Annotated in this window: 40 protein-coding genes (2 of these 40 cut by a window edge); 21 read left to right on the forward strand and 19 right to left on the reverse strand. The window is 60.4% G+C overall.

Features of this window, described 5'->3' with window-relative positions; translation table 11 throughout:
- From ACP7AJ_RS19580 to ACP7AJ_RS19605, 6 genes are all read left to right on the forward strand, one after another.
- Positions 1-1,607 carry the 3' portion of a DUF885 domain-containing protein gene (locus ACP7AJ_RS19580; protein ID WP_426061892.1) on the forward strand. Its footprint begins 70 nt before the window's first position, so 1,607 of the gene's 1,677 nt are visible here — the last part of the coding sequence; its start codon lies off the left edge, out of view; the stop codon is at positions 1,605-1,607.
- A gap of 383 nt (positions 1,608-1,990) precedes the next feature.
- On the forward strand, positions 1,991-3,826 hold the full coding sequence (locus ACP7AJ_RS19585; protein WP_426061893.1) for a DUF885 domain-containing protein: 1,836 nt from the start codon (positions 1,991-1,993) through the stop codon (positions 3,824-3,826).
- A gap of 92 nt (positions 3,827-3,918) precedes the next feature.
- Positions 3,919-5,511 (forward strand): serine hydrolase, encoded by a 1,593-nt coding sequence (locus tag ACP7AJ_RS19590; RefSeq protein WP_426061894.1) that lies wholly within the window; start codon positions 3,919-3,921, stop codon positions 5,509-5,511.
- 91 nt (positions 5,512-5,602) lie between these two features.
- Entirely contained in the window at positions 5,603-7,651 is a 2,049-nt protein-coding gene (locus tag ACP7AJ_RS19595; protein ID WP_426061895.1) for a prolyl oligopeptidase family serine peptidase, read from the forward strand.
- A 51-nt stretch (positions 7,652-7,702) separates the two neighbouring features.
- Positions 7,703-9,211: a M28 family peptidase gene (locus ACP7AJ_RS19600; protein WP_426061896.1), complete on the forward strand. Its 1,509-nt coding sequence runs from the start codon at positions 7,703-7,705 to the stop codon at positions 9,209-9,211.
- Between the two features lie 277 nt (positions 9,212-9,488).
- A complete protein-coding gene (locus ACP7AJ_RS19605) occupies positions 9,489-10,118 on the forward strand; it encodes a flavin reductase family protein (RefSeq protein ID WP_426061897.1) in 630 nt (209 codons plus the stop codon).
- Between the two features lie 78 nt (positions 10,119-10,196).
- On the opposite strand, the gene ACP7AJ_RS19610 is transcribed toward ACP7AJ_RS19605, so the two are convergent.
- Together ACP7AJ_RS19610 and ACP7AJ_RS19615 are read right to left on the reverse strand one after the other, a co-directional pair.
- Positions 10,197-11,411 (reverse strand): MBL fold metallo-hydrolase, encoded by a 1,215-nt coding sequence (locus ACP7AJ_RS19610; RefSeq protein ID WP_426061898.1) that lies wholly within the window; start codon positions 11,409-11,411, stop codon positions 10,197-10,199.
- Positions 11,412-11,607: 196 nt separating this feature from the next.
- Complete coding sequence (locus ACP7AJ_RS19615; RefSeq protein WP_426061899.1) at positions 11,608-11,988, reverse strand: hypothetical protein; 381 nt, start codon at positions 11,986-11,988, stop codon at positions 11,608-11,610.
- Between the two features lie 135 nt (positions 11,989-12,123).
- Here ACP7AJ_RS19615 and ACP7AJ_RS19620 point away from each other — a divergent pair, with 135 nt between their 5' ends.
- Positions 12,124-13,338 carry an esterase/lipase family protein gene (locus tag ACP7AJ_RS19620; protein ID WP_426061900.1) on the forward strand — a complete coding sequence of 405 codons (1,215 nt, stop codon included), beginning with the start codon at positions 12,124-12,126 and terminating at the stop codon, positions 13,336-13,338.
- An 82-nt stretch (positions 13,339-13,420) separates the two neighbouring features.
- On the opposite strand, the gene ACP7AJ_RS19625 is transcribed toward ACP7AJ_RS19620, so the two are convergent.
- The 3 genes from ACP7AJ_RS19625 to ACP7AJ_RS19635 form a co-directional block, all read right to left on the reverse strand.
- Positions 13,421-13,828: a hypothetical protein gene (locus tag ACP7AJ_RS19625; protein ID WP_426061901.1), complete on the reverse strand. Its 408-nt coding sequence runs from the start codon at positions 13,826-13,828 to the stop codon at positions 13,421-13,423.
- Between the two features lie 118 nt (positions 13,829-13,946).
- Positions 13,947-15,476, reverse strand: coding sequence for a hypothetical protein (locus tag ACP7AJ_RS19630; RefSeq protein ID WP_426061902.1), 1,530 nt, complete (start codon positions 15,474-15,476; stop codon positions 13,947-13,949).
- A 110-nt stretch (positions 15,477-15,586) separates the two neighbouring features.
- Positions 15,587-16,174, reverse strand: coding sequence for a hypothetical protein (locus ACP7AJ_RS19635; RefSeq protein WP_426061903.1), 588 nt, complete (start codon positions 16,172-16,174; stop codon positions 15,587-15,589).
- Between the two features lie 228 nt (positions 16,175-16,402).
- Here ACP7AJ_RS19635 and ACP7AJ_RS19640 point away from each other — a divergent pair, with 228 nt between their 5' ends.
- Positions 16,403-16,819, forward strand: coding sequence for a thiol-disulfide oxidoreductase DCC family protein (locus ACP7AJ_RS19640; protein WP_426061904.1), 417 nt, complete (start codon positions 16,403-16,405; stop codon positions 16,817-16,819).
- A gap of 127 nt (positions 16,820-16,946) precedes the next feature.
- On the opposite strand, the gene ACP7AJ_RS19645 is transcribed toward ACP7AJ_RS19640, so the two are convergent.
- The gene (locus ACP7AJ_RS19645) at positions 16,947-18,185 is read right to left on the reverse strand and encodes a serine hydrolase (RefSeq protein WP_426061905.1); all 1,239 of its coding nucleotides are present in this window, start codon (positions 18,183-18,185) and stop codon (positions 16,947-16,949) included.
- Between the two features lie 105 nt (positions 18,186-18,290).
- On the opposite strand from ACP7AJ_RS19645, the gene ACP7AJ_RS19650 reads away from it, so the two are divergent.
- Positions 18,291-19,232, forward strand: a complete 942-nt coding sequence (locus ACP7AJ_RS19650; protein WP_426061906.1) for a T9SS type A sorting domain-containing protein — start codon at positions 18,291-18,293, stop codon at positions 19,230-19,232.
- Positions 19,233-19,271: 39 nt separating this feature from the next.
- Here the strand turns inward: ACP7AJ_RS19650 and ACP7AJ_RS19655 are convergent, their stop codons facing one another.
- The 4 genes from ACP7AJ_RS19655 to ACP7AJ_RS19670 form a co-directional block, all read right to left on the reverse strand.
- A complete protein-coding gene (locus tag ACP7AJ_RS19655; RefSeq protein WP_426061907.1) occupies positions 19,272-19,739 on the reverse strand; it encodes a DinB family protein in 468 nt (155 codons plus the stop codon).
- 156 nt (positions 19,740-19,895) lie between these two features.
- The gene (locus ACP7AJ_RS19660) at positions 19,896-20,798 is read right to left on the reverse strand and encodes a hypothetical protein (RefSeq protein WP_426061908.1); all 903 of its coding nucleotides are present in this window, start codon (positions 20,796-20,798) and stop codon (positions 19,896-19,898) included.
- 345 nt (positions 20,799-21,143) lie between these two features.
- Entirely contained in the window at positions 21,144-23,630 is a 2,487-nt protein-coding gene (locus ACP7AJ_RS19665) for a T9SS type A sorting domain-containing protein (RefSeq protein ID WP_426061909.1), read from the reverse strand.
- 298 nt (positions 23,631-23,928) lie between these two features.
- The gene (locus ACP7AJ_RS19670) at positions 23,929-26,412 is read right to left on the reverse strand and encodes a glycoside hydrolase family 31 protein (RefSeq protein ID WP_426061910.1); all 2,484 of its coding nucleotides are present in this window, start codon (positions 26,410-26,412) and stop codon (positions 23,929-23,931) included.
- A gap of 226 nt (positions 26,413-26,638) precedes the next feature.
- Between ACP7AJ_RS19670 and ACP7AJ_RS19675 the strand changes: the two genes are divergently transcribed.
- From ACP7AJ_RS19675 to ACP7AJ_RS19685, 3 genes are all read left to right on the forward strand, one after another.
- On the forward strand, positions 26,639-27,991 hold the full coding sequence (locus ACP7AJ_RS19675; RefSeq protein WP_426061911.1) for a glycosyltransferase family 4 protein: 1,353 nt from the start codon (positions 26,639-26,641) through the stop codon (positions 27,989-27,991).
- Positions 27,992-28,038: 47 nt separating this feature from the next.
- Positions 28,039-28,545, forward strand: a complete 507-nt coding sequence (locus ACP7AJ_RS19680; RefSeq protein WP_426061912.1) for a YdeI/OmpD-associated family protein — start codon at positions 28,039-28,041, stop codon at positions 28,543-28,545.
- 80 nt (positions 28,546-28,625) lie between these two features.
- On the forward strand, positions 28,626-30,491 hold the full coding sequence (locus ACP7AJ_RS19685; RefSeq protein WP_426061913.1) for a glycoside hydrolase family 13 protein: 1,866 nt from the start codon (positions 28,626-28,628) through the stop codon (positions 30,489-30,491).
- Between the two features lie 194 nt (positions 30,492-30,685).
- On the opposite strand, the gene ACP7AJ_RS19690 is transcribed toward ACP7AJ_RS19685, so the two are convergent.
- Positions 30,686-31,378, reverse strand: a complete 693-nt coding sequence (locus tag ACP7AJ_RS19690; RefSeq protein ID WP_426061914.1) for a hypothetical protein — start codon at positions 31,376-31,378, stop codon at positions 30,686-30,688.
- A 105-nt stretch (positions 31,379-31,483) separates the two neighbouring features.
- Here ACP7AJ_RS19690 and ACP7AJ_RS19695 point away from each other — a divergent pair, with 105 nt between their 5' ends.
- The gene (locus ACP7AJ_RS19695; RefSeq protein WP_426061915.1) at positions 31,484-33,556 is read left to right on the forward strand and encodes a HelD family protein; all 2,073 of its coding nucleotides are present in this window, start codon (positions 31,484-31,486) and stop codon (positions 33,554-33,556) included.
- 365 nt (positions 33,557-33,921) lie between these two features.
- On the opposite strand, the gene ACP7AJ_RS19700 is transcribed toward ACP7AJ_RS19695, so the two are convergent.
- Positions 33,922-36,045 carry a PAS domain-containing protein gene (locus ACP7AJ_RS19700; RefSeq protein WP_426061916.1) on the reverse strand — a complete coding sequence of 708 codons (2,124 nt, stop codon included), beginning with the start codon at positions 36,043-36,045 and terminating at the stop codon, positions 33,922-33,924.
- Positions 36,046-36,815: 770 nt separating this feature from the next.
- Complete coding sequence (locus ACP7AJ_RS19705; protein ID WP_426061917.1) at positions 36,816-38,864, reverse strand: alpha amylase C-terminal domain-containing protein; 2,049 nt, start codon at positions 38,862-38,864, stop codon at positions 36,816-36,818.
- A 143-nt stretch (positions 38,865-39,007) separates the two neighbouring features.
- Between ACP7AJ_RS19705 and ggt the strand changes: the two genes are divergently transcribed.
- A complete protein-coding gene (gene ggt / locus ACP7AJ_RS19710; RefSeq protein ID WP_426061918.1) occupies positions 39,008-40,762 on the forward strand; it encodes a gamma-glutamyltransferase in 1,755 nt (584 codons plus the stop codon).
- 412 nt (positions 40,763-41,174) lie between these two features.
- On the opposite strand, the gene ACP7AJ_RS19715 is transcribed toward ggt, so the two are convergent.
- The 5 genes from ACP7AJ_RS19715 to ACP7AJ_RS19735 form a co-directional block, all read right to left on the reverse strand.
- Positions 41,175-41,567, reverse strand: coding sequence for a hypothetical protein (locus ACP7AJ_RS19715; protein WP_426061919.1), 393 nt, complete (start codon positions 41,565-41,567; stop codon positions 41,175-41,177).
- A gap of 251 nt (positions 41,568-41,818) precedes the next feature.
- Positions 41,819-42,163, reverse strand: a complete 345-nt coding sequence (locus ACP7AJ_RS19720; protein ID WP_426061920.1) for a hypothetical protein — start codon at positions 42,161-42,163, stop codon at positions 41,819-41,821.
- 227 nt (positions 42,164-42,390) lie between these two features.
- Positions 42,391-42,741 carry a hypothetical protein gene (locus ACP7AJ_RS19725; RefSeq protein ID WP_426061921.1) on the reverse strand — a complete coding sequence of 117 codons (351 nt, stop codon included), beginning with the start codon at positions 42,739-42,741 and terminating at the stop codon, positions 42,391-42,393.
- A 373-nt stretch (positions 42,742-43,114) separates the two neighbouring features.
- Entirely contained in the window at positions 43,115-45,289 is a 2,175-nt protein-coding gene (locus ACP7AJ_RS19730; protein WP_426061922.1) for a M3 family metallopeptidase, read from the reverse strand.
- 297 nt (positions 45,290-45,586) lie between these two features.
- Positions 45,587-46,627 carry an NYN domain-containing protein gene (locus tag ACP7AJ_RS19735; protein WP_426061923.1) on the reverse strand — a complete coding sequence of 347 codons (1,041 nt, stop codon included), beginning with the start codon at positions 46,625-46,627 and terminating at the stop codon, positions 45,587-45,589.
- A gap of 134 nt (positions 46,628-46,761) precedes the next feature.
- On the opposite strand from ACP7AJ_RS19735, the gene ACP7AJ_RS19740 reads away from it, so the two are divergent.
- A complete protein-coding gene (locus ACP7AJ_RS19740) occupies positions 46,762-49,815 on the forward strand; it encodes a TIM-barrel domain-containing protein (protein WP_426061924.1) in 3,054 nt (1,017 codons plus the stop codon).
- A gap of 10 nt (positions 49,816-49,825) precedes the next feature.
- Positions 49,826-50,398 (forward strand): GNAT family N-acetyltransferase, encoded by a 573-nt coding sequence (locus ACP7AJ_RS19745; protein WP_426061925.1) that lies wholly within the window; start codon positions 49,826-49,828, stop codon positions 50,396-50,398.
- Here the strand turns inward: ACP7AJ_RS19745 and ACP7AJ_RS19750 are convergent.
- Positions 50,386-51,129: a phosphatase PAP2 family protein gene (locus ACP7AJ_RS19750; protein ID WP_426061926.1), complete on the reverse strand. Its 744-nt coding sequence runs from the start codon at positions 51,127-51,129 to the stop codon at positions 50,386-50,388. The two genes, ACP7AJ_RS19745 and ACP7AJ_RS19750, sit on opposite strands and share 13 nt — an antisense overlap.
- A 645-nt stretch (positions 51,130-51,774) precedes the next feature.
- On the opposite strand from ACP7AJ_RS19750, the gene ACP7AJ_RS19755 reads away from it, so the two are divergent.
- The 5 genes in view from ACP7AJ_RS19755 to ACP7AJ_RS19775 are tightly spaced (at most 38 nt apart) and all read left to right on the forward strand, a layout consistent with a single transcriptional unit that may run on beyond the window.
- Positions 51,775-52,602, forward strand: a complete 828-nt coding sequence (locus ACP7AJ_RS19755; protein ID WP_426061927.1) for a polysaccharide biosynthesis/export family protein — start codon at positions 51,775-51,777, stop codon at positions 52,600-52,602.
- Positions 52,603-52,615: 13 nt separating this feature from the next.
- Positions 52,616-54,892, forward strand: a complete 2,277-nt coding sequence (locus ACP7AJ_RS19760; RefSeq protein WP_426061928.1) for a GumC family protein — start codon at positions 52,616-52,618, stop codon at positions 54,890-54,892.
- Between the two features lie 38 nt (positions 54,893-54,930).
- Positions 54,931-56,409 (forward strand): lipopolysaccharide biosynthesis protein, encoded by a 1,479-nt coding sequence (locus ACP7AJ_RS19765; RefSeq protein WP_426061929.1) that lies wholly within the window; start codon positions 54,931-54,933, stop codon positions 56,407-56,409.
- Between the two features lie 37 nt (positions 56,410-56,446).
- The gene (locus ACP7AJ_RS19770) at positions 56,447-56,986 is read left to right on the forward strand and encodes a serine acetyltransferase (RefSeq protein WP_426061930.1); all 540 of its coding nucleotides are present in this window, start codon (positions 56,447-56,449) and stop codon (positions 56,984-56,986) included.
- A 9-nt stretch (positions 56,987-56,995) separates the two neighbouring features.
- Positions 56,996-57,671, forward strand: partial view of an EpsG family protein gene (locus ACP7AJ_RS19775; protein WP_426061931.1) — the 5' portion only. Its footprint extends 509 nt past the window's final position; 676 of the gene's 1,185 nt are visible here — the first part of the coding sequence; the start codon lies at positions 56,996-56,998; its stop codon lies off the right edge, out of view.

A 57,671-nucleotide genomic window follows, 5' to 3' on the forward strand; every position in this document is an offset into this window, starting at 1 on the left:
GCTACAATGACCAACTGCCCAACGACCAGACCCGTGCTTTCAGGGAGCAGCAGCAACGCTTTTACCAGCAGCACCTGGCCGCGTTGCAGAAGTTTGACCGGGCCCGGCTTTCGGCCGAAGACCAAGTCAGCTACGACATCTTCCAATACGAGATGCAAAACCGGCTGGAAGGGCTGAAGCAAAACAGCTGGATGATGCCCTTCGCCCAGTTTTACAGCCTGCCCAACTCCCTGGGGCAGCTTGGGGCGGGCACCGGCGCGCAGCCCTTCAAAACGGTGAAGGACTACGACGACTGGCTGGCGCGCATAGGTCAGTTTCCGGTGTGGGCCGATTCGGCCATTGCCAACTTTCGGCAGGGCATGCAGACCGGTGTGGTGCTGCCCCGCGTGCTAGTGCTGAAAATGGTGCCGCAGTTGCAGGCCCAAGTCGCTACCGATGCCACCAAGAGCCTTTTTTACGGGCCTATCACCCGCATGCTAGCCAGCTTTTCGGAGGCCGACAAAACCCGGCTTACCAAGGCTTACCAGCAGGCCATCCTCACCCAGCTGGTACCTACCTACCGCAAGCTGGCCGACTTTATGCAAACCGAATACTTGCCCAAGGCCCGGACTAGCACCGGCCTGGCTGCTCTCCCCGGCGGCGCCGACATGTACCGCTACAACGTGCGGACGATGACTACCACCACCCGCGAGCCCGATGCCATTTACGAAACTGGCTTGAACGAGGTGAAGCGCATCCGCGCTGAGATGGAAGCCGTGAAAAAACAAGTGGGTTTCCAAGGCGAGTTGCCAGCCTTCTTTACGCACCTGAATTCGGAGCCCAAATTCACGCCATACAAAACCCCGGAGGATGTATTGAATGCCTTCCGGGCCATTCAGGCCAAGATTACGCCCAACTTGCCCAAGCTATTCGGGCGCACCCCGAAGTCGCAGTTTGAGATTCGCCAGACCGAAGCCTTCCGCGCCGCTACGGCCTCGGCTGAGTACAACCGGGGCACACCCGATGGCTCGCGGCCGGGCATTTTCTACGTACCTATTCTGGACGCGACTAAGTTTAACACGACCTCGGGCATGGAGTCGCTGTTTGCGCACGAGGCCATTCCCGGGCACCACTACCAGCTTTCGCTGCAGCAGGAAAACACCAGCCTGCCCAAGTTTCGGCGCTTTGCCTCTTACCCCGCCTTCAGCGAGGGTTGGGCGCTGTATTGCGAAAGCTTAGGTAAAGAACTGGGCCTCTATACCGACCCTTACCAAAAAATTGGAGCCCTGGGCGATGAAATTCATCGCGCCATTCGCCTGGTGGTGGACGTGGGCATGCACGCCAAGGGCATGACCCGCGAAGAAGCTATCAAGTACATGATGGACAATGAGCCTATCAGCGAGCAGGGGGCCACGGCCGAAATCGAGCGCTACATGGCTATTCCCGGACAGGCGCTGGCTTATAAAACCGGCCAGCTTAAGCTGCGCGAGCTGCGGACCCGTTACGAAAAGCAGTTGGGTTCGAAGTTCAACCTACGGGCTTTCCACGATGAAGTACTGGCCGGGGGCTCTATGCCGCTGGCAGTGCTCGAACGCAAGATGGACGCCTGGGCTGCGCGGCAGAAATAGCACCATAGCATTTAGCACCAACAAAAGGACGGTAGTGCTGAGTAAGCATCACCGTCCTTTTTCATTTTTATCGAGCTCTTATTTTTATCTAGCATACTATTATTGGTATTATTTAGAAGGTCGCCCGCCGGTCATGCTGAGCTCGTCGAAGCATCTCTACCGCAGTAGTAAACCAATCGATAGGATTACTACTGCGGTAGAGATGCTTTGGCTGCGCTCAACATGACCGTTCAGACATTTGCCAACTTTCCAAACAGCTTCATTATTAGGCTAATTTTACTTGCCTTATTACATTGTTAATTTCCTTGGTGCAGCTGCCGCACTTGTCTTGCAAGCTGCGAAGCGTAGTCTTGCCAATTTCTCAAGCCTCGCGGCACTCTTTGATGATAAAAAACCTACTTCATCTACTAGCAGCCAGTGCACTACTGGTTGTTTCCAGTCCCGAGTCCGCACAGGCTCAAAAAGCAAAACCGGCCGCGACGCTCGTCGCAATTTCCAGCACAGCAGCTGCCTCAGCACCACTGGCGGCACTGTTTGAGAAGTACTGGGACGAGCAGGCCCGGCTGTTCCCATTTGCGGCCACGGCCCAGGGCGACAACCGCTACAACGACCAACTGCCCAACGACCAGACCCGCGCCTTCCGGCAACAGCAGCAACGCTTTTACCAGCAGTACCTGACGTTGCTGCAGAAATTCAACCGCGGCAAGCTCTCTTCCGAAGACCAGGTGAGTTACGACGTGTTTCGCTACCAGCTGGAAACTGCCGTGGAGGGCCAGCAGCTGAAGCTAAACCGCTGGCTGATGCCTTTTGGGCAGACGGGCGGATTGCCGCAGGGCATGGCCCAATTCGGCTCGGGCATGGGCGCGCAGCCGTTCAAGACCGCCAAAGACTACGACAACTGGCTGAGCCGGGTGCACAGCTTCACGGCCTGGACCGACTCGGCCATTGCCAACTTCCGGCAGGGCATGGCACGCGGCGTGGTGCTGCCCAAAGTGCTGGTGGTGAAAATGATTCCGCAGTTGGAAGCCATGGTTGTCAGCGACCCTACCAAAAGCCTGTTTTACGGCCCCATTACCAAACTACCCGACACCCTCCCCGCAGCCGACAAAGCCCGGCTGACGAGTGCCTACCAGCAGGCCATCCTCACCGAGCTGGTACCGGCCTACCAAAAGCTGGGTGCTTTCCTTAAGAATGAGTACCTGCCTAAGGCCCGCACCACCTCCGGCTTTGGCGACCTGCCAAACGGCCCGGATGCTTATCGCTACGCCGTGAAGTATGCGACCACGACCAGTAAAACGCCCGAAGAAATATACCAGACCGGTCTTAGCGAGGTAAAACGCCTGCGCACAGAGTTGGAAGCCGTGAAAACCCAGGTCGGCTTCCAGGGCGACCTGCCGGCTTTCTTCGCCTACATGAAGAACGAGCCCAAGTTTCGGCCCTACAAAACGCCGCAGGAAGTGCTCGACGGCTTCGAGGCCATACACCAGCGCATGATGCCCAACCTCAAAAAGATGTTCGGCCGGGTGCCTAAAACCCCATTCGAAGTGCGCCAGACGGAGGCGTACCGCGCGGCTTCGGCCAGCGCCCAGTACGTGGCCGGCTCGCCGGATGGCAGCCGGGCAGGCGTTTTCTACGTGCCCATCCTCGACGCTACTCAATACAACGTCACCTCCCTGCCGCCGATGGAAGACGTGTTTTTGCACGAGGCCATTCCGGGGCACCACTATCAGATTTCGCTGCAAAATGAAAATACCGCCCTGCCTAAGTTTCGGCGTTTCGGCGGCTACAGCGCTTTCAGCGAAGGCTGGGCGCTGTACTGCGAATCGTTGGGCAAAGAGCTGGGGCTGTACACCGACCCGTACCAGTACGCCGGCTCTTTGGGCGGCGAAATCCACCGCGCCATCCGGCTGGTGGTCGACGTGGGTTTGCACGCCAAGGGCATGACCCGCGAAGAAGCTATCAAGTACATGATGGACAATGAGGTCATCAGCGAACAGCTGGCTACGGCTGAGATTGAACGCTACATGAGCAACCCCGGCCAGGCCCTGAGCTACAAAATTGGGCAACTCAAAATTCTGGAGATGCGCGCTCGCTACGAAAAGCAGCTGGGGAAGAAGTTCGACCTGCGCGCTTTTCACGACGAGCTGCTGGCCGGCGGCGGCATGCCCCTGGCCGTAGCCGAGCGCCGCATGGATGACTGGGCCGCCCGCCAACGGTAAGCACCCGCGTCGGCGCTTTATTTAGGCTAATCAATTGACGGTTTGACCAATATTTGATAATTTGTCAAGCTCCTCTTTTCCTGTTTTCCAACATGTTTCGAACATCTGTTCTAAGCTGCATTCTAGCCATCACATTTTGGGGAGAAGTAAAGGCGCAGATGGCCGCGACTACCGCCATTCCGCCACTCGACGTGGCCGCGGTTGATGCCGTAGTAGGCCGCACCCTTAAGGCCTTCAATGTGCCGGGCATGGCCGTAGCCGTGGTGAAGGATGGAAAAGTGGTGATGTCCAAGGGCTACGGCGTGAGCTCGCTGGCCACCAAGGCACCTGTGAATGAAAACACCCTTTTCGGTATTGCTTCTAATACGAAAGCCTTCACTGCCGCGGCGCTGGGGCTGCTGGTGGAAGACGGCAAGCTGCATTGGAACGACAAGGTGACGGACCACATCCCCGAGTTTAAGATGTACGACCCCTACGTGACGGCCGAGTTCACGGTGCGCGACCTGCTCACCCACCGCAGCGGCCTGGGCCTGGGCGCCGGCGACCTGATGTTCTTCCCGGATTCGACTGACTACACTGTCAAAGACGTCATTCACAACCTGCGCTACTTCAAGCCGGTGTCGTCGTTCCGGAGCAAATTTGATTACGACAACCTGCTCTACATCGTAGCTGGTGAGGTGGTGGCACGGGCAGCAGGCAAGCCCTGGGCCGAATTTGTGGAAAGCCGCCTGCTCAAACCCCTGGGCATGAGCCGCACCGCCACCCTCTACTCTCGCCTCACCGATCCCATCAATGTAATTGATGGCCATGGGCCAGTGGACGGTAAGGTGCAGGTTATCCGGCGCGATTTAGGGACCATAGGTGGCCCGGCTGGCGGCATGTACAGCAGCGTGGCCGACCTGAGCAAATGGGCCATGATGCTGGTGGGCGGGCCTGGTGCCCCGGCGTCCCTGTTTAAGCCCCAGACTCAGCAGGAAATGTGGTCACCCCAAACCATTCTGCCGGTGGGCCCGGTGCCGGAAGCATACTTGCCCTTCAGCTACAACACCCACTTTTCGGCCTATGGCCTGGGCTGGTTCCTGCGCGATGTGCGGGGCTATAAGGAGGTATCGCACACCGGTGGCGAAGTCGGCATGGTCACGAAGGTGACGCTGCTGCCGGAGCTGCACCTGGGCATTATCGTGCTCACTAACCAGGAAAGTGGCGCGGCCTTTACGGCGGTTTCCAACGCCATTGAGGACCACTACCTGGGCATGACCGGGCTCGACCGGGTAAAGCTCATGGCCGACCTCACCGCGGCCAGCCAGTCAGATGACAGCAAAACCACCGAGGCAGTGTGGAAGCAGGTGGCCGCAGCCACCAAAAAAGCGCAGAAACGGCCGAACTATAAGCCCTACGTAGGCCGCTACCACGACAATTGGCTCGGCGATGTGGACCTCTACATGCAGGGCAACCAGTTGTGGATGAAAGCAGTGCGGGCCCCACGCTTGGTGGGCCAGGTGTTGCCTTACCGTGGCAGCACCTTCGTGGTGCGGTGGAAGGCCCGCAGCCTCAACGCCGATGCTTTCGCCGCTTTCGCCCTCGACGAGATGGGTGAGGCCACCAGCATAAAGATGAAGCCCATTTCGTCGCTCGCCGACTTTAGCTACGACTTTCAGGACCTGGACTTGCAGCGGGTGAAGTAGTCGGTGCATGCGGAAACTCCAGCGTATTTTCGCCAACTTGGCCTCACAAATGGGGCCGGTGCATGGCCCGGCTAAATTTCCGGTATCCTGCATGATGAAATCGTTTTTTTTGCAGGCGCGGTTTGCAGTAGTTGCGGCGTTGCTGCTTCTGGGCACGCGCCCGACGGTGGCCCAAAGGCGCTTCGAGCTGGCCGATATCGCCAAAGCCGTGGGCGTGAGCGACCCGCAGCTTTCGCCCGATGGCAAAAGCATCCTAATAGCGGTATCGCGGGCCAATTTGGCCACTAATCGCAACGAGACCGAAATAGTGCTGGTGGACGTGGCCAGCGGCCGGCAGCGCGTGTTCGTAACCGGAAGGCCCACCGTGAAGCAGGCTCGCTGGTCGCCCACCGGCGAACAGGTTTCTTTTCTGGCCCGCACCGGCACGGGCAAGGAAGCCCACGTTCAGCTGTTTGTGCAGCCGTTGACGGCTGGCGAGCCCCGCCAACTCACTACGTCGGCCGAAAACGTGCAGCTCTACAGCTGGAAGCCCGACGGCACGACCCTGGCCTACTCGGCTGCCGACCCGCCCGCCAACGCAACTGAGCTGGCCCGCGGCAACGACAGCTTTGAGGTAGGCAACGGCAGCATGACTCTGACGGCGCCGCCCGCTCCCGACCACCTCTGGTTGGTGAATGCCGCGGGCGACCAGCCGGCCCGGCGCCTCACCAGCGGCCCGGGCAGCCTACCCGACGATTCTTCGGCCCCCTTTGCCTGGGCGCCTGATGGCCAGCGACTGGTATGCGTGCTGCGCCCCAGTGCCCAAACCGGCGACCAGGAAACCAGCGTTTACACTCTGGATGTGGCTACGGGCGCGCGCCAGCAAGTAGCCGGCCCCGCCCAACGCCTCGACCTGCCGGCCTTTTCGCCCGATGGCCGCTGGATTAGCTACCAAACGCCGCGCGAGTCGCCTTTTTTTGAGTCGCTGGGGTTTGACGTGATACCGACAGCCGGCGGCGGGGCCCCGCGGCACATTACCCAAGTTCTCGACCGCAACATTCAGCGGGCCCTTTGGAGCCTTGACAGCAAAAGCCTCTTTGTGGGCGGCAACGACGGAGCCAGCGTCTCGATTTGGCAGCTGGGGCTGAACGGCAGCCGCCGAAAGCTGAAACTAGGCTCCGTGTCGCCCAATGGCAGCTATTGGGTCGAGATGGCCGTGGGCCGTCGCAATGCCCTGGCCTTTACTGCTAACGAGCCCGGCCGACCCGCCGAACTGTACTACTTGTCCTCCCCCACCACCACCCCGCGCCGCCTTACCGACTTTAACCGCGAAACCGCTGCCCTGGCCCTGGGCCGCATGGAAGCCGTGGAGTGGACCAGCGACAACCTGCGCCCCAACGGCATTCTGACTTACCCGCCCGATTTTGACCCAGCCAGGAAATACCCGCTGGTGCTCATGATGCACGGTGGGCCGTCCAATTCTTCGCGGCTGGCGTTTTACGGGCTGGGCCAGGCCGTGGCAAGCCGGGGCTACGTGGTGTTTCAGCCCAACTACCGGGGCAGCGACAACCTGGGCTGTGCCTTCCAGCGGGCCATTCGGGAAGATGCTGGCGCCGGGCCGGGGCGCGACGTGCTGGCCGGCATTGCTATGCTGGAAAAGCGCGGTTGGGTTGATACCAGTCGCATTGCCATTTCGGGCGTGTCGTACGGAGGGTTTATGACGGCCTGGCTCATGGGCGAGCCGGGGCGACGGTGGCGGTGCGCAGTGGCGGCCGCCCCGGTCACCGACTTGCTGGACAGCTACAACCTCGGCGACAACAACGTGTCCAACGCGGGCCACTACGGCCCCTCGCCTTGGATGAGTGCCGAGAACCTGGAGCGCTACCGGGTGCAGTCGCCCTTGTCACGGGTCGACCGCTGGCGCACCCCTACTTTGATTCTGCACAACACTGGCGACTTTCGCGTGACCATATCCAACTCCTACAAAATGTATCACGCGCTCAAGGACCGGGGCGTGCCGGTGAGGTTCGTGGCATTTCCTATTTCCGCCCACACCCCCACCGACCCCGTTCGCCTGCAGGAATGGAATCGGTTGTGGGTGGGCTGGTTTGACCAATATTTGCAGCCCGAGGACGCAGCCACTGTCCCCGTGGGCAAATAAATCCAGGGCCCCGGCCCGCAAACTCACTTCCGTAAAACCATTTCAATTTCTATGAACTCATTTATTAAAACCACCGGCTTGCTGCTGGCGGGCCTGAGCTTAGCCGCTCCGCTGGCCGCTACGGCTCAAAAGAAGCCGGCCCCAGCCGCTCGAACCACCACAGCCGCCAATGCCCAGTCGGCCATTCGCGAAAGCGACATCAAGCGGGACTTGTATGCGCTGGGTGGCGACCACTATCGGGGCCGCGAGGGCGGCACCCTCGATGAGCTGAAAGCGTCCGTGTGGCTCGCCGACCAGATTCGTGCCATTGGCATGCAACCGGCCGGCGACGACGGCACCTACTTCCAGTGGTTTCATTTGCAGCGCACCCGCCTTACCAAAGCTAGCCGGCTCAGCATCGGCACGCGCCAGCTGAAGCCCAACCACGATGCCATGATTACGGCACCAGCCAATGCCAGCGTCTCGGCCCCGCTGGTGTATGTGGGTACCGGCACGCCGGCGGAAGTCGGGAAAGTGGACATCAAAGGCAAAGCGGTGGCCGTTCAGATTTCGGGCGCTCCTACGGACGGCATTAGCTATCGGCGCTACCTGTTTGGCAAGTTTAGCAGCCAGTCGGCCGAGCTGTTCAAGGCCGGCGCCGTGGCGGTGGTGTTTATTTCTGATGCGTCGGCCCAGGCCATCTACGACCACTGGAGCCACATTTACGAGCGGGGCCGCTACGGCCTGCCCGGCGATGCCAATACCAAAGTGGTGGACCAACCGCCCGTGGTGTGGCTGCCCAGCAGCGCCCTAAGCTGGGCGCAGCAGGCCGGCCAGCAGTTCACCGCCGACCTGAAAGTGGAAACCTTCCTTTACCCTTCGGTAAACATTGTGGCCAAAATGCCTGGCACCGATGCGCAATTGAAGAACGAGCACGTGCTGTTCAGCACGCACCAGGACCACGATGGCGTGCGGGCGCCCGTGGCCGGCGACTCTATCTACAACGGCGCCGACGACAACGCTACCGGCTGCGCGGCCCTGCTGGCCATCATGCGCGCTTTTAAGCAGCAGCCGGCCCGACGCTCTGCTTTGTTTGTGTACCACGGCGCCGAAGAGCGCGGCCTGTTGGGCTCCCGCTACTACTCGGCCAACCCTACGGTGCCGAAAGAATCCATTGTGGCCGTGCTGAACGCGGAAATGATGGGCCGCAACGCCCCCGACAGCGCCGCTTTGCTCGGGTCCATCCCGCCGCACCGCAACTCCTCCGACTTGGTGAATATGGCCCTGGCCGCCAACCAGGCCGGCCCCAAGTTTAAGCTGGACACCGAATGGGACAAAGCCACCCATCCCGAGGGCTGGTACTTCCGCTCCGACCACCTACCCTACGCCCGCCTGGGCATCCCAGCCGTGATGTATACCTCCCTGTTGCACGTGGACTACCACACGCCCCGCGACGAGCCCCGCACCATCGACTACCCCAAGCTGACGCGTATGACCAACTGGATGTACCTCACCGGCTGGGCTGTGGCCAACCGCACAGCGCCTCCCGCCCGTGAGCCCGGATTTAAGCTGGAGCGGTGAGTTGTAGTACTGAGCAAAAAGCACTTCCTGCAGCATACAGCAAAGCATCTGGCCCACTTTCTTGTTACACGTCTGTCATGCTGAGCTTGCGAAGCATCTTATAACGCTTGTACGAATCGTTGAGGCTTGATAAGATGCTTCGCAAGCTCAGCATGACAGACGATTGAGTTTAATACTGCAGTAAAGATGCTTCGCTACGTGCTGCATGACGGTTTGGGGTTAACAGTACCTGCTCACCACTGTTAACTACAGCTACTTACCCTACCCCTTCCTCTTCATGCGTCACATCACCGCTGCCGACATCAAAAACTTCGAGCGCATCTACCGCCTCAACCTCGTCAATGGTTTGCCGGGCTTTAAGCCCGCTAACCTCATCGGCACGGCTGCGCCGGATGGCGGCACCAACTTAGCAGTGTTTAGCTCAGCTTTGCACCTGGGCTCCGACCCGCCCCTGCTCGGCATTGTGACCCGGCCCACCACCGTGCCCCGCCACACCTACCACAACCTCAAAAGCAGCGGCTGCTACACCCTGAACCACGTGCCAATGGCCTTGGCGGCTCAGGCGCATTATACTTCCGCCGATTTTGCCCCGGAGCTTTCCGAGTTTGATGAATGTGGCTTCACTGCCGCCTATCGCGACGATTTTCCCGCGCCCTACGTGGCCGAAAGTCCCCTGAGCATTGGCCTGCGGCTGCTAGAAGAGCTGCCCATTTCCAACGGCACGGTGCTGTTGGTGGGCACCGTGGAGCATGTCTACCTCCGCGAAGATGGCCTCCGCGAAGACGGTACCCTGGATCTGGCCGTTCTGGGCAACGCCTGCATCTCGGGCCTCGACGGTTACCACGAAGTACAGTCGCCGGTGCGGTTTGGGTATGCCCGGCCGGGCAATTTCCCGGTGGCGCAGTAGTCCCGCTTCGCGCTTGATACAATAAAAAGCCCGCTCCCATACCAGGAGCGGGCTTTTTGCCATTAAAATCAGCGTCTATTACGGATACTGGGTTTCTATTTTCCGGCTCCGTTGGTCGGAATACCGCTGGTCAGCATGCGATGAATCCGGCGATTGCTGGTGAGTGGCATTGTCCTGGCCGTGTGGCGACTGGTCGGCGAAGGCGCTGGGGCGGCGGGATTGCCAGTCAGGACCTGAGGGCCCTTGTGAGGCCGGATTATCTCGGTACCAGGCCCGGTAAGTGCTGTCGCTCTTGCCTTTGCTATTGCTGCGGGCTTTCTTGTTTTTGCGCTTGCCCTTCTTGTCATTGCCGGCCATGGCGAGCGCCACGGCGGTAAGGGCAAGTCCGGCCACGGCCAAGCCCTTCACCCAGGGCTTCACCACGGGTGGGGGCACCGAACGTACACCGTCGGCATCGGCGATGGCAGGATGGTGGGCGTAGCGGCCCACTTTGGGGCGCGCCAGCTCATCGAAGCGGGGAATGAAGGCGGCCAGCTGGCGGCGCAGCTCTTCGCCGTGCATGGGAATGCCGTGGCCGGTGGCGGCCACCTCGGGCTCGAGCCGGGCCAGCAGTTCCATGGAGGTGCGAGCAGCGTCCCAGTCGGGCGTGAAGTAGGCGGGCGGCCCATGCACTTCCTGCTTTTGCGTGTAGGTGGCCGTGCCCGACTCGGCAAACACGGTGGTGAACGCATCGCCGGCCACCAGCACTTTGTCGTGCTCGCGGAAGAACGACACGTGCCCGAACGTGTGGCCGGGCGTGTGTACCCAGCGCCAGCCGGGCAGGCCGGGCACGCTGCCATCGGCTGGCAAGGCCTGCACACGCGTGCCGAAATCATAGGGGTGCTTGGGGTAGGCAAACGAGAGGTAGGCCATCATGCCGCCGCCCACGGTGGGGTCGGGTGGCGGGAAGCTCGACCGGCCGGTGAGGTAGGGCAGCTCCAGGGTGTGGGCATACACGGACACGTCGGGCCAAGCCGTGAGCAGGCCATCTAGGGCTCCTACGTGGTCGAAGTGTCCGTGGGTGAGCACTATGGCCGCGGGCGGGGTATTGGCCCCAAACAGCTCTTCGGCATGCTTCCTGATTTTGTCGGCCGAGCCAGGTAAGCCCGCGTCGATGAGTACCCAGGGGCCTTGCGGCTGGTCTTGCGAAAAGGCGTAGTACAGATTCGCAAACACATCGCGCAGCACACTCAGGCCCGGCACGACGGCATCAAATGCGGGCGTGGTGGCCCGGCTAGCTTCGTTAGAAAGCATAAGCGAAATTGGTTTTAAGTGAGTTGGTGTGGAAACGGATATGGCAGAAGATGGAGGTACTACGGTGGGAAGCGGGCGGGAGGTTGACCTTTTTTTTCGCACTGCTCAGGTTGCGCCTTGCCTACCGTTGGGCTTGCACCATACACAAAAAGCCCGCTACCGGGTAGGTAGCGGGCTTTTGTATGATTTCAAAAATTTAGCGTGGCTGCGATTTCGGCTGCTGCTTGTCGTTGTTGTTGCCAGTGCCATTTCTGTTATCGCCGATAGGAGCCAATTGGCCACTGGCCGACTGAGCAGAAGAGCTACTCCCACCGCCTGGGGCAGAATTTATCTGTTCGCGCACGGTGCCCTGCTCGATAGCAGCCGCCGAGCCAATGCCGCCTGGAGGAGGCGTCACCTGCTTATTATTGATGCTGTCGCGGTCCACATCAACCCGGCGCCAGCCGGGGGGGTTGTTGAAAGTGTAGGTCGATTGCGGGTCTTTGCCGGGGCTCCAGCTGTAATCGCAGGATGAAAGGGAGCCAGCTAGGGCCGTGCCCAGCAGCAAGGCCAGAGCAGAACGAGATGAGAGAGTCATGAAATAGTGCTTGGGATTAGGTTTTCAATGTACGGAAATCACGTACAGAAAGGTGCATTACCAGTGAGCTGGCTGCCGGTGCAATGGTCGTGGCAGCGCTACTTTAGTACCTCACTACCACCGCTGCCCCTGCTTATGTCCGAATCTGAACCCAACCAGCCTTCCGGCTTACGGCGCGTTTTGGGGGCCGTGGGCCGCGCAGCTCTGCTGCCCGTGCGCGGCGCAGGGTACCTTGTGCGGTCAGGCAAGGCACATCAGCACTTCTTTTTGCCGGTGCTAAACGGCGCGCTGGGCGACCAGCTGGCCGCTCGCTACGACCGCCGCGCCATCCGGATGAGCTTCCGCCGGGGCGGGCAGGACGTGGCCGTGGCCGACCTTCGCCTGAGCGAGCCCCAGCAAAAAACGGTGGTGTTTGTGCACGGCCTCATGGGCGATGAGCTCATCTGGCAAACCGGTTTTCAGGATGTACCCGGCTCCCGGCGCTACGGCCCGCGGCTGGCCGAGGAAGCCGGGCTGCGCGCCCTCTACATTCGCTTCAACTCGGGCCTGCACCTGTCAGAAAATGGCCGCGAGCTCAGCCGCCTCCTCTCCGAGCTGGTCGAAACCTACCCGCACGCCATTGGCGAGCTGGTGCTCGTGGGCCACAGCATGGGCGGGCTCATCATTCGTTCGGCTGGCTACTACGGGGCCCTCAGCCCCGGGGCCGACAACCAGCCGGCCGGTTCCGAAGACGCTCTTAACGACGAACTGCGGAAGAAAAACGAAGCCCTGCAAGTGGCGCAGGAAAACGAGGATACCATCGATAACGCCTCGGTTCTCCGCTCCCAATCGTCGGCCGATGCGGAGCCTGCGCCCTGGCTGGCGCACCTGCGTTCGGTTTTCTTGCTTGGCACCCCCAACGACGGCTCGTGGCTGGAGCAGAACTCGCACCTCACGGCTCGCCTTCTGAACCGCATCAACCTCTTTCCAACCCGGTTTCTGAGCAAGGCCCTCAACAAGCGCAGCAACGGCATCAAAGACCTACGCTACTCCATTCTGGTGGACGAGGACTGGCAGGATGCCCACGCCGACGACCTGACGCCGCCGCGCACGCCTGTGCCGCCGCTGCCCGGGGTACAATACCACATTTTGATGGGGGCCTGGCTGCGGGCCACGCGGCCATCGGCCTTCCGCGAGTACTTCGGCGATGGGCTGGTGGGCCAGGGCAGCGCCCGGGGCCACGCCACCTTCGGCGATGAAGCCGCCTTGCCCGCGGGCGTGAAGGTGCGCACGGCGGTGTTTAGCCAGCAGCACCACGGCGGGCTGCTCACGCACCCGGAGGTGTTTCAGTACCTAAAGCTCTGGATTTGAAGAATGCCGGCCTCGACTTTAAAAAAACAAGAAGGCCACAAACCGTAAGGAATGTGGCCTTCTTAATGCATTGAAACCTGGATTAGGTGGTGGTACCGGTCGTAGTACCCGAAGTGGTACCGGACGTAGTACCAGTCGTCGAGCCACTGGTCGTACCTGAAGTGGTGCCTGAGGTCGTACCCGAAGTGGTGCCCGAAGTCGTGCCCGAAGTCGTAGTACCCGAAGTCGTAGTACCCGAAGTCGTAGTACCCGAAGTGGTGCCCATGGTAGTGCTACCACTAGTGGTGCCCGAGGTAGAGCCCGAAGTGCTACCGTAGGTTGTCGACCCGGAAGTGGTGCCGCTGGTGGTGCCGCTGGTGGTGCCGCTGGTGCTACCCGAGGTAGTGCCGCTGGTGGTACCGGCATTTTCGGAAGCAGTGCAGGCGCTGAAGAGGGTGAGCGCCGAGCACATGATGGCACCGGTCAGCCCAAAAAGCCATTTGCGTTTCATAAAGAATGGAAAAAGTGAAAAAGAAGTATTTCTAGCCGTTAGCTCATAGGCTATACGAGCGTAGTCAGCGCGATTTACCCGCATTTTTATAGGGGTAAATACTTATTTATTATTAATCTTACTTGCTGGCGGGGGGTAACTCGCATTCGCACAGCACCTGGCGGACCGGAGTGGCCAGCTTGTAGTCTGGCAGCGACACTTCTTTCATATACACGACTGATAAGTGGCGGAGCGGGGGGTGCCCCGGCGTTTCGTGCCAGATGCGCAGTAGGTAATTGCAGTAGAAGGGCCGCATCCAGGAGTTACTGACAAACAGGTAGTTTTCGGAATACTTCCGCCACCGGTCGTTTTTGAACAAGGCCACCACCGAGGGTGGCTTGGCGTAGCTAAGGGGGGCACCCCGGCGATTTAGGTCGAGTTGGCGGCCGTCGGCGGCGGTGCCTTCCAGAATGTACCAGCCATCGTCCTTGAACACCGTTGGGGCAAACATGCCCCAGTGCTGGTCTACGCGCAGCAGGAAACCGAACCAGCGCACTGGCTGGGGCATAATGCCTCCGGCTGGGCGCAGCACCGCCACATCGTCGAGGTTCCACCAGCACACATAGGCCAGCACCACTGCCACAAACGCCTCCCGAACAGTCCGCACCCGCTGTCGGCCAGCGGCCGACAGCGGGTGCGTGCGTTCCAGGCGTAAGCGCCACGGCAGCGACCAGGAGGACTGCCGAAACCGCCACCTGCCAATCCGCGCAGCCAAGGGACCCAAGCGGTGGGCAAGCCAGTCGACTACCCCCGCTGGCAGCAGCCCCAGGATGGAAGCTAGGTTCACCAGGAAGAAAATCCCGACGAAGAGAGTAACGCTGATGGTGAGGTGAAACCCCACCAGCACGCCTACCACCAGCATGCGCCACCAAGGCACACCCACGGGAATGAAGAGCGCAAATGGCAGCAGCAGCTCAGTATAGTAAGCCCCGAAGGTAAGAAAGCGCAGCAGCTCCGGGTAAGGATAGAGCCACCGCCCAACGGGCAGCAGCACCTGGTCGAGGCTGAAAGCATAGTAAAGCGCCGTACCGGTTTGGGTCCACTCGGCGCCGCTTTTGAGCAGGGCCGTGCACCAGTACAGCAGGGCCAGCTGCACGATGTAGGCCACAGTGGCCGCACTAAAATAGTCGTAGCGGGAGGGGGCCGGCTGGGTCCGCCCATCCAACGACCACACCCGACCCCAGGGCAGAAAAATTCCCCAGAACAACAGCATCCGCAGCAAGTCGTCGCCGCCCTGCCCAATGAAGGGGTTACGGTTTTGCAATGACACCAGCAGCAGCCACGTCCCCACCGTGGCCACCCGGGTGTGGTAGCCCAGGAGTAGGGCCCCGCCCAATGCAGCTGCTACTATAAACAACAGGGCCTGCACCTGCCACAGGCCGCTGGCTGCATGCAACGAAAACTGATAAGCCGTCCAACCATAGCTGTGGAGCGCGCTTAAGGGCAGCACCCCCATGTTGGAATAATGGGCCTCGAGGTCGGTGCTGCGAATCGTCAAATCGGTGAGCAGCACGGCGGCCGTGGCCATTCGCAACAGCGCCAGCGCACGTAAATCGAGCACGAAGGGGCGGCGCAACACTCCCCAAAAGCCAGTACTATTGTTGGGCATAAAAAGTATTACGTGCAGAGCCGGAAACGGCCCAAATTCAACAAGGCGAAAAGGGGGCCAAATGAATGACCCACTTTTCGCCTTGCGAAAGTAGAGAACCGGAAGAGTGACTAGCGGGTAGTTGAGCCACCGCCAGTGCTGCCGCTGGTACTCATGCCGCCGGTGCTGCCGCTAGTGCTGCCGCTAGTGCTGCCGCTAGTGCTGCCGCTAGTGCTGCCGCTAGTGCTGCCGCTAGTGCTCATACCACCGGTGCTGCCCGAGCCAGAAGTGCTCATGCCACCGGTGCTGCCGCTGGTTGAGCCACCGCCCATCGAGCCGCTGGTAGAGCCAGTACCACTGGTGGAGCCACTGGTAGAAGTGCCATAGCCACTGGTAGAACCGCCGCCACTGGTAGAGGCTCCGCTGGTAGAGCCGCTCATGGAGCCCGCCCCGCTGGTAGAGCCGCTGCCACCGGCCGTGCCGCTACCCGTCATGCCGCCCCCTCCTGCAGTACCGGTGCCGCTGCTAGAGCCGCCCATGTTGCCGGAAGCATCCATACCAGAGCCGGTGCCCATGCTGTCGGAGCTCATGGTCGACCCAGTGCCCGAAGTACCGGATTCGCCTACGGTGTTATCGGTCTTGCTTTGGCAAGAACCCAGCAGCCCGGTGCCCAGCACAACTGCTGCTAAGAATACGGAAGGTTTTTTAGTGAACATCATCGTGGAAAGGTTAGTTGGTTTGCTAAGCTATACGTCCATTCATAAATGGGTAACGACCGGAAAACCCGTATTTTTTTCGGATAACTACGTAGAAAGCAAGCCCTCATGGCCAACTGAGTTTTCGCACTTTGCACCAAATTCAATTAGCCGTACGTAACCATGGGCACAATGGCCCAACCCAGCACTTCGCGTTAAGGGCTGCATTGACGCCTATTATTCTTCTTTCCCATGCCCCAACCTGGCCCCGACACCATCCTCTTCGACGGGGTGTGCAACCTCTGCAACGGATTTGTGCAATTTGTCATTCGCCACGACCCTCAGGGGCACTTCCGCTTTGCGGCCCTCCAAAGCCCGGCCGCACAAGAGCTCCTGACGCGCCACGGCCTGGTTTCCACCAACCTGCCCAGCGAGCCCGAATCGGTGATGCTGCTGAGTGGGGGCCAGCTCTACTCCCACTCCACGGCGGTGCTGCGCATTGCCCACGCCATGGGCGGCGCCTGGCGGGTAGCCGGTCTGGGCTGGGTATTGCCCCGTTCCTGGCGCGACGCCCTTTACCGCTACGTGGCCCGAAACCGCTACCGATGGTTTGGGCGCGAAGAGAGCTGCATGCTGCCAACGCCGGCCCTCAAGGCACGCTTTCTGTAAGACTTTTTCTTCTGAGGCAGGCCACTATTCCCATGAACGGAGAATGGGACAGGAGAAATAAGCCTGCGCCCGTCCCGTACTCTTACCGTGTGGCCTCGCTAGGCCCTCGCGGCACGAACCCAGCTGTTTATTTCCTTTTCAGCGCCGCTTCATAAACCCGCAGTCCTAGGTCGCGCATAAAGGGAAAGCCGATGAGGTCGTACTCATACTTATCGTCGTTCAGCACGCCATCGGCATTGACGTAAAGCACGACGCTGAGCAAAAACTCTACGCCTTTGTCGGCGTCGACAATGCAAGCGTTATCGATGAGGAATCCATATGCCTGCCCCAACTTATTGAAGACGCGTACTCCCGGCGGCAAAGGCGAAAGCCCACCCCCACCCAGTAGAAATTTAGCATATGTATCGGGGTAGCTAGCGGGGTCATAACGCGGCTGCTGGCTTTCGCGGGGTAGCTGCGACAGTGCTTCCCGCAGCAGGGCGTAGTCGGAGGGGGCCAGGCACAGCCGCTGGGCCGGGGGCAGGGTTTCCGGAAACAGCACCGCCCGCAGCAGCCGCTGCAGGTCGGGCAAGGAGAAAGCATTTTTTTGGCTGAAATCCAACGGCTCCTCTACCCGCAGCGCTCCCTGCAGGTAAGCCCGGCCAATTTTTTGGGTTCGGAGCTTCGGCCGGGGCCAGGGGCCGGCGTAGTAAGCCGCGGGCTGCTGGTAGAGCAGCTGAGTAGCCGCCGTATCGGCATAGAAAGCCACGGGATTGGTGTGGCGGCTGCCCGGCTCCTGGTCGCCCACCGAGAGGCGGTGCAGTAGCCTACTGTGGCGCAAGCCCAATCGGGCAAGGCCCGCGTTCAGCTCTGCGGGCCCCACAAACTCATAGAGGCGATTAAAGGCATCGTTGTCGCTTACCAACAATGCCTTGCACACGTAGTGCGCCACGCTGGGCCGCCCATTGCCCGCCGAAGTGTCGCGCCGCACACGCGTTTGGCCGGCAAAGGCCGAGTCCGTCAGCATCACCGACTCGGGAGTCAGGCCGGAAATGGTTGCACTGAGGACCCGCAGCTTTTCCAGCGCTAGCGCGGCAGCGGCCAGTTTCACGGTGCTGGCGGGATAAAAATAAGTGCGCGGACGGAGGCGGTAGTAGTAGCTCCGGAAGTGCGGCTGGCCTGCCTTGTCGCGCCGAATGCGGGTGTACAGAATCTGTAAGCGGTAAATGTCGGGCCGGGCCAGCACGCGGCTCAGGCCCGTAGTATCCCGGCGCAACAGTTCGCTAAGCGGATTGCTGACCAGTTGGGCACGAGCAATTCCGGCGCTCACCAGTACTTGCCCCGCTGCCATGAGCAGGATGCCTGCTAGTCGCTGAAAAAGAAACATTCGGCAAAATAAAGAATCAATTAATACCTATTTTAGTACTATTTACCAACTTTATTTAGTCTACTTGCTTATAATACTCGGCATTACCTTCTTACCCTTTGACTAATGAAAACAATTTTCCACTCTTTGGTGGCCACCGTAGCGGCCTGCTGGCTAGCTGCTGCCCCAGCCCAGGGCCAGACCTTTTCCAACAGCAACCTCGACACCTGGGCCACGCGCACTACCTCCGTGATTCCGGGGGTGGATGCTCCCACCAACTGGCAGACCACCGACGACCTGGTCAGTGTTATCGTTGAGCAGCGGCTGCCCTCTAGTACTGGCACCGTCACCAAAGCCAGCACCCCTCGGAGCGGCCCCTTTGCGGCCCAGCTGCAAACAAGAAATGTTGGCACCGGCCGTGTCCCCGGCTTCCTTATTTTAGGAACAAATCTGAACGGGGGCAACGACTTGCCGGGCGGCATGCCCTTTACGGCCCGCCCCACCAGCCTGCAGTTCTACTACCAGCTCAGTGGGCCGCAAGCCCTTGCCGACTCGGCGGGCGTGCTGGTGCAGCTCACACGCACCGTCAACGGCAGCTCCGTAGTGGTAGCGCAGGCGGCATATTTGATTCCTGCACTGGCTACTACCTATACCTTGGCCACGGTTCCTCTCACTTACCGTTCGGCCCTGGCGCCCGACTCCGTGAGCATGGTGTTGAGCTCGGGCTTCGCCGATAACATCACGAACGGCACCACTCTGCTTGTCGACGACATTGCCTTCGTTGGCGGCACGGTCACGGCCACGCGCGACGCCGCACTCGCTGCCACCATTAGCGTATTTCCCAACCCCAGCCCCAACGGCCGTTACGTGCTCAACGCCAGCGAGCCGGCCCTGCTGGCCGCTCCCCTCACCGTACTCGACGCCACGGGCCGCGTGGTGCGACGCGAGCCCTCGCCGGGTGCTGGCACCACGCGCACCCTCGATTTAAGCGAGTTGGCAAAAGGGGTATACACCGTTCAGCTGGCCACTGCCAAAGGCCTGATTGCAAAAAGAATAGTGGTGCAATAGCGCATCTTATTTCTTCGGGAGCTAGCAAGAAGCCTCGGGTTATTCTGCCGTCAGTAGCTTTTTGAGCAAGGCAATCTGCCCCAGGTGGTAGTGCGTATGCTCCACAATCCCGTGCAGGTTGCGGTAGAAGTTCCCGTATTTCTCGTCCGCCATGGTTTCCCACAGTCGGTGTTCGGGCAGCTGCTCAATCAGGTAGGCAAAGGCCCGGGCATCGGCCCAGATTTTCTCCAGCAGCTGCTCCCAGTCGGCTTGCGAATTGATGGGCGGATGAGCAAAGCTGTACTTATCGTGAGCCGTGAGCGGTTCGCCCCGCAGCACGCCCAAGCAAGCGCTGATGTAGTAATTGATGTGGTATACCAAGGCCGCAATGCTGTTGCAGGAAGCCACCCGGGCAGTTGCCTGCTGCCACGTAAGGCCCGCCAGCTGCTCCTGCAGGTTCGACACGGTCCAGTTGCCGCCAAAGTGAACTTCTCGCACTTGCTGAGCAATTTGAGCGGGCAAATTCATGGGGCAGGCCTTCAATGTGTGCGATGGGAGAGGACGCAATGTATTGAACTGCTGGCGAATGTGCTGGGCCTTCAACAGAACAATTTCCCAGGCTTGCTCTCTGCTGTTCCCCGGCTGGCGCGCGTATCCGACGCGCGGCACGCTGGCGAAGCTTACCTACCGCCGTTGCGCGTAGTTGTACAACTCAATGGCCTGCCGCCGGTGCTCGGCGGGCTTGTCTTTCAACACCAACGGCACCACCAGCAAGGGCACACTGGCCCCGAGCATGCCCAGGGTAAGGTCGCCGTTTGACTGGCCGCCGCCCAAGCGGGTGACGCCGCCCAAGTGTCCAATGGTCCGCACCAGCCCACCTAGCAGCAGGCCCACGCCCAGCACGGTGCTGGCGGTGTTGGCTACTTCGTAGCGGTGGGCGCGGGCTTCCATGGTCAGGGCACCCGGGCTGTCGCTGATGGCCCGCCGCAGGTTGCCGTGGCTGAGGGGATACACCAAGCCGTCGTCTTTGGCAAAATACACGGGGCCCGGAGACGGTGTGGCCGCCGAGGATGCCGCTGCCAACGGATTGCCCAGCGCCAGCAGCGCCGAGCCCATGGCCAGCCGCCGGTACAGCGAGGTTCGGGGCTCGTACACGCTCAGGCGGCCCGGCAGCACCCGGCGCAGGGTTGCCTCGCGGAAGTCGCCCCGCGGCCGGGCACGGCGGAAATAACCCGTTTCGTCCTCATAAAATCTCACCTCCGTCAGGGCCAGGCGGCGCTGTCCGTCCACCAGCAAATACGAGCGGCCCAGCAGGGGGTAGTGCGCCGCTACGTCGGTGGCACCGAGCACTGGCCCGGTTTTCAGCCCCACCCAAAAGCGGCTGGCCGGGCCTGATGTCGCTGGCACCTCCAAGCCGGCGTGGCCGTCGGCCGACGCCGGCCGGCCAGCCGGGTCAGTGGCCGCTGGTACTGGGGCTGCCCCTGGCGCCCCGCCCAGCTGCCGAGGTGCCTCGTTGCCGGCTTGGGCGTGCGCCCACGAGCCGCTCAGGCCAGCTGTCAACAGCAAAACAATACAGGGGAGCTTCATAAAGTTGAAAAGTAACTAGTTACCAGTTCTGGCGCCGTGGCGCTACCGTCAGGCAAGATAGTACGGGGTTGCGCGCCGGGAGCAGCCCCAGTGGGCGCGCGTCTGCGACGCGCTGCCAACTAGGCGCCGGGTTGGTTAAAGCACGGCCGCTCAATAGTTCACGAAACTCATGTCCATGCGCGTTTTCTGAACTTAGATTTCGTGAACCAGTTTTTTGAACTTAAACTGGGGCGTAGGGCAGATTCGCACGGTTGAAAAGTGCTACTTGTATGCGTTCACTGAAAGGAGCGTTCATATGACCAGTTCCCACACCCTAGTCAAACAGGTGCGTGAACCGGTCTCGCGTTACTCAACTACCAAACGGGCCGTGCGTACAGCCTGCCCCGGCTCAGTGGCTTGCAGCAGGTACATGCCGGGGGAGAGGGCATCCAGCGAGAAGTGGGCTCCAGTTCCCAGGCGCACGGAACGGCCCAAGGCGTCGAGTAGCTGCACCGTAGCGGAGGGGCCCAGGTCGGGCAGCTGCACGCGGCCGCGGGCTGGGTTCGGGACCAGCCGCAACGCGCGCGGCATTGCCGTGGCCTGCCGGGCGGCGAGCACCCCGCCCCCGCCGAAAATAAGCAGGGGGACGGGACTACTGGAGGGGATACCGCCCAGCTGGCCGAACTCATTACTGCCCCAACTCCACAGCGTCCCGTCGGTGCGCAGGGCGAGCGAATGAAAGATGCCGGTGGCTACCTGCTGCCAGGAAGTAGCCGTCCCAACTGGCATCGGCGTCGTTCGCTGCGTCGTCGACCCATCGCCCAACTGGCCCGTGCCGTTCTGCCCCCACCCCCAGAGTGTGCCCTCGGCGCGCAGGGCGACGGCATGAAAAAAGTTAGCCGTAACCTGTTGCCAGGAGATGGCCGTCCCAATTTGTTTGGGCGTGGACTGATTCGTGGTGGTGCCGTCGCCGAGTTGGCCGGAGGCGTTCCATCCCCAGGCCCAGAGTGTGCCGTCCGTGCGCACGGCCACGGTAAAGCCGTTGCCCGCGGCCACGCTTTGCCAAGTCGTCGCCGTCCCAATGCGCACGGGGGCCGTGCGTTGGAGATTGGTCCCATCACCGAGCTGGCCAAATTGATTATCGCCCCAGGCCCAGAGCGTGCCATCAACCCCGACCGCTACGGTGTGCCGGAAGCCCGCGGCCACGCTTCGCCAAGCGAGTGCGCCGCCGATGGGCACCGGTGCGTTTCGGTTAATGGTAGAGCCATCGCCCAGTTGCCCGTCATAGTTATTGCCCCAGGACCACAGGCTGCCATCCGTGCGCAGGGCCAACGTGTGGGACGAGCCGGCAATCACGCGCTGCCAGGACGTCGCCGTGCCAATCTGCAGGGGGGCGGGCTGCTGGAAGGCCGTCGAGCCGTTCCCAAGTTGGCCGGATTGATTATTGCCCCATGACCATAGTGTCCCGTCCGTGCGCACCCCTGCGCTGTGAAAGTCCCCGGCCGCCACGCTTTGCCAAGCTGTACCGCTGGCCACTTGCGTAGGGGCACTCCGGTTGTTGGTCGTGCCGTCGCCGAGTTGGCCGTAGGCGTTCCGCCCCCAGGCCCAGAGTGTGCCGTCCGTGCGCACGGCGAGCGAATGGCCGCCGGCCACCACTCGTTGCCAGGAATTCACCGCGCCGATTTGTTGAGGAAGTGGTTGAAGCACTGGCAGTAAGGCCGTGCTGCCTACTTGACCTTGGCTATTAAAGCCCCAGGCCCACAGGGTGCCGTCGGTGCGCTGCGCCAGGGTGTGGAACGACCCCGCGGCTATGCTCTGCCAGGAAGTGAGCACGCCCATTTGCAGCGGCGTATACCGGGTAAGGCTCGTGCCATCCGCGAGCTGGCCGTGGCGATTATCGCCCCAGGCCCACAGGGTGCCGTCGGTGCGCAGGGCCAGTACGTGTGCCGACCCCGCGGCTACGCTTTGCCAGGTAGTCGCCGTGCCGATTTGCCCGGGGGTGGTGCGGTCATTAATGGAACCGTTCCCTAACTGGCCGTTGCCGTTAAAGCCCCAGCTCCAGAGCGTGCCATCCTGCCGCACGGCCACGGTGAACCCATTCCCCGCGGCGACGCCTTGCCAGGAAGTTGCCGTTCCGATTTGCCCCGGGGTACTCCGGTTGTTGGTTGTGCCATCGCCGAGTTCGCTGAACCTGTTGTTGCCCCAGGCCCAGAGGGTGCCATCTGCCCGCATCGCGAGGGTATGTAAATCGCCGGCGGCGACGCTTTGCCAGGAAGTCGCCGTGCCGATTTGCACGGGAGCGGTATGCGAGTTGGCGGAACCGTCGCCCAGCTGGCCCACGAAATTCGCGCCCCAGGCCCAGAGCGTGCCATCCGTGCGCACCGCTACGGTATGTGACCGCCCCGCGGCTACGCGCTGCCACGTGGCCGCGGTGCCAATTTGCACGGGCGCCAGGCGCTGGGCGGTGGAGCCGTCGCCGAGCTGGCCCGCATCATTCTTCCCCCAAGCCCAGAGGGTACCATCGCGGCGTATCGCCAGCGAGTACGAGGAACCCGCGGCCACACTTTGCCACGTAGTAGCAAGGCCTATCTGAACAGGAGCCGTGCGCTGCGTAGTGGTGCCATCGCCTAGTTGGCCGGCGCTATTATCGCCCCAGGCCCAGAGGGTGCCATCCGGGCGCACGGTCAGGGAGTGGGTGACCCCACCGGCCAGCGTTTGCCCAAGGACCGGATTGAGGCCGAGGCCCAGCAGCGCGCTGAGCAGGCACAGCAGAAGCCGAAGACCGGCGCGGCACGGCGTGGGAAGGCGGGCAGGGCGACGAGTCGGCCGCAAGCAGGCGTAAAAATCGGGCATGAAAAAAGTTAAATGGTAAGCAGTACGCCTGCTTCCTGCTCAGGAAGAGGGGGTCGCAAAGCTACGGCGACGCTCCTAAGGCGGCGAGTAGTAAGCGTGGCTCAAGGCTCACGTAGCCACTTCTGGTTGCGCAGGGAATCTCCCGCCCAATACCGCGAAGAAGGAGCAGGGAGGTTCTCCGACGGACTTTTTCGGAAGTACGCAGCTATTAACCGTTCAGCGAAAGGGTAGATTTTATTTGATTCAAACAGAAAAGGCGCTCCACAGAACGCCTTTTCTGTTCAACAGCTTAAGAAATTTAAGCGGCCGGGGTAGCGGGTGCGGTTGCTTTCGCCACTACGGGCGGCACCACGTTCAATCGCACCTCACCGAAACCGACGGGCACGACTAGACTCGGCAGCTTCAGCCCCGTTTCTAACTTGGTTTCCGTCACAGCAGCGGGTTGGCCGTCGGCGGTGGCGGTGAGGGAGCCGGCCAACCCGTGCAGCACCACGCGGTAGGTGGCGTAGCTGGGCTGGTAATCACCTTCGATGGCCTGAGTGAGGGTTAGGCCGGTAGCGGAGCCGGTGACGGTGAAGCGGCGCAGGGTTTTGTGGCCTTGCTCGTAAGCATAGCCTTCGCCGCCATCGTCGTAGAGCACGCTTTCCAGGGTGCCGTTTTTGAAGTAGACGTGCAATGTGAGCTCCTCAATGGCTTTTTCGCCCACGTACTGCAGCACGGGCTGCATGGGCAGCACAGAGCCGGCTTTCACAAACAGCGGAATGCGGGTGAGGTCGGCGGTGGCCCACACCTCGCTGCCGCCGGCCGTGGGGGCATCGGTCCAGTAGTAGAACCAGTCGCCGCGGGGCAGGTACATCCATCGGCCATCGGCGCTGGGCTGGGTGATGGGGCAGACAAGCAGGTTGTCGCCGAGGCCGAATTCGGCCATGCGCAGGTAGGTCTCGGTGTCGTTCTGGTCGAGGAAGGTGAGTGGGCGCAGCATGGGCGTGCCGGCCGTGGCGTATTGCCAGAACGTGGTGTACATGTAGGGCAGCAGGCGGTAGCGCAGTTCAATGAAGTGGCGCGCCAAGCTGGTGTAGGGCTCGCCGAAGCTCCAGGGCTCTTGGTCGCCGTGGTCGCCGGAGCTGTGGGTGCGGAAGAATGGGTGGAAGGCCCCCAGCGCAATCCAACGAGCGTAGAGCTCGCCGGTGGGCGTATCCACAAAGCCGCCAATGTCGCTGCCGATGAAGCTGAAGCCCGAGATGCTCAGCCGCTGGCACTGGATGTTGGCCAGCCAGAGGTGCTCCCAGGAAGCGATGTTGTCGCCGGTCCAGCCCGAGGAGTAGCGCTGCCCGCCCGAGTAGGTGCTGCGCGTGATGGTGAACGGCCGGTTGGGGTACGAGAACTGCTTCATGCCTTGGGCCGTGGCGCGGGCCATCTGCATGCCGTAGATGTTGTGGGCTTTCTGGTGCGAGGCCGACAGGCCATCGTAGTGGAAGCGCACGTCGGGCGGGAAGGTGCCTTTTTCAAACACGGCGGGCTCATTCATGTCGTTCCACACGCCTTTCACGCCAATGTCCTGCACCAGCTCCTTGAACAGGCCGGCCCACCACTCCCGCACGTCAGGGTTGGTAAAATCGGGGAAGTTGCAGAGGCCGGGCCACACCGAGCCCTTCATGAGCGGGCCATCGGCGCGGCGGCAGAAGTAGTCGTTGGCAATGCCCTCCTGGTACACCGGGTACTCGGGGTCAATCTTGATACCGGGGTCGATGATGACCACCATTTTGAAGCCGTCCTCGGTCAGCTCCTGCACCATGCGCTTGGGGTCGGGGAAGTGCTCCTTGCTCCAGGTGAAGCAGCGGTAGCCCTCCATGTAGTCGATGTCGAGGTAGAGGGCATCGCAGGGAATCTGGCGGTCGCGCAGGCCGCTGGCAATTTCCTTCACGTTGCTTTCGGGGAAGTAGCTCCACTTGCACTGGTGGTAGCCCAAAGTCCAGAGCGGGGGCAGCTCGGGCGGGCAGGTGAGCAGGGTGTACTCCTGCGTCACCTCCATCAGGGTGGGGCCGTAGATGAAGTAGTAGTTCATCTCACCGCCCTGGGCCCAGAAGCTGGTCACGTCGGCGCGCTCGGCCGCGAAGTCGAAACTGGCCTTGAAGGTGTTGTCGAAGAAAATGCCGTGGGCAATTTTCTGGTGCAGCACGTGGTAGAACGGGATGTTCTTGTAGAGCGGGTCGGAGCCCTTCACGTAGCCATAGGTGTCGGAGCCCCAGTTGGTGAAGCGCTTGCCGCGCAGGTTCATGTTGTCGGGCTTGTCGCCGAGGCCGTAGTAGTGCACGCCGGCGGGCACCTGCTTGCTCATCTTCACGATGTCGTTGCCGGTGTCATAGTCGTACTCCCAGTGGAAGCCCTTCTCGTCGTCGCTGAGGATGGAGCCGGAGCGGTCAAGCACCCGCGTCTTCAGGTTTTCCTTCTGAACAATGCAGATGAGGCGCTCGGTGGTGATGCGGTAGTGGTCGGTTTTTTCCTTGAACTCTAAAAACTCGGGAACCGGCAGGGGGCGGCCGTCGGTGGGGATGGCGTAGGAGAAATCGGGCGACAGTGGCCCATCCGTGAGGTAGCGGAAACGGAGAATTTTATCGCTGAGCACGTGCAGCACCAGGCGAACGCCGTTCTGGCAGTTGAACAGGAAACGGTTGCCCTCGAGCTGGTCGGCGCGGATGACTTCGCCAGGATAGTGTTCCTGGTGGCTTTTCGCCGCCAGGTCATTGACCATGTAGTTATTTTCCTGAATCGTGGTATCCATAAAGTGATGCTAATCAAAAGGCAAAACCGGCCATAAAACCGGGGAGAAGAGAGTCCGGCACGGCCGGTTAAGCGGGAAATAAGTACGCAAGTTACTTTTCTCCGGTGGGCTCCGACCAAATTTTCCGGTGATATGTGGTCCGTATGCCTTAGCATTGAGGACTGAACCGTAGTCGCACCCCCACGGAAGCCGCTACGGTCCAGCTTTTGCCCTCCAATTGCGACCAATGACCTTGCCCAACTTTTCTGTACTGCTGCTGGCCTGGGACGACGCCGACCCCAGCGTAGCCGTGCTTGGCGGCTCGGCCCTGCCCCCCACCCTTCCGCTCGTGTACCAGCTCGCCGAACAGCAGCCCTTACTAGCTGTGTACCCCCACCTGCCGGCCAATACCGAGGAAGCAGAAGCCAATAGCGCAGCTGAGCTTTCAATAGAAATGCCCACTTCGAGCGCAGCTTCAGAGGAAATCTCGGAAGCCACCAACGACGACGCGCTAACTAGCGCGAGTGCTTCGGCTGGCATACGGCTACTGGCCGTTGCCACAAACGTTGCCGGCAAGTCCGATAACGGGGCCGCCGCGCCCTGGCAATCGCGCCTCATTGGCCTCGACGACCTGCCGACGCCCAGCATTGCCCAGGTAGCGGCCGCATTGGAAGAGCAGGCAACCTCTCCTGCCGCCCGGCGCCTGGCTTTGGCGCGGAGCCAGTGGCCGGCCGGTGCTGGTGCTGGCCAGCCCGGCCAATGGCAGTCGCCCGCCGCGCCGTACGCAGGCGCCAGCCCCACTGCCAAGCCCGTGCAGTTGCCCGTGGCGCCCTTGATAGCCGGCCAGACGGTGCGCGAAGCCGCCGACTTGCTACTCGGCGCCGGTCTGCCAGTCATGCCCAGTGCCAATGCGGCGTACGCGGTACTACCAGCCAATGGCAACTCGCAAGCCGAAGACCTGAACGAAGAAGCCGAGGAACTGGATTTTGACCCTGACCCCGAGCTTCCACTTCTGCTGCGCCCCCTTACTTTCGACGAGGGCATGCAAGAACCCGGCACCTTCGAAGCCGCCGACCTATTGGCCCCAGAAGATGATATTACCCCCGACGCACCCGAGGCGGGGAGCATATTGACAGAATCCCGGGCCTCCGAGTCGCTCCCCGAGCCCGAACTAGAGCCCAAACCTGAAACCGCTCCCACCCTTCTGGTGCCCTCGCTAGCAGGCCTGAACTTCCGCATGATTCAATATGCCCGGCAGGCGGCTCAGCTGGTGCAGGGGCGCAGCGATTTCGGTGTCATTTACGCGCCCAACTGGCCGGCCTGGCTGGCGGCCCTCGAAATCCGCAACAGCACGGGCCAGCCTCTGGTGTTGTATGTGCCCGGGCTGGCCGCCGACTTCCTCAGCCCCGCCGAGCGCGGCTGGCTGCTGGAAGTGGAGCGAATGACCCTGCGCCGGGCTCACGTCATTTTGGTGCCCGATGAAAGTGTGCATCGTCGGCTGGTGGAAGAATACGGCAGCGCCCTCGGAGAGGTGCGCATCGTGCCCGCTGACGACAAAGCCGGCGTCCAGGCCGTTTTGAGCGAGCTGGCGGGCAAGTAGCAGGGGTTGGTAGCTGGCAACTGCGGCCGGGGGCTTTACTTTGTTGCTTGAGTTATTTCCCACCTCCGCAACCCCGTAGCACCATGCAGCCCGAGCACGAATTTGAAGCCATTTTAGAAGCCGGCGAAGGCGATGGGGGCGTATTTGTGGTGCTCCCCTTCAGCGTGCCCGAGGTGTACGGCACCCGTGGCCGCGTGCCCGTGCAAGCCACTTTCGATGGCTACCCCTACCAAGGCAGCGTGGTTCCGCTCGGCGACGGCCACCATGCCCTGCTGCTGCTCAAACAAATACGCCGCGCCATCGACAAGACCATTGGCGACACGGTGCGCGTCACCATCACCCGCGACGTAGCCGAGCGCAAGATGGAGGCCCCCGCCGACCTAGCCGAACAGCTCGCCACCAACCCCAAAGCTGCCGCCTACTTTGCCAAGTTGGCCTACACCCACCAGCGCGAGTACGTGCGCTGGCTCGAAGGCGCCAAAAAGCCCGAAACCCGCACCCGCCGCCTCGGCGAGATTGTGGAAATGCTGGCTCAAGGCCGCAAACGCGCCTAGGGCCCGAATTTCTGCCATCCTGTTTCTTCGCTTGAGGCACTCCTTTGCCTCTGTGGCCTCCCAACCACCAGATTAACTGTATGAAAAAGAATCTATTGTTTCTGTTGCTGCTCACCACGGCCCTGCTGCCGGTAGACGCCGCGGCGCAGTCGGCACTCATTCAGCGTGTGAACCCCACCAACTGGTGGGTGGGCATGAAACGGCCCAACGTGCAAGTGCTTGTGTACGGGCCCGGCGCGGGCACGCTGGCTTATACCATCACCTACCCGGGGGTGAAGCTGGTGAAAACCAACACAGTGGAGAACCCCAACTACGCCTTCCTCGACCTGACGATTGCGCCCACCGCCAAGCCCGGCAAGGTGCAGATTGTGGGAAAGAAAGGCGGCCAGACCCTCACCCAAGCCTGGGAACTGAAAGCCCGCGACAACGCCCCCAAAGCCCAGGGCGTCACGCAGGCCGACTTCATTTACCTGGCTATGCCCGACCGCTTTGCCAACGGCGACCCGAGCAATGACAAGTTCGCCGACATGCTCGACCCCAGCGCCGACCGAGCCAACGGCTTTCTACGGCACGGCGGCGACCTAGCCGGTGCGGCCCAGCGCCTGGGCTACCTCAAAGATTTGGGCGTCACGGCCGTGTGGTTTACGCCTGTCATCGAAAACAACCAGCCGCTGACCAACGAGGGCGGCACCATGCGGGCCTCCTACCACGGCTACGGCTTCACCGACCATTACAACGTGGACCGGCGCCTGGGCGGCAACGCAGCCTACAAGGCCTTTGCGCAGCAAGCCCACGCCGCAGGCCTGAAAGTGGTGCAAGACGCCGTGTACAACCACGTGGGCAACACCCACTGGTTTATCAAGGACCTGCCCATGAAAAACTGGCTGAATCAGTGGCCGACCTACACCAACACTTCCTACCGGCAGCAGCCCATCACCGACCCGTATGCCTCGCAGATTGACCGCAAAGTCACGCTCGACGGCTGGTTTGTGCCCTTCCTGCCCGACCTGAACCAGCGCAACCCCTACGTGGCCAACTTCCTGATTCAGCACGCCATCTGGTCGGTCGAGACCTTTGGGGTGGATGCCTGGCGCATTGATACTTACATGTACAACGACCAGCCCTTCATGAACCGCTGCAACGCGGCGCTGCTCACGGAGTATCCCCGCATTCACATTTTCGGCGAGTCGTCGGTTAGCAACGTGGTGGACCAGGCTTACTACGTTAAAAACAACATCAACTTCCCCTTCAAGTCGAACCAACCCGGCGGCCTGGACTTTGTGCTGGAAGGCGCCATGGTCGAGGGCCTGAAGCACGACGGCAGCGCCCAGCGCATGTATGAGGCCCTGGCTCAGGATGCAGTGTACCAGGACCCCACCAAATTCGTCACCTTCCTCGACAACCACGACCACAACCGCTACCTCTCAGAAATTGGCGACGACTTGGGCAAGTACAAAATGGGCCTGACCTGGCTGCTCACCACCCGCGGCATCCCGAGCATGTACTACGGCACCGAAATCCTGATGAAGAATTTCAAAGACCCCACCGATGCCGAGGTGCGCAAGGATTTCCCCGGCGGCTGGCCCGGCGACAAAGAAGATAAATTCACGCCCGCCGGCCGCACCGCTCGCGAAAACGAAGCCTTTGACTTTGTGCGCACGCTGGCCACTTACCGCCGCACGCACCCCGCGCTGCACTCCGGCAAGCTCATGCAGTACCTGCCGCAGGATGGCATTTACGTGTACTTCCGCTACGATGCCAGCGGCACGGTCATGGTCGCTTCGAATACTACTGACAAAGTAGTAGCGCTGCCCACTGCCCGTTTCTCGGAGCGCACCACAGGCTTCACGAAAGCCCGCAACGTGCTCACCGGTGAGAACGTGGCCAGCATCGCCACCCTGCAGCTACCAGCCAAAACGGCCGTGGTGCTGGAGTTGCAGAAGTAGCGCCCTAGGCACTAGCTCGAGTTACGCTCCGCTGAACTCGCGCCAGAGGGAGTTCAGCGTTCGGGTCTGAACTCGGATTAGTAAACCAGTTTGATGAACCCATTCTGAACTGCAAAGGGAAGCCAAGAGGCCTGCAGGCTCCTGGTTCAAGAAATGGAGGAGCTTAATGACTCACGAACCAAGTATGACGGTTCCTAAATAAGGGACCAAGTTTCCAACGTGGGGTGGGCCTGCAGGGTGTGGCTCATGGCCACCGAACAACCCAGCGCCAGTTCCTGGTCTTCGCCTTGGTAGAGGCACCATGTCTGGTCCACGGCAAACGTGTACGTGGGCCAACGGCGCTCTTGTTGGTAAAAGTCGACAACATCCTCGGCCTTCCCCCGCTCCAGCCAATCGGTGGGCAAGCCTTGCGCGTCCCAGCGATACGCACCTTCGGCCACTGACCCAAAAAAATAGGCATCCCCCTGAGGGCCAAGTACGTCGACCAGCTGCTGTGCGAAGGCCACTTCCAGGGCTTGGCTGCTGCCCAAGTGAGGAGGCCAGCCGCCGTAGGCGCGGGATATGGCTTCATTGCCAAAGGCGGGAGTAAAGGCCACGCCTAGTTCGGCCGCCACTTGGCGGTAAGTAATCGGGGTTAAGCGGTCCGGGGCCGGTTGGCCCAAGACAATGCCGTGCGCGTTCCAAAACGCCACGCGGGCGTTGAGTTGCGCCACCCCGTGGGCCTTGAACGGATAGGTGGTCAGCGGAATGGAACGGTCCACGCCCAACGGGGGCAAGAGCTTGCGATACGCCGCGAAGCCCGGCGGAAGTCCCGAGACGGCAGGCACGTCATCGGTCAACGGCAGCCAATCGAGCGGCGAGAGGTCGGAAACGGGGGCTCGGCTCATATCTGCTACAGCTCCAAATAGGAAAGAATAACCGCTCGTCAAAGTAAAGACTATCCTTCACGAAAACGGTTCGAAAAGCAAAACGAGAATTTGAAGTGACCTTTGATGTCCATTTCCAAAGAGTCACCCGGGATGAACGCAACGGAGCAAGAAGAGAGAGAATACCTGGAAGAAATCAAGGAGAAGCTGACGCTGGCCATCCGGCGGGTCGATGACGCCGTTAGGCAATCTTCCAATGAGCTACGGGAGAAAAAGCAGTACATCCACGAGCACCAGTCGGGCATGGACGATGCCGACATGGTGGCCGCCGACCAATCCATCAACCGCATGGCCTTTACGGGCGAAGCGGCCGTGGCCCGGAAACGGAAGCTGCTCAAGCTGAGCCAATCCCCTTACTTTGGCCGCATTGATTTCGTCAACCAGCACCAGGCATCCATCCCGGTGTACATCGGGGTGTACTCCTTCATCGACGAGCAGCGGCGCCAGGGCCTCATCTACGACTGGCGGGCTCCCATCTCCTCTTTGTTCTACGACTACGAGTTGGGGGAAGCCTCCTACTCTACCCCGTCCGGAACCATCAAGGGCACCATTGCCCTGAAACGGCAATACAAGATTCGGGACGGCCGCCTGGAGTTTATGCTCGAAAACGACGTGAACATTCACGACGACGTGCTGCAGCGCGAACTGGCCAAGTCCTCCGACGACAAGCTGAAGAACATAGTTGCCACCATTCAGCGAGACCAGAACGCCGTGATTCGGAACGAGACAACCCCGGTGATGGTCATTCAGGGCGTGGCCGGTTCGGGGAAAACCTCGATTGCCTTGCACCGGATTGCCTTCCTGTTGTACCGCTTCCGCGAGACCATCTCGGCGCGGGACATCCTCATTATCTCGCCCAACAAGGTCTTTGCCGACTACATCTCCAACGTCTTGCCCGAGCTGGGGGAAGAACACATCCCCGAGTTGGGTATGGAAGAGCTGGCGGCTGACCTGCTCGAAAACCGGTACCCGTTCCAGACCTTCTTTGAGCAGGTATCCGCGCTGCTGGAAAACCACGACCCCGCCTTCATCCAGCGCATCCAATTCAAATCTTCCTTTGACTTCCTCAGCCAGCTGAATCAGTACCTGCTGCACGTCGAGAATACGTACTTCACCGTAACCGAGCTGCGGGTGGGCAGCACCGTCGTTCCGGTGTCCGTCATCCAGGCGAAGTTCCGGACCTACCATCGCGTGCCGCTCCTAAAACGGTTTGCGCTGGTTGCCCAGGACATCCGGGATTACGTGCGGGACGCCACCCGCCGAAAGCTGACCGGGTCCGAGAAAGCGGCTATCGGGGAAGCCATTCCCCGCATGTTCCGGTTCCACCACGTGCTGGACCTCTACCGGGATTTCTATCGCTGGCTCGGCAAGCCGGAGCTATTCAGGCACCACCCCGGCCAGCGCCTGGAATACGCAGATGTGTTTGCCTTGATATATCTGCGCCTGCGCCTGGAAGGCATCAGCGCCTACGACCAGGTTAAGCATCTGCTGGTAGACGAGATGCAGGACTACACCCCCGTGCAGTATGCCGTGTTGTCCCGCTTGTTTCCGGGCCGGAAGACAATTTTGGGCGATGTCAGCCAAACGGTGAACCCCTACAGCGCTTCTTCGGCCGAAACCATTGAGCGCATTTTCCCGCAGGCCGAAGTGGTTCGCCTGTACCGCAGCTACCGCTCCACCGTCGAGATTACGGCCTTCGCGCAGCGCATCAGTTCCAGCCCCGGCATTCTCCCGCTGGAAAGGCACGGGCCGGAGCCCGTCATTGCGCGCTTTGGCAGCCGCAACGAAGAACTGGCGGCCATCCAAGGGATGATATCGGACTTTAAAGGCTCCTCAAATCATTCCCTGGGCATCATTTGCAAAACCCTCCGGCAGGCACAGGATGCCCATCAGGTATTGAAGGCGTCGGGCGTGCATCTGCTCACGCCGGAATCCTCAACCTTTAAAGAAGGGGTCGTCATCACCACGGCCCATTTGGCGAAGGGACTGGAATTCGACGAGGTCATCGTGCCTTTCGCCTCTGCCCGCACTTATAAAACAGAGGTCGACCGGAGCATGCTCTACATCGCGTGCACCCGGGCCATGCACCAGCTCACGCTGACGTACACCGATGGACTCACGCCATTCCTGGCTGGCTGAGGCGCGTTGGTTTCTACTTACTTGCAGCGTGTTGCTTAGGACAAGGAAAGCATATGCCAGTAAATGAGCAGCTCGCGTAGCTAATGCTGCTGTTATTTGTGGCTGCTCTTGTCGCCTTAATCCAGTTTCTCATGCCCGATTCCCTGGGTCTTCTCACGGCCGTTGCTCCTTCCGATGACCTGCTGGCCGTTTCGCTCACGGGTGTCGTTCTCTACACCCCACGGTAGGACCCGAGCAGCCCAGGATGAGATTGTCGATTTTACTTTCGAGTACCTCAACCCCGCCGCCCAGCGCATGATGTCCATGCCGGAAGTGCCCACACCCACCTGCAGCAGTGGCCGCACAGCAAAGCGCACGGCATCTCACTAGCCCGGAAACGACACCACGAACGTAGACCCCACCCCTGGCTGGCTCTGTACTGCGATGGTGCCGCCCGCATTTTCCACCATTTTCTTGACCATATACAGGCCGATGCCCGAACCCTCAACGTGGTCGTGCAGACGCTGGAACATGCCAAAGAGCTTGGACTGCTGGTCGGGGCTCAAGCCGAGACCGTTGTCCTGCACCTCAAGCACCACGGTTAGGCCATTGCGATGACAGCGCAGCTGCACCACCGGCGGGCGGTCCAAGGCCCGGTATTTCACGGCGTTGCTGAGCAGGTTGTACACGATGCTGCGCAAGTTCTTGGGCGAAAAGGAAACCGTGGGGCAGGCCTGCACCTCCACTAAGAGTTGGGCGCCAGCCGCCGCCAGCATCGGCACCAAGTCTAAGCGCACGTGCTCGACCAGCGCCGCCAGGTTTACCTGCTCCGGCACCTGGGCGTGGGCCAATTGAAGCTTGGAAATGTCCGTGAGCTGCACAATGGTGAGCTGAAAGCGTTCGACGGCATCCTGCATCATGTCCAGCAGGGGTCGCACCGGTTCGGTTTGTCGGATGGGCAAGGGTAACTCCGTTGACAGGGCTGCAAGCAGGCCTTCAATGTTGGAAATAGGCGCTTTCAGGTCGTGCGAGGCCGTGTAAATAAAGTTGTCGAGGTCGCCGTTTGTGCGCACCAGCTGCTGGTTGCTGGCCAGCAGTTCCTGGTTGGTGCTGCGCAATTCTTCGATACTGCCGGCCAGCTCTTCGTTGAGCCGCTGCACGTTGGCCTCGTTCATCCGCTGCACGAAGCGCCGGGCAACTACTTGCTCGGTCACGTCGGTGGCCACGACCGCAATGGCTGTGATGTTCCCTTGCGCGTCGCGCAGCGGCTGGTACACGAAATTGACGTGCACCGTGGTGGGCCGGTTATCATGCAGCACCTGTAGCGCCACTTCGTGGGCTAGGTAGGGCTCGCCAGTGCGCACCACTTCATCCAGCACCTCCCTGAAGCCCTGGTCTTGGATTTCGGGAAACACCTCAAACAGGGGCCGGGTCAATACCTGTTCGGCCGTGCGGCCCCAAATGGCTTGCAGGCCCGGATTGCACACGTCCACGATGTAGTCGGGGCCCGTGAACACGCCCATGGCTACCGGGGCAAGCTCGAACATGGCCTGAAGCTGCTGCTGCGCGGCCAGGTGCTGGCGGGCATCTACCTGGGCACTTACCTCGGTGGCCAGCACCGTCACGCCCGTCACATCTCCCCCAGAGTCGCGCAGCGGTTGGTACACGAAATTCCAATACAGCGTATCGCGCTGCCCGTTCCGCACCAGCACCGAAGGCACTTCGGAGGCCGTGTAGGGCCGGCCGGTGCGCACCACCTCGTCCAGTAGTTCCTTAAAGCCCTGGTCCCGGATTTCGGGCAGCAGCGTAAACAAGGCTGTGCCTACGGTCTGGGCGGGGGTGCGGCCCCATAACGCGCACACGGTCGGATTAGCCAGCTCGATGACATATTCCGTTCCCTTTAGCACCGCAATGGCGAGGGGCATTTGCTCGAACAGTTCGTGTAGCCGTCCCCGCTGCACTTCGGCTTGTGCCAGCGCCTGCTTCAGGGCTTGGGTGCGCTCGGCCACGCGGGTTTCCAATTCGTCGTTGAGTTGCTGCTGTTCGCCTTGCGTGGTGAGCAGGGCAGCGTTGGTGGTCAGCAGCCCCGCGTTCAAGCCCTGCAACTGGCCATTGGCGGACGCCAGCTGCTCGTTCAATTCCTGCACCTGTTGGCGCGTCTGCACCAGTTGCGTTACCTCCGTGGCCACGGTTATCACGCCGGTCACCTGGCCCTGCTCGTCGCGCAGGGGTTGGTACACAAAATCAAAAAAAGGCGTTTCCCGGTTGTTGGTTGACAGGCCCGGTGCCGCGCGCTCGCGGGTCACCACCGGCTGCCCGGTGCGCAGCACGCTTTCGAACAGGGCCCGGTGGCCTGGGCCCGGCGCCTCGGGCACAGCCTCAAGCAAAGGCTTGCCGAGAGCTTCTTCGGCCGGCTTCCCCCACAGGGCCAGGATGGCCGGGTTGGCAGCTTCCACCACCAAGTCAGGGCCACGGGCAATGGCCAGAGCCACCGGGGCTTGTTCAACCACGCGCTGCAGCTCGCTGCGTTGGGCTTCGGCCTCGGTACGGGCGGCCGGCTCGCGGGCAAGGCTTCTTTCCCGGCGTGGTGGTTGGGGGTGGCCTCATCGGCCGTGAAGCTTACCAGTAGCCTTTCTCCGCAGCGCTGGGCTGCAAGGTGAAAGTACTGGTCCAGTCCGTCGTGCGGGTAGTTGAGGTCGTAGCGGCCAGCCTCGCCTGTTTCGAACACGTGGCAGTAGAAGGCGAAGATGCCCGTAGCCAGCGCGTGCGGCAGGTGGGTGAGCAGGGTGCCGCCCGGCTGCTCGGGCAGGTGCATGATGCGCTGGCCAGCCCGGTTGAGGTAGTCGAGGGAGAAATCCTCGATTTGCTTGCTCTTGGGCCGATAAATAGGCCGCTGCAGGCTGATGGCCGTGAGCGACACTTCCAACAAGGGCTGCAGCAAGTCGGCAGGAAAGGTGGGGGCCGCAAGTAGCGGCGGGGCAACAATTGGCATGGCAGCAGCGCAAAGAATGCAGGCTGAGCGGCCCAATTGGGTAACCCAAAAAACAAACGGTGAGAATAATTCTTTGTGCAAGACGCCCCCAAAAGGAAGGCTCAGTGCATAGATTTCAAACAGGATGGAACCGGCAGGACATGTAAGGTACGCTTATCTGCATCCCGGAACGGGAATACTTTCCAGTTCCGGTTAATCCGCAGTACGGCAGCTATACAGCTACATCAAACTTTCCGTCTTTTACCTTCGGGCTTTAGCTGCATCCAACAACTACTCAGCTTTGTCCGGCTAAGCCCGCGCCAGAACCAGTGCCACCCGGCTCGGCACATACAGACTGAGCTGATGTTCAAACGTCTCGTATACAAACGCTTCATCGGTCCGGTCGAACCCGCCGAAAAGCTTGTTGTCCGACGACAACACCACACGGTATTTGCCTTCTTCCGTCACCCAGAAGCGGTAGTCGGTCAGGCTTTTGTCGACGTGCAGATTTACTACAAACACCAGCCCGCCGCGCTCGTACACCAGCACTTTGTTTACCTCGTCGTGCTTGAGCAGCGTGGCAGGAGCGGCGGCCAGCAGGTGCTGTTTGCAGGCCATGTGCACCATGGCTTTGTCGAAGCTGCCCATCTGATAAAATTTCAGGTCTGGGTTGTCGCCCAGACTCCACTGGCGGCGGGCGAAGTGGTAGCTCCACCCATTGCCTTCGCGGGGAAAATCGACCCACTCGGGATGGCCGAACTCGTTGCCGATGAAGGTGAGGTACGCCTCTCCCCCGGCCGACAGGGTTAGCAGCCGTATGAGCTTGTGCAAGGCCAAGGCGCGGGCGGCGGCGGGGTCCGGGTCGAGGGCTTGCATGTGGGTATAGATACCCGCATCGAACAACCAGTGGGCCAGGGTTTTGTCACCTACCAGGGCTTGGTCGTGGCTTTCGGCGTAGGCCACCGTTTTTTCGCCAACGCGGCGGTTGCTCAGCGTGTGCCACAGGTCGCCGAGGGGCCAGTAGTCGTCGGGCGTGTGCTTGAGCAGCTTAATCCAGAAATCGGGGATACCCATGGCCAAGCGATAGTCGAACCCTATGCCGCCCTCGTCAATGGGACGGCACAGGCCGGGCATACCGCTCATGTCTTCGGCAATCAGCAGGCAGTCTTTCTTGAAACCATGGGCCAGGGTGGTGGCTAGCTGCAGGTAGAGAATGGCATCCTCGTCGGTGCCGGCGCCGAAATAGTTGTCGTAGCCCATAAAGGCCACGCCCTCGCCGTGGTGATGGTAGAGCATGCTGGTCACACCATCGAAGCGGAAACCGTCGAAGTGGTATTCTTCGAGCCAGTAGCGCAGGTTGCTGAGCAGAAAGCGCTGCACCTCAGGCCGGCCGTAGTCGAAGAGCTTGCTGTCCCAGCCGGGGTGGTTGCCGCGGTCGCCTTTGTGGAAATACAGGTTGCCCGAGCCGTCGAAATTGGCCAGGCCCTCGGCTTCGTTTTTCACGGCGTGCGAATGCACGATGTCGAGCAACACCGCAATGCCCAGCCCGTGGGCTTTGTTGATGAGATACTTGAGGTCTTCGGGGGTGCCGAAGCGCGAGCTGGCGGCAAACAAGTTGGCTACGTGGTAGCCAAACGAGCCGTAATACGGGTGCTCCATGATGGCCATGAGCTGCACCGTGTTGTAGCCGCCGGCCGCAATGCGGGGCAGGATGTTGTCGGCAAATTCGCGGTAGGTACCCACCCGGCCTTCTTCGGTGGCCATGCCCACATGGGCTTCGTAGATGAGGGGCTCGGGCACGGCCGCGGCCAGGTCAAAGCCTTGGTCGGTCCAGGCAAACGGCGTTTCGGGCGCCCACAGCTGGGCCGCAAAGTCCTTGGTTTCTTCGTCCTGCACGGCGCGGCGCAGGGCGGGCGGCAGCCGGTCTTTGCCCCCGCCGGCCGTTACCACGTGCACCTTGTAGCGGCTGCCGTGTGTGAGGCGGTGGCGGTATTCGGCATCGGGCAGAAATACCTCCCACACCCCAAACTCCAGGCGCTTGAGCGGGTGGGCCTGCCGGTCCCAGCCATTAAAATCGCCGATTAAAAACAGGGCATCGGCGCCGGGCGCCCATTCGCGGTAGGCGTAGCCCCCGCGGCTGGGGTCGTAGTTGAGCCCCAGCTGCTCGTGTACGGTGGCGTATTGAGCCAGCGAGCCGTGATACTTTTCGATTTCGGCTAGCCTTGCCTGGAGCCGCGCCTGGCGGCGGCGCAAAATCGGCTCGAAGGGCACTAGCCATTCGTCGTTTTCAACCAGAGCCAGGGGTGGCAGGTCCGGTTGCTTGGGAACGGTGGGCAGAAGCGGAGTTGAGTTGGCCATGATGCAGAAGGTTTAGGCCAAAAGTAACGTGTCAGGGTTACCGACCTAGCACCGACAGCCACTTACCGACAAATTCCTTTGCATCAGCCACTATTTGAGGGCGCCGGTAGTTATCCGTCTGAAAGGTGATGTTTATTTGCCTAATGAAGAATACCCGGATTTGGACCCTTCCGCTGGCATTGCTGCTGGCTTGCTCAGCCGAGCGTTCCGTCACCTCCACCTCCGGCGCCCCCGGGGGTTCCTTAGCCGCCCCTACCCCCGCTGCTGCCGCGCCACGCGTGGCCAACTACGCCATGGTGGTATCGGCCCACCCGGAAGCCTCAAAAATTGGCACCTTGGTGCTGCAGCGCGGCGGCAATGCCTACGACGCGGCCGTGGCCGTGCAGTTTGCCCTGGCAGTGGTGCTGCCGGTGGCCGGCAACATCGGGGGCGGGGGCTTTCTGCTTTACCGCGACCGCAACGGCTCGGCCGGTAGCCTCGATTTCCGCGAAACGGCCCCTGCCGCCGCCACCCGCGACATGTACCTCGACAAGCAGGGCAACGTGATAGAGGGCCTGAGCACGGCCGGCGCGCTGGCCGTAGGCACCCCCGGCACGGTAGCCGGCATGGCCACGCTGCACAAGCAGCTCTGCAAGCTCTCGTGGCCGTCGCTGGTGCAGCCAGCCGTTGCGCTGGCCGCCAAAGGCTTCCCCCTCACACTAAAAGAAGCCGCCGGCCTCAACCGCACCCGGGCCGATTTCATGAAGTACAACACCGGCAGCACCCCGGCCTATGTGCGCCCCGGTGGTGGCGAATGGCAGGCCGGCGACACCCTGCGCCTGCCCGAGCTTGCCCGCACTCTGGCCCGCGTGCGCGACCACGGCCGCGCCGGCTTCTACCGCGGCGAAACCGCTCGCCTGCTGCTAGCCGAAATGAAGCGCACGGGCGGCCTCGTTGCCCAAAAAGACCTCGACGCCTACCAGGCCAAATGGCGCGAGCCCCTGCGCGGCCGCTACCGCGAATACGACGTCATCACGATGCCGCCGCCCAGCAGCGGCGGCGTGGCCCTGCTGCAGATGCTGCAGATGCTGGAACCCATCGACCTGGCCCAGGCCGGCTACCACACGCCGCTGGCCGTGCACTACGTCACCGAAGCCGAGCGCCGGGTGTACGCCGACCGCGCCACCTACCTCGGCGACCCTGACTTTGGCCACGTGCCCGTGCAAAAGCTGCTCGACCTCGACTACAATCGCAAGCGGGCCGCCACCATGCGCACCCGGGGCCGCGCCACGCCCAGCAGTGAGGTGACCGCTGGCGAAGGCCTCCCCGGCTACGAAAGCACTGAAACCACACACTACAGCATTGTCGATGCCTTCGGCAATGCCGTGAGTTGCACCACCACCCTCAACGGCGCCTATGGCAGCAAAGTAGTAGTGCCCGGCGCCGGCTTCCTGCTAAACAACGAGATGGACGACTTCAGCGCCAAGGCGGGCACGCCCAACGCCTACGGACTGGTGGGTGGCACGGCCAACGCCATTGCACCCGGCAAGCGCATGCTCAGCAGCATGACCCCCACCATTCTCACCCGCAACGGCAAGGTGGCCTTGGTAGTAGGCTCGCCAGGCGGCAGCACCATCATCACCAGCGTGCTGCAAACCATTCTGGCCGTGGTCGACTACGGGTTCAATGCCCAGCAGGCCGTGACGGCTCCGCGGCTGCACCATCAGTGGCTACCCGACCAAATCGACGTGGAATCGGGCGCTCTGCTGCCTGCCGCACAGGACACGCTCCGGGCCCGCGGCTACCGCCTCAACCCCCGCCTGCCTTGGGGCCGCCTCGACATCATCCACGTGCGCCCCGACAACAAACTGGAAGGCGGCGCCGACCCCCGCGGCGACGATACGGCCATCGGGTATTAGGCCACTTAGTGGTTTATATTTTATGCTGCTTAAGTAGTCGTCAAACGGTCATGCTGAGCGCAGTGAAGCATCTCGCTCGCTTCGTCTAAAATCGGCTGTCATGCTGAGGCACGAAGCATCTTATCCCTCGTAGAACGAGTTGCTGTGGCGTAAGAAGATGCTTCGCAAGCTCAGCATGACAGCCGATTTTAGACGAAGCGAGCGAGATGCTTGCCTACGGCGACCTTCGGTTTGACAAGCTCAGCATGACGTTCTAAGGTGTTGTGAAGAAATTCCTTAACGGCTTCGTTAGCAGCCAAACCTCTTCATCAAAAGATTTGACGCAAAAGCAAAAACCCGAAGCCTCAGCAGGCTTCGGGTTTTTTATTGGGGCTAAGCAGGTAGAATATTCTACCCGCAAATTTCCTTTTTGCTACTTGGCAACTGAATGGTTGTTGGCGCCAGCGCCGGGAGCATTGGCAATCAGGCGCAGGTTGCCGGCGGCAGCGGTCAGCTTCTGGCTGATTTCGCGGGCCTTGTCGCCTTCGCCAGTGAAGTTGTGCACCGACAGGGCCGATTGAGCGGTCAGCTCGCCCAGGTTCTGGAAGGCAATGGCCATGCCAGCGGCGTTGTTGTTGTCGATGTGGCCACGCAGGGTTTCCAGCTCGTGCACAATGGGGCGCATAGCGGGCTCATTGGTACCACGCAGGCTCTGAATCCAGTTGTCAATCTGGTTGTAACCCGCGGCTGGGTCCATCTGGAAACCGTTGCCGATGGCTGCGAAGATGGCTTGGATGCTGGATTCAATCTGGGGAATGAGGCTCATGGGAGGAATTGAGGAAGATGAAAATTCGGCCCCAACCCGTTGCCTCCCCACGTGGCAGAGGCGCTGAGCTAGGACTTGCGGCCACGAAGGTACGCAGCACAACAGGCAAAAAGCCAACTCTAACGCGCAGTCGTTGGCGCGGAGCGCGGAGCAGCTGGGTAGTGATTAGGAGTAGAAAAGGCGGCTGACCTTGAGGTCGGCCGCCTTTTCCGAAAGTTTCAGAAAAGCCATTTTGGTGTCGCAGCCCCTACCTACCCTGCTACCGATGTGCTGGCAGCCAGCAGGGCTTCGCCCAGCCGGTTCAGCTTGCTGCTAAGCTCTTCGTCGAGGTCGGTTTCGGTGGCCGCTTTGGTAGTGAGCTGGCCCAGGGTGCGGAGCGAATGGCTGATGTTGGCGATATCGCCTTTGCTGATGTAGTTTTTCAGGCTGGTCATTTCCTCGAGCATGGCCCCTTGTGCCCCGGTGCCCGTGCCGTCGAGCAGGCGCATCCAGCTATCAAGCTGGCTGGCAGCGGGCGGAGCAGTTAAGTCGCCTTTTACGGCATCGATGGCAGCGTCGAGGGCGGGGCCTGAAGAGGCAGGATTGAATCTGGACATGGGAAAAATGGATGGTGGAAGAACCCTCTGATTTACTGCCACCCCACCGGAAAGGTTGGGAAAGCCCAACCTAATGCCAGAATGTATTGCCCTCATTCATTCGGGCTTTGCCCGCACCTCCTGTCTCCTTGGTCATAGCCTTCGCTGCTTTCTTAGACTGCCCAAATGAACAAAGGCTGCCGCTCTGGGTGAAGAGCAGCAGCCTTTGTTCAGCGGAGCCGGTGTGACTAGCCGCGTAGCTGGCCAGCCGCCGAGCTCAGTGCCTGACCCAGCTGGCGTAGCTTGTCCTGGGCGTCGGGTGTGGCCGATTCTGCCGCTTTGCTGGTTTGCTCGCCGAGGGTGCTCAGGCTGCGCGCCAGCGCGCCGGTGTCGGAGGCGCCGCTGCGCAGGGCATCGTGCAGGTTTTGGAGCTCTGAGGTAATTTCCGAAAATTGTTGATGGCCTTGCAAGGTTTTAATCCAGCCCGCAATGTTGGGACCAGCTACTCCAGCCGCGTTGGACAGGCCGCCTTGCAAGGCATTGAGCGTGGTGTCGAGCTGGCTGGTGCCCTGGCTGCTCTGCGATTGAAAATTATCCATGGTGGTTGGGCTTGAAAATGTGGAAGTATGTGGTAGCAACCGGGTTCAATTACACTTGTTAACTCTTGGGTGTAGACTATTTTGTCTTTCATCCGGCCAAAGCATTAAGTACGTTGTTCCGGTTAGGCGGGCCAACCAGTTGCTGTTAGGGCAGTCGATGCGCTCTTCAACCGGTCGGCCCGCCTGGGGCGGGCGAACCGGAGCAATGACACCCTGCTACACCTTGATACTGTAGCAAGTACCTTGTATTAAAACAGCATGATGCAGCGCGTAGCTCAACGCAACCTTACGGTGGGAATAAAAAAACGGCCCTGGTAAAACCAGGGCCGTTCGAGTTCACACAGGGCCGTAGCCAATTCAGGGAAGGCGTTGCTTAACTTTTCTTACCTGCTGCTTTTTTCACGGGCTTTGCGGGAGCGGCACTGGCTTTTTTGGCCGTCATCGGAAAGCCCCGCTCTTTCATCAGCGCGTCGATTTTGGGGTCGCGGCCGCGGAATTTGCGGTACGCTTCGGCCGGGTCAACGGTGTTGCCGACGGAGAAGATGTGCTTAGTCAGGCGCTGGCCCACGGCTTTATCGTAGGGACCGCCGGCCTCGGTGAAGGCGCTGTAGGCGTCGGCCGCCAGCACCACCGACCACAGGTAGCTGTAGTAGCCCGCCGAGTAGCCGTCGGAAGAAAAGACGTGCGAGAACTGCGGCGTGCGGTGGCGCATCACAATTTCGCGGGGCATGCCCAGCTGGGCCAGGGTTTCGCGCTCAAACTTGTCGGCATCAATCTTCTGGTCGCCGGCCAGGTGCAGCTTCATGTCGATGAGGGCACTGGCCAGAAATTCGGTAGTAGCAAAGCCCTCGTTGAAGGTAGAGGCCTTCTCGATGCGGTCGACCAAAGCCTGCGGAATGGGCTTACCGGTTTGGTAATGCACGGCAAACTTCTGAAGCACCTGCGGCGTGGGCAGCCAGTTTTCGAGCACCTGCGAGGGGAATTCCACGTAGTCGCGCACCACGCTGGTGCCCGAAAGTGACGGATATGTCACGTTCGAGGAAAGCCCGTGCAGGGCGTGGCCGAACTCGTGAAACAGCGTGGTGGCGTCGGTCCAGGAGATGAGCGTGGGCTCGCCCTCCTTGCCTTTCACAAAGTTGGAGTTATTCGAAACGATGGTGGTCACGGGCTTGCCGTCCATGCGTTCCTGCTTGCGGTAGGCATTCATCCAGGCACCGGAGCGCTTGCCGGGCCGGGCGTAGGGGTCAAAGTACCACAGGCCCACGTGCTGGCCAGTGGTTTTGTCCTTCACCTCCCACACCTTCACGTCGGGGTGGTACACGGGCACGTTGGTGATGGGGCTAAAGTTGAAGTTGAACAACTCGCCGGCCACCCAAAACATGCCTTCGCGCATCTTGTCTAGTTGCAGGTACTGCTTCACCTCGTTCTGGTCGAGGTCGTAGCGGGCTTTGCGCACTTTCTCGGCGTAGTAGCGGTAGTCCCAGGGCTCGATTTTGAAATCGGCACCGGCGCCTTCTTTGCGCGCCAGGGCCTGCATGTCGGCCACTTCTTCCTTCACGCGGGCCACGGCGGGCGTCCACACCTGCTCCATCAGCTCCATGGCGGCTTCGGGCGTTTTGGCCATGGTGTTGTCGAGGCGCCAATGGGCGTGGGTTTTGTAGCCCAGCAGCTTGGCACGCTCGGCCCGCAGCTGCAGGATGTCGGTGATAATGGCGTTGTTGTCGTGCGCGCCGCCGTTGTCGCCGCGGTTGTAGTACATGCGCCAGGCTTTTTCGCGCAGCTTGCGCTGGTCCGAATAAGTTAGGAACGGCTCGATGCTGGAGCGGGTGTTGGTGATGGCGCCGGCGGCGCCGCCCAGCTTGCGCGAGGTAGCCGCCGTGGCCGCGTCGTTGCGCAGAGAAGTGGGCAGGCCGGCCATGTCGGCAGCGGTACTCAGCACCAATACCGAGTCGGTTTCATCGGCCAGCACGTTCTGGCTGAATTTGGTGAACAGGCCTGCCAGCTGCTGGTTGATTTCTGACAAACGCGACTTGGCCTTGGCGTCGAGCTTGGCGCCGGAGCGCACAAAATTGTTGTAGTACAGCCAGGAAAGACGCTGCTGCTCGGGCGTGAGCTTCTTCTTCTCGGGCGAGTTATAAACCGCCTCGATGCGCCGGAACAAAGGCTCGTTCTGGTTAATCTGGTCGGAGAAGGCCGCCATGCGCGGCGACATCTCGCGCTCGATGGCCTGCACTTCGGGCGTACTCAGCGTGCCCGACCAGATGCCATAAACCGTCCGGACTTCATCCAAACGCTGGCCGGCCCGCTCAAGCGCGGCAATGGTGTTCTCAAAGGTGGCGGCCTGCTTGTTGTTGGCAATGGCGTCGATTTCACGCAGATTTTCGGCCATGGCCGCCTCCAGGGCCGGCTTGAACTGGTTTACTTGCACCTTGTCGAAGGCCGGCACGCCGCCGTAGGGACCAGCCCAGGCGGCCAGCAGCGGATTGTTGGCCGGGGCAGTAGCCGTTGCGGCCGACGCAGTTTGGGCTTGGCTTGGCGTGGGGGTCATATAGGCAGCAAGGCTAAGGGTGAGCAGCGCATTAGCTAGGACTATTTTGCCAGAAGAAAACTTGGGTTGGGACATGCGCAGTTTCTGAGAGTTGGATTGAGTGGGAATGCAAATGATGCACAAAGATTTGCTGAATTTTTGCGAAGAAGCTGCAAGCACGGTGTAGAGACGTGACACTTCGCGTCTCGGCGTCCGCACGGTGAGCACGGCATCGTTCGCCCATCGCTCAACGCCCAGACGCGAAGTATCGCGTCTCTACACCGTGCTTGCAGCCCAAAAGCAGCTAAAGGCCGGCAGTTAGTTCCCTTCTTCCTCCCCCGGCTGCAGCTCCTGCACGTCGGGGTGCTGGTAGTTCACCACAATTACCGAAAACGGGTGGGGCTCGCCCTCGCGCTTTTCGATACTGATGGCACCGGCTTCGCGCAGCTTGTTAAGCTGGTCTCGGCGCTCGTAGTCGGTCAGCTCGGTCAGCTCATCGGCCAGCAGGCGCATGAAAGGGCCCAGCCACAACTCGCGCACCCGCCGCTGCTGTTTGGCTTCGAGCTTCTGGAACTCGTTGAGAATAAACGCTAAGGCGCGGCTGGCAGTGGCATCGGCAATCGGCCGGCTGGGGGCAAAATCGGGCACCTCGTCGGGCAGGCGAGCGGCGCCGGAACGGGCCGGGGCTGCGGGGCGCGCCGTTCCGGCCGATGGCCCGCCCTCCGGCAGTGCACCTTTCGCGCGGTCTGCATCGGGCGGGCCAGCCAGGCCCTGCTCACGTGCACGGCGGCTTTCTTCCTGGCTGCGTTGGCGGTCGGTGCGGCGCTTTTCCAGCTGCGCCACGCTTTCGGCGGCCAGCAGGTCGCGGGCATCGAGGAAATTCTCAGCGCCAATGTTCTGGAGCAAATCGCCGGAAACCGACTCGCGGAAGCCCGCCACCAGCACCTGCCGGGCCTGGCGGCGCAAGTGCTGCAGCAGCGGAATGTAGTCGCGGTCGCCGGCCACCAGGATGAAGGTGCCAATGTCGGGCCGGGTATACATCACCTCCAGCGCGTCGATGCAAAGCTGCATGTCGGCGGCGTTTTTGTGGTCGGTGCCCAGTACGTTGCGGGTGCTCACGCCCATCAGGTAGAGGGCACCCTGGGGAGCGGTGGCCAGGCGTTCGAAGTCGGCGTAGGCGTAGCTGATTAAGGAATCAAGCCCCTTTTCGTGGAGCTGCTTGCGTAGCGTGCCCACAATGTCGAGCACGTAGTCATTGAGTTCGGGCGGGTCCTGAAAGTGGTTTTTCAGGAAATAATAGATGTTCTCGAAATCAATAAAAATGGCCGCGTACGGCGAGGCAGGAGACTTAGGCGACATGAAACAAGCATAAATTAGATTGCACGAAGGACCTGAAAGCAGCCCTTCTCACCGATGGCTTACGAAGAGTAAAGGCCATTCGCTGTCTACCTGGTGGGCCGTAACTTGCCGCCTCCCGCCCATTTCTGCGTTTAATGAACTCTCCTGCCCGTTTCAAAAGCGTTTTTATGCTCCTGCCGGGCCTGCTGGCGCTGGCCTCCGCGCCCGCTGCCCACGCCCAGCGCGTGGCCGATGGTGCACCAGCTACTGACCCGTTTAAGAAGCGTATGGTGCCAGCGCGGACGGTGCCGAGCGGGCGTTATAAGTCGCACTCGTTCAATGAGGACCTCGGCATCCTGACCATTCGCGCTCATGATGGCAGCATTCGACAAGTTGAAGAGTGGAATTACGGCGTCATAAAAGTCAGCTACTTCGCGCCGGGCCGAGCGCCACTAGCCGACTCTTCAGTTAGTGTGGTCCCCAATTCGAAGGAGTTCAGCCCAGATGGAGTGGTAGTAGACGTCCCGGGCAACAAACTCAAGACACTGCTTGCAAACCCGTCGTCGGCGAATGCTAGTACCGTGCGAATGCTCACTAATCACGGCACGTTGCTGATAGACAAAAGCACTTTGCAGCTGCGTTGGGTCTACCGTACTGATACTATTTTCAGTGAAACCGGCAGTGCCTTCCGCCGCGAAACCGTTGCATCCACGCCTGCCTCTTCCCCCGAACCTGGCGGCACGGCGGTGCGCTTCCGCCTCGCGCCCGGCGAACGACTCTACGGCACCGGCTCCCGCGCCTTGCCCGTGGACCGGCGCGGCTACCGCCTCGAACTGTATAACCAAGCGCATTATGGCTCCCAGAACAACGAGCCTAACTTGAACATCACCCTGCCCACGGTGCTCAGCAGCCGGGGCTACATGCTGTTTTTCGACAATCACGCGCCCGGCTATCTTGACCTGGGCAAGACCGATAAAAAGGTGCTCGAATACGGTGGCGAGGGCCTGACTTCGCTCAGCTACTACGTTATCACGGGCCGCGACCAAGCCCAAATTCTGGAGCGCTACACCACCCTCACCGGGCGCCAGCCCCTGCCGCCGCGCTGGGCCATGGGTCTCATCCAAAGCCGTTTCGGTTACAAAACCGATAACGAAATGTACCAGGTAGCCGACCGCATGCGCCGCGAGAACTTCCCGCTCGATGCCCTCGTGCTGGATTTGTACTGGTTCGGTGGCACTACCCGGCAGGGCGACTTCACCTGGGACCAGTCCAAATTCCCCAATCCGGCCGGCATGATGAGCCGCTTAAACAAGCAAGGCATCAAAACCATCCTGATATCGGAGCCTTACGTTATGCGCACTTCGAGCAACGACAGCCTCGTGCGCACCCAGGGCCTGGTGGGCACCACGGCGGCCGGCAAGCCCTTCACCGTGGTATCGTTCTGGGCCGGGCCGGCCAGCATCCTCGACGTGTTCAAGCCCAAAACTCGCAGCTGGATGTGGGCCCAATACCAGCGCCTGCACGACCAGGGCACCGCCGGCTGGTGGAGCGACCTCGGCGAGCCCGAGAATCACCCCGATTCTATGCGCCACGTGAACGGAACGGCGCGGGCCGTGCACAATGCCTACGGTCAGGTATGGGCCGGCATCTTCCAGGACAATTACGCCCGGGAATACCCCGACGAGCGGGTGTTCAACCTGGCCCGCTCGGGCTGGGCGGGCATGCAGCGCAATTCAGTATTCCCGTGGTCGGGCGACATCCAACGCTCCTGGAGCGGCTATCAGGCCCAGATTCCGGTGATGCTGGGAATGGGCCAGGGCGGCGTGGGCTACATGCATTCAGATGCCGGAGGCTTCTGCGTGGGTGGCATTGACAGCGAACTGTACACCCGCTGGCTGCAAATGGCCAGCCTCTGCCCCATTCTGCGGCCCCACGGCGAGGGCGTGCCGCCGGAGCCCTATTATTATCCCGACCCTTATAAAAGCAGCGTGCGCGACGCTGTGCAGCTGCGGTACCGGCTGCTGCCGTATCTGTATTCGCTGGCCTGGGAGAACACCACAACCGGCGCCTCACTGGCACGGAGCATGGATTTCGACAATGCATTTGCAAACACTTATACCCCGCCGTCTGCACCTCTAGACGTTAAGCCAGTCCTACTATCAGACGAAGAAAAGGCAGCTGGTTTTACAGAGGATAATTGGGGTTTCCCTGTCATTGCCGACACTAGGTACCAAGACCCCAGAACCCAACTACCACTGACTACTTCTGACGCCAAACGGTTGGCTGGTGTCAACGACCAGTACCTGCTCGGGCCCAACCTGCTGGTGGCGCCCGTGCTTCACCCCAGCCAACGGCGGCGCAACGTAGAACTGCCCTGGGGCAACTGGATAAATTTCTACTCCAACCAAACATACCCCGGGGGTCGCACAGTGGGCGTGACCGCACCGCTGGCCCATACGCCTCTGCTGGTGCGGGCAGGTGCTTTCCTGCCTACCACGGCCTACCGGTCCAGCACCGCCCAGTACCGTCCCGATACGCTCTTGCTGCGCTATTACCCCGACCCTATTAGTCCGAAATCGGAGTTTATGATGTACGACGATGACGGTCATTCAGCCCGCGCCCTCGAACAGAAGCAGTACGAAACCCTAACCATGAGCGGCACTTACAGCCCCAGCCAAACCGACGTGCGGCTGAGCAGCAAAGGCAGCTACACCGGGCAGCCGACAGCGCGGCAGGTCCACCTGCTAGTGCAGCGGGTTGCGGCACTGCCCACGGCCATCTACATTAACGACCAACTGGCCCCGGCTGGGGCGTCGAGCTACAACCACAGCATGCACGAGCTAGAAGTGCATTTCCTGATGAAAAAGGAAACTGCGGTGAGCCTGCGCGGCCTTCAACTCCTCGCCGAGCCCGCCGCTGGCCACGACCCCGAAACGTTTACGCTGGAAGCGCCCGACAACCGCTCGTTTGGGCCCCGCGGCACCACCCTACGCTATACCCGCCACGCTACAGGCACGACCCGGGCCCCAGAACAGCTGGTTATCCGCAACATGAGCGGCGAGTTGGTGCGCTCATTCCCCCTAAATAATACCCCTGGAGCCCACGCGCTGAAGTGGGATGGCCTCGACGAGCAGCGCCGAGCCGTGGCACCCGGCGTGTACACGGCTCAAGCTGGCGAGCAGCGCCAACGGCTTATTGTCACTCAATAATTCACAGCGTATGCAGCCCTTCGAAAGTGCCCGCCTCCTGTTTCGCCCCTTGCACGAAGACGACACGCCCGGCATGTTTGTCATGGACTCTGACCCGGCCGTTCACCGCTACCTGGAAGGTATCGGCGGCCATATGTCAACCACCCCGGCCCAGAGCCTGGAAGTCATTCGTTTTGTGCAGGCACAATACACGGCCAATGGCATCGGCCGCTGGGCCGTGACGCTGCGTGCCACCGGAGAATTCATGGGCTGGGCCGGCCTTAAAAAGGTGGCTGGCCCCATAAACGGGCATTATGATTTCTACGATTTGGGCTACCGTTTCATCCCCCGCTACTGGGGCCAGGGCTACGGCTACGAGGCCGCGCAAGCCTGGCTCGACTACGGCTTTCAGCAGCTGGCGCTGCCCCGCATCTGCGGGTACGCCGCCGCGGAGAACGCGGGCTCGTGTCGCATTCTGGAGAAAATAGGTTTGCGGCGCACCAATGAGTTCATGGAAGAAAGCGTGCGCTGCGTGTGGTTCGAGGCCGATAACCCAGCGCTGAAGCAGGTCTCAGCTGAAACTAAGCGCATTCAAGCAGGCTGATTTGCATCCGCAGACGACATCGACTCAGAAAAATGTGCCGGGGAAATATCATTCTCAGGTGGCTCGCTGAATAAGCCAGTAGCGCGGGCAGTGAGCAACTGTACGCCGGTCACCCAACCGGTAGCACTTAGCCAGCCACCTAGTACGTCAGAGGGGTAATGCACCCCCAAATACATGCGCGACCAACCTACACCCAGAGCAAAAAGAGGCCCCAGCGCCCACAGCGCCCAATGCCCCCGAAATTGCCACAGCAGAAAAGCTACCGCCACAGCAATGGCCGCCGTATCCATGGCGTGTCCGCTGGGGAAGCTATAGGTCAGGGCTGGCTTGATGCTTACCCACAAGTCGGGCCGGGGGCGGGCAAAGGAGGCTTTCAGTACCTGCGTTAGCAGCATGCTTCCGCCTACCGAAGCCGCAAATACCACTGCCTGGGTCCGCTGGCGCCTGAGTAGCAAGCCACCAGCAATGAGGGCGCCCAGTACAATCATGGGTCCGGAGTCGCCGATTTTGGTGAGGGCCAAGGCCAGCTTGTCCTGCCCCGGCGAAGCATTGCGATAGAGAAATCGCAGAACAGTTTTGTCTTGAACGAACCCGCCCTCCGTCCAGACTTTTTGGGCCAGCACCACAAACCCTGCCCAGGGCAGCACAAACCCTACCAGCACCACCGCTAGCAATTTCTCGCGCCGCGCTAGGCCTTCGCGCACTTTTCTCCAAGACCAAGCAAACGACATAGCAAACAGGTGAGGCACAGAACCAGAACAGCAACCCGCTACTGCTGTACGAGTGTGGGCGCGGCGCGTTTGCTACCGCCGGTACTGCTCCCGCAGCACCGCCTCGCATACCGACCAAAACTCATTTGCCACGACGTAGTTGACAAGGTTTAGGCAGAAGGGTGTGGAGTTGTGATTTGCAGCAACAGAAGTGCGGTTCCTGCGATTTCGCAGCCGGTGTACCCCTATACCCCACCTCCAGGCCCTTCGCTCTGGGAGTGGTGCCCGTTCTGATGACAATGTTGCGACATTTGGCATTGCTCTCTTGAAGAAGCAATGCCGACGGAGCGGAAGCTTATGACAGCAATTTGTTAATAAACAAACCAAAATAGCTCTGACGCTTTAGATTAACACAACAAGCGTCGAGCCTGTAGCTTTGAATATTATTAATGCCCCGAAATAGGCTGAGATTCTGCAATTGCTTGTTCGAAGCAGCTATTAAGTCTGGCGACACTTCCTTCTCTCGTAAGTACCAAATAGCCCAGAATTACTAGCTCAGACCCAGATAAGAGCATTGTCTGGTTTACCTTTTCTGCCCTGCCTACGTACATTCACGACTGTACTCAACCAATTTAAAGTTTGATTCTTAATCTAATTCAAACCCCCTTGATAAACGCTACTATCCGAGCAGGAATCAGATTTCTCATTTCGGTCACATTTCTTGGGGTTGCCGCCTGTTCCTCTAGCCGCGACCTTAGGTATTTCAAGGATTTAAAAGAAGCAGGCGAATCCAAAGCGCAAATCCTGAACAATAAACCACTTAGCATTCAACCGGGCGATTTACTGTCGGTTACGGTGACGAGTTTGAGCCCTGAGTCCAGCGTGTTGTTCAATACCGGGGTCATCGCTGCTACCAGCAGTGCCAATACCAACGTTGCGTCGACGGTGAACAACGCGGTGTCAAACAACAGGCGGCAAGACGAAGGCTATGTAGTTGACAAGGCCGGGTTTATCACCTTCCCGGTACTGGGCCAAGTGAAAGTGGGCGGGGCGACGCGCGAAGAAGCCATTCAGACGATGACCGCGGCGGTGAAGAAATATGTCAAACAGCCGATTGTTGACATTCGGCTCTTGAATTTCAGAATTACCGTGCTCGGCGAGGTGAAGGCGCCCTCGTCTTTCAATGTTACTCAGGGCAGCATCAACGTGTTGGAAGCCCTGGGCATGGCCGGCGACATGACGGAATTCGGCAAGCGCGAAAACGTGCTGGTCATCCGCGAAAAAGGCGGCGAACGGGTAACTACCCGCCTCAACCTCCACAACAAGGAGGTTTTTAACTCGCCCTATTTCTATCTGCAGCAAAACGACATCGTGTACGTCGAGCCCGACAACCGGTCGAAACTGGCGCAAACCTCTCCCAACAACCGCTACATTGGCCTCTGGGCATCAGTCATTTCCGTTCTCGGATTCGCGGCGATATCCTTCTTACGCTAAAATTATAACCGTTATGGCTGAGCGAGAAGTGATTTACTCCCAATCGGACAAGAACAATTTTAAGCGTTATCTGCACAAATACCTGCGGCATTGGCCCCTGTTTATCATTAGCTTAGCCGTGTGTCTGGGCCTAGCCACAGTCTACCTAAAGCTGGTGAACCCGCGTTATCTGATTACCAGCACCATACTGATACGGGACATCGACAAGGGGCCGGACTTTCAAGCCGGCAACCCGGCTTTTAAGGATTTAGATATTTTCAATTCGGCCACCAGCATCGAGAATGAGATTGAAGCCCTGAAGTCGGTAACGCTCATGCAGCGGGTGCTGAGCGAGCTGTCCCTCCAGACCAGCTATTATGTCGATGGGGCCATTCGAAAGCGGGAAGTATATGGGAGTCAGGCACCTATCCGGATGCAGCTTTATCAGCTCAAAAATTTCACGGACAAGAAGTCGCTCACGGTTTCGCCCCGGGAGGCCAATACCTTCGAGCTGGCGGAAGACGGCTTCGGCAAGGCCGTCTATAAGTTCGGCCAGCCGATAGTGCGGCCGTATGGCACCTTTACGGTGCAGCTGAACGAGGGCACTGCGGCCATAAAAAACAAGGTCTACATCACCATCAACAACATTCAGGACCTGACCGCCAGCTACAACAAAGACCTCAACGTAGCGCAAACCAATAAGAAGGCCAACGTGCTAATGGTAAGCCTGATGCACCCCGTACCGGAGAAAGGCCGCGACATTCTCAACAAGCTCATCGAGGTTTATAACAAGGAAAACAAGGAAGACCGCAACCTGCTGGCCAGCAACACCATTACCTTTATCGACGAGCGTTTGCGCACCCTCACCTCCGACTTGTCGGGCACGGAACGGGCAGAAGAGGAATTCAAGCGCCGCAACCAAGTCACCGATGTGCGGTCGGAGGCGGCTTCTTATCAGCAGGAAGCCACGGACTATACCAAGCAGCTATCCGAACTGGACATTCGGCTCGACGTGGTGCGGTCGCTGCAGCGGTACCTGTCGCAAAAGTCTGCACAGTTCGAACTGGTACCGAGCACGTTCAGCATCAATGAGCCTTCGCTGCAGGAGCTGGTGGGCAAATTTAACGAGCTGCAGCTGCAGCGCCAGCGCCTGCTGCGCGACGCCGAGCCGGCCAACCCGCTGATTCTGAACATCAACGACCAACTGGCCCAGCTCCGGCTCAGCATGCTGGAAAACCTGCGCTCCATCGCCAACGGCCTGACAGTCACTAGGGGCTCTCTGGCGGCCAAAGCCAATAATTTTCAATCGCGCATCAATCAGGTTCCGAGCATCGAGCGGGAGCTGAACGCCATCAACCGGCAGGCGGGCGTGAAGCGTGACCTGTACGTGTACCTGCTGCAGAAGCGCGAAGAATCGGCCCTGTCGTTGGCTGCCACGGTTTCCAACACGCGGGTGATTGATTCGGCCATTGCCAGCAAGAAGCCGCTCGACCCCAACAAGCCCCTGGCCTATGGGCTGGCGCTGGTGTTCGGGCTGCTCATTCCGTTTGGCTTTGTCTTCCTCCGCGACTTTTTTGCCGATACGGTACAGGAGCAAAAGGACATCACCCAGGTAACCACCGCCCCGGTCCTCGGCGAAATTGGCCACTACCCCGGCAAAGGCCTGCTGGCGGTGGCCGATGCCAAGCGCCCCCAGCTTGCGGAACAGTTCCGGCTGCTCCGCAGCAACCTTGACTTTGCCACCACTGACCGCGAGAAACAGGTTATTCTGGTCACGTCGAGCCGGGACGGCGAAGGCAAAACGTTCATTGCCCTCAACCTAGCCATCAGCCTCAGCCTGACCGGCAAAAAGGTGGTACTGCTGGATTTGAACCTGCGCCAGCCGGGCGTGCTTGCCGGCCTGGGTTTGGAGGAAGGCGCCGGGGCCACGAATTTCATGAGCCAAAGCACCCTTACTGCCGCGTCCCTGCTCCGCCCCGCTCCCGTGAATCCTGACCTCGCCGTTATCGGCACCGGCGGCGTGCCTGCCAACCCCGCCGAAACCCTGATGCACCCGCGCGTGGGCGAGCTGGTAGCCCAACTCCGGCAGCAGTTCGACCATGTGATAATCGATTCGGCCCCCGTGGGCCAAGTAGCCGATGCCTTTGCCCTGGCGCCTTACCTCGACGCCACCGTGCTGGTGGTGCGCTGCAACTTCACCCCCAAAGCCCGGCTCGACCTTCTGCACGATATCACCAGCCAGGAAAAACTACCCCAGGCATTGGTCATTCTCAACGATGTACGGGTCGAAAACAGCTACGCGGCGAAGTAGCCAACTCACGGTGCTCATCGCCAAACCATGAAAGCGGTATGTTAGGAAAGAAACTCAGCCAGAACTTTGCCATTAGCCTGGTGTCCATGGCTTTTGGCATCCTTAGTTCGGTGTTCATTGCGCGCATTGGGGGCCCGGCTATTCTGGGCAACATCAGCCTGGCCATGTCTTTTCAGGTACTCATCAAGTCGGTGTTTACTCACACGGTGAACAGCGCCCATTTGAAAATGTACAACGACGACCCCAATACGGGGTTGAAGAACTACCTGGCCGTTTTCTTTCTCTATAACGTCCTCACCTCCTTGCTGGTCCTGGCCTTTGTGGCCTGGAACCAGATGAGCCACAATGGCACCTTCACCGAACTGCAGATTACGCTGATTGTCATCTTCATCCTGCAGGATTACCTGATGACGCCGCTCTACCTCTACGCCACCGACCAGACGGCCAAGCTCAACATCGTGCGGGCCAACATGGTAGATTTTTACGCCCAACTGCTGATTAACATCGCCAAAATAGCGGCGGTTGTGTTGGGCCAGTCGGAAATTGGCATTGCTTGGTACATCATGGCCGCTTGTGGCCTCAGCTCCATCTATCCCCTGCTGGCGCTGATGCGCTCGGAGTTTGGGACATTTTCCTGGGCGGTGGTAAAAAAGTACATCCGCTACTCGCTGAGCATTTCTACCTCTACCATTGCCTACGGGCTGCTCATCAGCTTCGACAAGGTGCTGTTGGGCGTCTTTGGGGTGCCGCCCGAAGAGCTGGGCTACTACAATGTGGGCAACCGGCTGGGACTGATGGTGCTCACGCTGGGCGTGAGTGTGGGCGGGATATTCCTGTCGGTATTCTCCAAGAACATCTCGGACAACCAGCACGATAAGACCATGGAACAGCTCGGCAACTACGAGCACATCATCTCCATTATCTTCCTGCCGGCGGTGTTGGTGGCCATGCTGTTTGGCGAAGAATTGATAACGCTGGTTTTTGGCGCGCGCTACGTGCAGGCCTACCCGGTGCTCATCTTCTCCCTGTTGTTTGCCTTCACCAAAATCCTCACCATTCCCTATCAGAACTACTTGTTTGCCAACAACCGCCTGAAGGAATTCCGCCGCACTTCTCTGCTGTTTGCAGCGGGCATCGTGGCGTTCACCTTGCTGCTGGCGTACCTCGACTGGTTCCACAACCTGCCGGTGTCGGTGGCGTTCGGGTTGTTTCTGGCGTGCCTGTTCGAGCGCGTGCTGTTTACCCAGGCGGCGCGCGCCGTGGACCCGCAAATCAAGTTCTTCTTCTATCCGGTTACTATCCTGTTCTTCGGTGGCCTGATGGTGGGCTGGTACTTCCTCCGGGAAGCGCTGCCGGCCGATAATTTTTACCTGACCTACGCGGTTCGGGGTGCAATTTTATTGCTCTTCTTGCCAGTCGGCTACCTGCTTGGCGTATACACCCGCAACGATTTTGCCATGGTTGCCGGCCTGGTGCGCCGGAAGTCTGAGCCACCCGCCGAGCAGGAGGCCTCCTAACTGCCCTCCTGCTATTGGCAACACCCCACATTAAGCTATGGAAGACACTGCTACTCATCAAGGAATTTTTCAGGATTTCCGGGCCAACCGCGGCAACGTTAAAGCGCAGCTGGTGCTGATGCTGTTTCGGGCGGCCACGCTGGTGCGCCGCAACCGCGTACTCCTCATCTTCTTCTTCTGGTATCTGATAATCTACCGCGTATTGGTGGAGTGGCTTCTGGGCATTGAGCTGCCCTGGAGCCTGCGGGCCGGCAGCGGCCTCCGGCTCGACCACGGCCAAGCCCTGGTCATTAACGGCGAAAGCCGGTTGGGACGGAACGTGCACGTGCGGCACTCCACCACCATCGGCAATAAAAAACTGGCCGACGGCACCTACAGCGCCTGCCCCAGAATAGGCAACAACGTGGACATCGGGGCCCAGGTGTGCATCATTGGTGACATTGAGATTGGTGATAATGTGGTAATCGGCGTGGGCTCCATTGTGGTAAAAAGCATTGCGCCCAACTGCGTAGTGGTGGGCAACCCCGCCCGGGTTATCAAGCAAAACACGTTCGGCCCCGCGGGCACAAACGGCTAAACCGCCCCCATGACCGAACCCGGGACCTACCTGTTCTATACCCTGCTGATGGTGTTCATGATATTGCTATCACGACCATCGACGCGGCCCGTGCTGGACGCCAGCGGGGAACAGGTCAGCTTCCCCTCCTACTGGGGTCCCAACCTGCTGTTCATCATCGTGATGTATTCCCTCATCATCGGGGGCCGGTACTACGTGGGCATCGACTACAAGGCCTACCTGGAATGGTACCTGAAGCTGCGCGAAACCGGCGTGTACCCGCGCGATATTGAGTTTGGGTACCGGCTGCTGAATGAATGGCTGAATGCGGTGCACGCCCACTTTGCGTTTCTGTTTATCATCATCGCCTTCATTCAAATCACGTTCTTCTACAAGTCTTTAGCCCGCTTTCCCTTTATTGCCCCGTGGTTTATCTTCTTCTTTTTCACCTACCTGCTCATGTTCAGCAGCATGAACATCATGCGGCAGACCCTGGCGTGGTTCGTTTTGTTTTACGCGTTCAACCTGGCGTTTGAGAAGAAATACGGGTGGGCTCTGCTATGCCTGTTCTTCGGGTTTAGCTTCCATAAAAGCATCATAATTGGCGCTTTGTTCTTCCCCTTGCTGCGCTGGGACTGGTTTAAAAACCGCTACGTGCAAATGGGCCTGCTCCTGCTGGTGACGGCCCTTGCCCCAACCATCCTGG

It is taken from the genome of Hymenobacter sp. B1770 (genome assembly GCF_049896385.1).
In the GTDB taxonomy this organism is placed as follows: Bacteria; Bacteroidota; Bacteroidia; order Cytophagales; family Hymenobacteraceae; genus Hymenobacter.

Bases quoted from the DNA above. Each gene is read 5' to 3' on its own strand.
- ACP7AJ_RS19585 (WP_426061893.1), top strand. From the start codon at position 1,991: ATGATAAAAAACCTACTTCATCTACTAGCAGCCAGTGCACTACTGGTT.
- ACP7AJ_RS19590 (WP_426061894.1), top strand. From the start codon at position 3,919: ATGTTTCGAACATCTGTTCTAAGCTGCATTCTAGCCATCACATTTTGG.
- ACP7AJ_RS19595 (WP_426061895.1), top strand. From the start codon at position 5,603: ATGATGAAATCGTTTTTTTTGCAGGCGCGGTTTGCAGTAGTTGCGGCG.
- ACP7AJ_RS19600 (WP_426061896.1), top strand. From the start codon at position 7,703: ATGAACTCATTTATTAAAACCACCGGCTTGCTGCTGGCGGGCCTGAGC.
- ACP7AJ_RS19605 (WP_426061897.1), top strand. From the start codon at position 9,489: ATGCGTCACATCACCGCTGCCGACATCAAAAACTTCGAGCGCATCTAC.
- ACP7AJ_RS19610 (WP_426061898.1), bottom strand. From the start codon at position 11,411: ATGCTTTCTAACGAAGCTAGCCGGGCCACCACGCCCGCATTTGATGCC.
- ACP7AJ_RS19615 (WP_426061899.1), bottom strand. From the start codon at position 11,988: ATGACTCTCTCATCTCGTTCTGCTCTGGCCTTGCTGCTGGGCACGGCC.
- ACP7AJ_RS19620 (WP_426061900.1), top strand. From the start codon at position 12,124: ATGTCCGAATCTGAACCCAACCAGCCTTCCGGCTTACGGCGCGTTTTG.
- ACP7AJ_RS19625 (WP_426061901.1), bottom strand. From the start codon at position 13,828: ATGAAACGCAAATGGCTTTTTGGGCTGACCGGTGCCATCATGTGCTCG.
- ACP7AJ_RS19630 (WP_426061902.1), bottom strand. From the start codon at position 15,476: ATGCCCAACAATAGTACTGGCTTTTGGGGAGTGTTGCGCCGCCCCTTC.
- ACP7AJ_RS19635 (WP_426061903.1), bottom strand. From the start codon at position 16,174: ATGATGTTCACTAAAAAACCTTCCGTATTCTTAGCAGCAGTTGTGCTG.
- ACP7AJ_RS19640 (WP_426061904.1), top strand. From the start codon at position 16,403: ATGCCCCAACCTGGCCCCGACACCATCCTCTTCGACGGGGTGTGCAAC.
- ACP7AJ_RS19645 (WP_426061905.1), bottom strand. From the start codon at position 18,185: ATGTTTCTTTTTCAGCGACTAGCAGGCATCCTGCTCATGGCAGCGGGG.
- ACP7AJ_RS19650 (WP_426061906.1), top strand. From the start codon at position 18,291: ATGAAAACAATTTTCCACTCTTTGGTGGCCACCGTAGCGGCCTGCTGG.
- ACP7AJ_RS19655 (WP_426061907.1), bottom strand. From the start codon at position 19,739: ATGAATTTGCCCGCTCAAATTGCTCAGCAAGTGCGAGAAGTTCACTTT.
- ACP7AJ_RS19660 (WP_426061908.1), bottom strand. From the start codon at position 20,798: ATGAAGCTCCCCTGTATTGTTTTGCTGTTGACAGCTGGCCTGAGCGGC.
- ACP7AJ_RS19665 (WP_426061909.1), bottom strand. From the start codon at position 23,630: ATGCCCGATTTTTACGCCTGCTTGCGGCCGACTCGTCGCCCTGCCCGC.
- ACP7AJ_RS19670 (WP_426061910.1), bottom strand. From the start codon at position 26,412: ATGGATACCACGATTCAGGAAAATAACTACATGGTCAATGACCTGGCG.
- ACP7AJ_RS19675 (WP_426061911.1), top strand. From the start codon at position 26,639: ATGACCTTGCCCAACTTTTCTGTACTGCTGCTGGCCTGGGACGACGCC.
- ACP7AJ_RS19685 (WP_426061913.1), top strand. From the start codon at position 28,626: ATGAAAAAGAATCTATTGTTTCTGTTGCTGCTCACCACGGCCCTGCTG.
- ACP7AJ_RS19690 (WP_426061914.1), bottom strand. From the start codon at position 31,378: ATGAGCCGAGCCCCCGTTTCCGACCTCTCGCCGCTCGATTGGCTGCCG.
- ACP7AJ_RS19695 (WP_426061915.1), top strand. From the start codon at position 31,484: ATGTCCATTTCCAAAGAGTCACCCGGGATGAACGCAACGGAGCAAGAA.
- ACP7AJ_RS19705 (WP_426061917.1), bottom strand. From the start codon at position 38,864: ATGGCCAACTCAACTCCGCTTCTGCCCACCGTTCCCAAGCAACCGGAC.
- ggt (WP_426061918.1), top strand. From the start codon at position 39,008: ATGAAGAATACCCGGATTTGGACCCTTCCGCTGGCATTGCTGCTGGCT.
- ACP7AJ_RS19715 (WP_426061919.1), bottom strand. From the start codon at position 41,567: ATGAGCCTCATTCCCCAGATTGAATCCAGCATCCAAGCCATCTTCGCA.
- ACP7AJ_RS19720 (WP_426061920.1), bottom strand. From the start codon at position 42,163: ATGTCCAGATTCAATCCTGCCTCTTCAGGCCCCGCCCTCGACGCTGCC.
- ACP7AJ_RS19725 (WP_426061921.1), bottom strand. From the start codon at position 42,741: ATGGATAATTTTCAATCGCAGAGCAGCCAGGGCACCAGCCAGCTCGAC.
- ACP7AJ_RS19730 (WP_426061922.1), bottom strand. From the start codon at position 45,289: ATGACCCCCACGCCAAGCCAAGCCCAAACTGCGTCGGCCGCAACGGCT.
- ACP7AJ_RS19735 (WP_426061923.1), bottom strand. From the start codon at position 46,627: ATGTCGCCTAAGTCTCCTGCCTCGCCGTACGCGGCCATTTTTATTGAT.
- ACP7AJ_RS19740 (WP_426061924.1), top strand. From the start codon at position 46,762: ATGAACTCTCCTGCCCGTTTCAAAAGCGTTTTTATGCTCCTGCCGGGC.
- ACP7AJ_RS19745 (WP_426061925.1), top strand. From the start codon at position 49,826: ATGCAGCCCTTCGAAAGTGCCCGCCTCCTGTTTCGCCCCTTGCACGAA.
- ACP7AJ_RS19750 (WP_426061926.1), bottom strand. From the start codon at position 51,129: ATGTCGTTTGCTTGGTCTTGGAGAAAAGTGCGCGAAGGCCTAGCGCGG.
- ACP7AJ_RS19760 (WP_426061928.1), top strand. From the start codon at position 52,616: ATGGCTGAGCGAGAAGTGATTTACTCCCAATCGGACAAGAACAATTTT.
- ACP7AJ_RS19765 (WP_426061929.1), top strand. From the start codon at position 54,931: ATGTTAGGAAAGAAACTCAGCCAGAACTTTGCCATTAGCCTGGTGTCC.
- ACP7AJ_RS19770 (WP_426061930.1), top strand. From the start codon at position 56,447: ATGGAAGACACTGCTACTCATCAAGGAATTTTTCAGGATTTCCGGGCC.